Origin of the sequence: Streptomyces ferrugineus (assembly GCF_015160855.1) — a bacterium.
Lineage (GTDB): Bacteria > Actinomycetota > Actinomycetes > Streptomycetales > Streptomycetaceae > Streptomyces > Streptomyces ferrugineus.
Map to the genome: position 1 here is coordinate 6440826 of NZ_CP063373.1, position 57414 is coordinate 6498239.

General features: G+C 71.1%; 49 protein-coding genes and 1 pseudogene (2 of these 50 running past the window's edge). 27 read left to right on the plus strand and 23 right to left on the minus strand.

Annotation, left to right across the window (positions count from 1 at the left end; translation table 11 throughout):
- Positions 1 to 2490, minus strand: partial view of a glycoside hydrolase family 2 TIM barrel-domain containing protein gene (locus IM697_RS29060; RefSeq protein ID WP_194039052.1) — the 5' portion only. Its footprint begins 534 nt before the window's first position; only the first 2490 of its 3024 coding nucleotides appear in the window; it begins with the start codon at positions 2488 to 2490; the stop codon falls past the left edge of the window.
- Between the two features lie 589 nt (positions 2491 to 3079).
- Positions 3080 to 3328 (minus strand): hypothetical protein, encoded by a 249-nt coding sequence (locus IM697_RS29065; RefSeq protein ID WP_194039053.1) that lies wholly within the window; start codon positions 3326 to 3328, stop codon positions 3080 to 3082.
- Between the two features lie 1056 nt (positions 3329 to 4384).
- Between IM697_RS29065 and IM697_RS29070 the strand changes: the two genes are divergently transcribed.
- From IM697_RS29070 to IM697_RS29080, 3 genes are read left to right on the plus strand one after another with little or no spacing between them, the layout of a single operon-like run.
- On the plus strand, positions 4385 to 5455 hold the full coding sequence (locus IM697_RS29070; protein ID WP_194039054.1) for an aromatic ring-hydroxylating oxygenase subunit alpha: 1071 nt from the start codon (positions 4385 to 4387) through the stop codon (positions 5453 to 5455).
- A complete protein-coding gene (locus IM697_RS29075) occupies positions 5452 to 5655 on the plus strand; it encodes a hypothetical protein (RefSeq protein ID WP_194039055.1) in 204 nt (67 codons plus the stop codon). Before IM697_RS29070 ends, IM697_RS29075 begins: the two co-directional genes overlap by 4 nt.
- Positions 5652 to 6587 carry a PDR/VanB family oxidoreductase gene (locus IM697_RS29080; protein ID WP_194039056.1) on the plus strand — a complete coding sequence of 312 codons (936 nt, stop codon included), beginning with the start codon at positions 5652 to 5654 and terminating at the stop codon, positions 6585 to 6587. Before IM697_RS29075 ends, IM697_RS29080 begins: the two co-directional genes overlap by 4 nt.
- Here the strand turns inward: IM697_RS29080 and IM697_RS29085 are convergent.
- Complete coding sequence (locus IM697_RS29085) at positions 6502 to 7437, minus strand: IclR family transcriptional regulator domain-containing protein (protein WP_194039057.1); 936 nt, start codon at positions 7435 to 7437, stop codon at positions 6502 to 6504. The two genes, IM697_RS29080 and IM697_RS29085, sit on opposite strands and share 86 nt — an antisense overlap.
- A gap of 158 nt (positions 7438 to 7595) precedes the next feature.
- On the opposite strand from IM697_RS29085, the gene IM697_RS29090 reads away from it, so the two are divergent.
- From IM697_RS29090 to IM697_RS29105, 4 genes are read left to right on the plus strand one after another with little or no spacing between them, the layout of a single operon-like run.
- Positions 7596 to 8564: an ABC transporter substrate-binding protein gene (locus IM697_RS29090; RefSeq protein WP_194039058.1), complete on the plus strand. Its 969-nt coding sequence runs from the start codon at positions 7596 to 7598 to the stop codon at positions 8562 to 8564.
- Positions 8561 to 9334, plus strand: a complete 774-nt coding sequence (locus IM697_RS29095; RefSeq protein WP_194039059.1) for an ABC transporter permease — start codon at positions 8561 to 8563, stop codon at positions 9332 to 9334. Before IM697_RS29090 ends, IM697_RS29095 begins: the two co-directional genes overlap by 4 nt.
- On the plus strand, positions 9334 to 10110 hold the full coding sequence (locus IM697_RS29100) for an ABC transporter permease (RefSeq protein WP_194049925.1): 777 nt from the start codon (positions 9334 to 9336) through the stop codon (positions 10108 to 10110). The genes IM697_RS29095 and IM697_RS29100 overlap by 1 nt, the downstream gene beginning before the upstream one ends.
- A gap of 24 nt (positions 10111 to 10134) precedes the next feature.
- Complete coding sequence (locus tag IM697_RS29105; protein WP_194039060.1) at positions 10135 to 10950, plus strand: ABC transporter ATP-binding protein; 816 nt, start codon at positions 10135 to 10137, stop codon at positions 10948 to 10950.
- Here IM697_RS29105 and IM697_RS29110 read toward each other — a convergent pair.
- The 8 genes and pseudogenes from IM697_RS29110 to IM697_RS29145 form a co-directional block, all read right to left on the minus strand.
- Positions 10919 to 11630, minus strand: a pseudogene (locus tag IM697_RS29110) (discoidin domain-containing protein); the annotation flags it as partial. The gene IM697_RS29105 and the pseudogene IM697_RS29110 sit on opposite strands and share 32 nt — an antisense overlap.
- Positions 11631 to 11759: 129 nt before the next feature.
- Complete coding sequence (locus IM697_RS29115; protein WP_194039061.1) at positions 11760 to 12455, minus strand: GntR family transcriptional regulator; 696 nt, start codon at positions 12453 to 12455, stop codon at positions 11760 to 11762.
- 173 nt (positions 12456 to 12628) lie between these two features.
- Positions 12629 to 13630, minus strand: a complete 1002-nt coding sequence (locus IM697_RS29120; RefSeq protein WP_194039062.1) for a proline racemase family protein — start codon at positions 13628 to 13630, stop codon at positions 12629 to 12631.
- 21 nt (positions 13631 to 13651) lie between these two features.
- Positions 13652 to 14548 carry a dihydrodipicolinate synthase family protein gene (locus tag IM697_RS29125; protein WP_194039063.1) on the minus strand — a complete coding sequence of 299 codons (897 nt, stop codon included), beginning with the start codon at positions 14546 to 14548 and terminating at the stop codon, positions 13652 to 13654.
- 57 nt (positions 14549 to 14605) lie between these two features.
- The gene (locus tag IM697_RS29130) at positions 14606 to 16039 is read right to left on the minus strand and encodes an FAD/NAD(P)-dependent oxidoreductase (protein ID WP_194039064.1); all 1434 of its coding nucleotides are present in this window, start codon (positions 16037 to 16039) and stop codon (positions 14606 to 14608) included.
- Positions 16032 to 16334, minus strand: a complete 303-nt coding sequence (locus IM697_RS29135; RefSeq protein WP_194039065.1) for a (2Fe-2S)-binding protein — start codon at positions 16332 to 16334, stop codon at positions 16032 to 16034. The genes IM697_RS29130 and IM697_RS29135 overlap by 8 nt, the downstream gene beginning before the upstream one ends.
- Positions 16331 to 17482 (minus strand): NAD(P)/FAD-dependent oxidoreductase, encoded by a 1152-nt coding sequence (locus IM697_RS29140; RefSeq protein WP_194039066.1) that lies wholly within the window; start codon positions 17480 to 17482, stop codon positions 16331 to 16333. Before IM697_RS29140 ends, IM697_RS29135 begins: the two co-directional genes overlap by 4 nt.
- A 131-nt stretch (positions 17483 to 17613) precedes the next feature.
- Positions 17614 to 18276: an MmyB family transcriptional regulator gene (locus IM697_RS29145; RefSeq protein WP_194039067.1), complete on the minus strand. Its 663-nt coding sequence runs from the start codon at positions 18274 to 18276 to the stop codon at positions 17614 to 17616.
- A gap of 223 nt (positions 18277 to 18499) precedes the next feature.
- Here IM697_RS29145 and IM697_RS29150 point away from each other — a divergent pair, with 223 nt between their 5' ends.
- The 3 genes from IM697_RS29150 to IM697_RS29160 all read left to right on the plus strand — a co-directional run bounded on the left by IM697_RS29150 (position 18500) and on the right by IM697_RS29160 (position 20079).
- Complete coding sequence (locus IM697_RS29150) at positions 18500 to 19150, plus strand: helix-turn-helix domain-containing protein (RefSeq protein WP_194039068.1); 651 nt, start codon at positions 18500 to 18502, stop codon at positions 19148 to 19150.
- 39 nt (positions 19151 to 19189) lie between these two features.
- The gene (locus tag IM697_RS29155) at positions 19190 to 19714 is read left to right on the plus strand and encodes a toxin-antitoxin system, toxin component (protein WP_194039069.1); all 525 of its coding nucleotides are present in this window, start codon (positions 19190 to 19192) and stop codon (positions 19712 to 19714) included.
- 134 nt (positions 19715 to 19848) lie between these two features.
- Complete coding sequence (locus IM697_RS29160; protein WP_194039070.1) at positions 19849 to 20079, plus strand: hypothetical protein; 231 nt, start codon at positions 19849 to 19851, stop codon at positions 20077 to 20079.
- Positions 20080 to 20102: 23 nt separating this feature from the next.
- Here IM697_RS29160 and IM697_RS29165 read toward each other — a convergent pair whose 3' ends face one another.
- Together IM697_RS29165 and IM697_RS29170 are read right to left on the minus strand one after the other, a co-directional pair.
- Entirely contained in the window at positions 20103 to 20786 is a 684-nt protein-coding gene (locus IM697_RS29165; protein ID WP_194039071.1) for a 4'-phosphopantetheinyl transferase family protein, read from the minus strand.
- Positions 20783 to 21643 (minus strand): metallophosphoesterase family protein, encoded by an 861-nt coding sequence (locus IM697_RS29170; RefSeq protein WP_194039072.1) that lies wholly within the window; start codon positions 21641 to 21643, stop codon positions 20783 to 20785. Before IM697_RS29170 ends, IM697_RS29165 begins: the two co-directional genes overlap by 4 nt.
- A gap of 301 nt (positions 21644 to 21944) precedes the next feature.
- Between IM697_RS29170 and IM697_RS29175 the strand changes: the two genes are divergently transcribed.
- Entirely contained in the window at positions 21945 to 23078 is a 1134-nt protein-coding gene (locus IM697_RS29175) for an ATP-grasp domain-containing protein (RefSeq protein WP_194039073.1), read from the plus strand.
- A 127-nt stretch (positions 23079 to 23205) separates the two neighbouring features.
- Complete coding sequence (locus IM697_RS29180) at positions 23206 to 24891, plus strand: carbohydrate binding domain-containing protein (RefSeq protein ID WP_194039074.1); 1686 nt, start codon at positions 23206 to 23208, stop codon at positions 24889 to 24891.
- Positions 24892 to 25101: 210 nt separating this feature from the next.
- Here the strand turns inward: IM697_RS29180 and IM697_RS29185 are convergent, their stop codons facing one another.
- The 4 genes from IM697_RS29185 to IM697_RS29200 all read right to left on the minus strand — a co-directional run bounded on the left by IM697_RS29185 (position 25102) and on the right by IM697_RS29200 (position 31570).
- Positions 25102 to 26352, minus strand: a complete 1251-nt coding sequence (locus IM697_RS29185; protein WP_194039075.1) for an alpha-L-fucosidase — start codon at positions 26350 to 26352, stop codon at positions 25102 to 25104.
- The gene (locus tag IM697_RS29190; RefSeq protein ID WP_194039076.1) at positions 26352 to 29402 is read right to left on the minus strand and encodes an alpha-mannosidase; all 3051 of its coding nucleotides are present in this window, start codon (positions 29400 to 29402) and stop codon (positions 26352 to 26354) included. The genes IM697_RS29185 and IM697_RS29190 overlap by 1 nt, the downstream gene beginning before the upstream one ends.
- Positions 29403 to 29468: 66 nt before the next feature.
- A complete protein-coding gene (locus IM697_RS29195; protein WP_194039077.1) occupies positions 29469 to 30809 on the minus strand; it encodes a 6-phospho-beta-glucosidase in 1341 nt (446 codons plus the stop codon).
- Positions 30806 to 31570 carry a DeoR/GlpR family DNA-binding transcription regulator gene (locus IM697_RS29200; protein ID WP_194039078.1) on the minus strand — a complete coding sequence of 255 codons (765 nt, stop codon included), beginning with the start codon at positions 31568 to 31570 and terminating at the stop codon, positions 30806 to 30808. Before IM697_RS29200 ends, IM697_RS29195 begins: the two co-directional genes overlap by 4 nt.
- A 127-nt stretch (positions 31571 to 31697) precedes the next feature.
- On the opposite strand from IM697_RS29200, the gene IM697_RS29205 reads away from it, so the two are divergent.
- From IM697_RS29205 to IM697_RS29230, 6 genes are read left to right on the plus strand one after another with little or no spacing between them, the layout of a single operon-like run.
- A complete protein-coding gene (locus tag IM697_RS29205) occupies positions 31698 to 32717 on the plus strand; it encodes a carbohydrate kinase family protein (RefSeq protein WP_194039079.1) in 1020 nt (339 codons plus the stop codon).
- Positions 32718 to 32773: 56 nt separating this feature from the next.
- Positions 32774 to 34060: an extracellular solute-binding protein gene (locus IM697_RS29210; protein WP_194039080.1), complete on the plus strand. Its 1287-nt coding sequence runs from the start codon at positions 32774 to 32776 to the stop codon at positions 34058 to 34060.
- Positions 34060 to 35019, plus strand: a complete 960-nt coding sequence (locus IM697_RS29215) for a carbohydrate ABC transporter permease (protein WP_194039081.1) — start codon at positions 34060 to 34062, stop codon at positions 35017 to 35019. Before IM697_RS29210 ends, IM697_RS29215 begins: the two co-directional genes overlap by 1 nt.
- Positions 35020 to 35031: 12 nt before the next feature.
- A complete protein-coding gene (locus tag IM697_RS29220; RefSeq protein WP_194039082.1) occupies positions 35032 to 35871 on the plus strand; it encodes a carbohydrate ABC transporter permease in 840 nt (279 codons plus the stop codon).
- On the plus strand, positions 35868 to 38789 hold the full coding sequence (locus IM697_RS29225) for a glycoside hydrolase family 2 TIM barrel-domain containing protein (protein WP_194039083.1): 2922 nt from the start codon (positions 35868 to 35870) through the stop codon (positions 38787 to 38789). Before IM697_RS29220 ends, IM697_RS29225 begins: the two co-directional genes overlap by 4 nt.
- Positions 38790 to 38822: 33 nt before the next feature.
- Entirely contained in the window at positions 38823 to 40646 is a 1824-nt protein-coding gene (locus IM697_RS29230) for a LamG-like jellyroll fold domain-containing protein (RefSeq protein ID WP_194039084.1), read from the plus strand.
- A gap of 6 nt (positions 40647 to 40652) precedes the next feature.
- Here IM697_RS29230 and IM697_RS29235 read toward each other — a convergent pair whose 3' ends face one another.
- Positions 40653 to 42314 (minus strand): transposase, encoded by a 1662-nt coding sequence (locus tag IM697_RS29235; RefSeq protein ID WP_194039085.1) that lies wholly within the window; start codon positions 42312 to 42314, stop codon positions 40653 to 40655.
- A gap of 201 nt (positions 42315 to 42515) precedes the next feature.
- Between IM697_RS29235 and IM697_RS29240 the strand changes: the two genes are divergently transcribed.
- Positions 42516 to 44183 (plus strand): PHP domain-containing protein, encoded by a 1668-nt coding sequence (locus IM697_RS29240; RefSeq protein WP_194039086.1) that lies wholly within the window; start codon positions 42516 to 42518, stop codon positions 44181 to 44183.
- Entirely contained in the window at positions 44183 to 45025 is an 843-nt protein-coding gene (locus IM697_RS29245) for a hypothetical protein (protein ID WP_194039087.1), read from the plus strand. Before IM697_RS29240 ends, IM697_RS29245 begins: the two co-directional genes overlap by 1 nt.
- A gap of 3 nt (positions 45026 to 45028) precedes the next feature.
- Here IM697_RS29245 and IM697_RS29250 read toward each other — a convergent pair whose 3' ends face one another.
- Genes IM697_RS29250 through IM697_RS29265 form a run of 4 tightly spaced genes read right to left on the minus strand, consistent with a single transcriptional unit; the run spans position 45029 to position 48798 of the window.
- On the minus strand, positions 45029 to 45484 hold the full coding sequence (locus IM697_RS29250; RefSeq protein WP_194039088.1) for a MaoC family dehydratase: 456 nt from the start codon (positions 45482 to 45484) through the stop codon (positions 45029 to 45031).
- Positions 45485 to 45492: 8 nt separating this feature from the next.
- The gene (gene menE / locus IM697_RS29255; protein ID WP_194039089.1) at positions 45493 to 46995 is read right to left on the minus strand and encodes an o-succinylbenzoate--CoA ligase; all 1503 of its coding nucleotides are present in this window, start codon (positions 46993 to 46995) and stop codon (positions 45493 to 45495) included.
- A gap of 10 nt (positions 46996 to 47005) precedes the next feature.
- A complete protein-coding gene (locus tag IM697_RS29260) occupies positions 47006 to 47881 on the minus strand; it encodes an amidohydrolase family protein (protein ID WP_194039090.1) in 876 nt (291 codons plus the stop codon).
- Positions 47881 to 48798 carry an SDR family NAD(P)-dependent oxidoreductase gene (locus IM697_RS29265; RefSeq protein WP_322734531.1) on the minus strand — a complete coding sequence of 306 codons (918 nt, stop codon included), beginning with the start codon at positions 48796 to 48798 and terminating at the stop codon, positions 47881 to 47883. Before IM697_RS29265 ends, IM697_RS29260 begins: the two co-directional genes overlap by 1 nt.
- A 203-nt stretch (positions 48799 to 49001) precedes the next feature.
- Between IM697_RS29265 and IM697_RS29270 the strand changes: the two genes are divergently transcribed.
- The 5 genes from IM697_RS29270 to IM697_RS29290 all read left to right on the plus strand — a co-directional run bounded on the left by IM697_RS29270 (position 49002) and on the right by IM697_RS29290 (position 54422).
- A complete protein-coding gene (locus IM697_RS29270) occupies positions 49002 to 49427 on the plus strand; it encodes a MarR family winged helix-turn-helix transcriptional regulator (protein WP_194039091.1) in 426 nt (141 codons plus the stop codon).
- Between the two features lie 10 nt (positions 49428 to 49437).
- On the plus strand, positions 49438 to 50226 hold the full coding sequence (locus IM697_RS29275) for an IclR family transcriptional regulator (RefSeq protein ID WP_194039092.1): 789 nt from the start codon (positions 49438 to 49440) through the stop codon (positions 50224 to 50226).
- Between the two features lie 101 nt (positions 50227 to 50327).
- Complete coding sequence (locus IM697_RS29280) at positions 50328 to 51521, plus strand: sensor histidine kinase (protein WP_194039093.1); 1194 nt, start codon at positions 50328 to 50330, stop codon at positions 51519 to 51521.
- Positions 51518 to 52186 (plus strand): response regulator, encoded by a 669-nt coding sequence (locus tag IM697_RS29285; protein WP_194039094.1) that lies wholly within the window; start codon positions 51518 to 51520, stop codon positions 52184 to 52186. Before IM697_RS29280 ends, IM697_RS29285 begins: the two co-directional genes overlap by 4 nt.
- Positions 52187 to 52316: 130 nt before the next feature.
- Entirely contained in the window at positions 52317 to 54422 is a 2106-nt protein-coding gene (locus tag IM697_RS29290) for an MMPL family transporter (protein WP_194039095.1), read from the plus strand.
- A 37-nt stretch (positions 54423 to 54459) separates the two neighbouring features.
- On the opposite strand, the gene IM697_RS29295 is transcribed toward IM697_RS29290, so the two are convergent.
- A complete protein-coding gene (locus IM697_RS29295) occupies positions 54460 to 54741 on the minus strand; it encodes a DUF1905 domain-containing protein (protein WP_194039096.1) in 282 nt (93 codons plus the stop codon).
- A 174-nt stretch (positions 54742 to 54915) separates the two neighbouring features.
- On the opposite strand from IM697_RS29295, the gene IM697_RS29300 reads away from it, so the two are divergent.
- Together IM697_RS29300 and IM697_RS29305 are read left to right on the plus strand one after the other, a co-directional pair.
- Positions 54916 to 56313, plus strand: a complete 1398-nt coding sequence (locus IM697_RS29300; protein WP_194039097.1) for a glycoside hydrolase family 16 protein — start codon at positions 54916 to 54918, stop codon at positions 56311 to 56313.
- Between the two features lie 136 nt (positions 56314 to 56449).
- Positions 56450 to 57414 carry the 5' portion of a hypothetical protein gene (locus IM697_RS29305; protein WP_194039098.1) on the plus strand. 88 nt of this gene lie beyond the right edge of the window, so 965 of the gene's 1053 nt are visible here — the first part of the coding sequence; its start codon is at positions 56450 to 56452; the stop codon falls past the right edge of the window.

Consider the following 57414-nt stretch of genomic DNA (forward strand, 5'->3'; position numbering starts at 1 on the left):
GGCGAAGGCGTCCGCCCGTTCGGGCCAGTGGCCGACCGGTTCGGTGTGTACGTGGAGCCGCAGGCCACTCCCGTCGCTGGCCCAGCGGTAGGTCGTCAGGTAGCCGCAGGGGACGGCGGCGGCGGCGCTGCGGACCACAACGGTCAGGCCCTCGGCGTCGGGCGTGACGGAGACCGTGCGGTGGCGCAGCCGGTCCAGGCCGCGTTCCTTCCAGTAGGCGGCGTCGCGCTGGGACCAGCCGCGGTCGTTGTCGGTGGGTGCGCGCCACAGGCCCAGCGTGGGGCCCTGCAGGGGCAGTCCGTCGAGGTCGAGGAGGCTGCCGGTGGCGTGGTCGAACCGGCCGGGCCCGAGCGTGATGAACCCGTCCGCGGCGTGGGGGCTCAGCAGGGGTGCGGGCGCGTGGGCGCGGGCTGGTGCGGCGAGCTGGAGCTGTCCCCAGGCGATGACGTGGCCCTCGGGTGCCCAGTCGGCGGGCTCGGCCAGCTCCGCCTGGACGGTGAGCCACAGTTCCCCATCACCGTCGGCGGCGCTCAGGGCCGGTGCGGGCAGCGGCAGTTCGACGCGGTCGCCCGGGGGGGCCTTCGGCGTCGGCAGTGTGCCTGCGGCGAGTTCGACGCCGTCGCGCGCGAGCGACCAGGTGAAGCGCAGGTGGGAGAGGTCCAGGACCTCGAAGCGGTTCTCGACGCTCAGCGTTCCGGGCTCGCGGCCCGTACTGATGCGGACGGGGGCGATGGCCTTGGCGTACTCCAACAGCCCGGGCGAGGGGGTGCCGTCGGGGAAGACCAGGCCGTCGCAGCAGAAGTTGCCGTCGTGCAGGTCCTCGCCGAAGTCGCCGCCGTACCCGAAGAACTCTCGGCCCTGGGCGTCGCGCGTGCGCAGCGCCTGGTCCATCCACTCCCACACCCAGCCTCCCTGCACCCGCGGGTACTCGTCGAAGAGCTGCGCGTACTCGGCCAGGGCGCCGGGGCCGTTGCCCATCGCGTGGGCGAACTCGGTGAGGAGGAAGGGCATGCGGTTGCGCGGATCGTCGGCCGGGTCGCCGGAGCCGGCGCGCGCCGGGTAGTGGATCTCGCCCGGGAGCAGTTGTCCGCGGCCGATGCGGGCGACGGCCGCGGGCGGGCGGTACATCTGGGCGTGGATGTCGGTGTACTCGCAGAGCCGGTCGGCCTCGTAGTGGATCGGGCGGGAGGGGTCGCGTCGGTGTGCCCAGTCGGCCATCGCGCGCAGGTTCTGCCCGTCGCCGGCCTCGTTGCCCAGCGACCACATGATGATGCTGGGGTGGTTCTTGTCCCGCTCGACCGTGCGCTCGATGCGGTCCAGGTAGGCGGCCTGCCAGCGCGGGTCGTCGGAGGGGTTGCGTTCCCACATGGTGGCGTCGGCGTACTCGAAGCCGTGGGTCTCCAGGTCGCATTCGAGCGTCACGTACAGCCCGAGTTCGTCGCACAGGTCGAGGAAGGCGGGGTGCGGCGGGTAGTGGGCGGTGCGGACGGCGTTGATGTTGTGGCGCTTCATCAGCTCCACGTCGCGGCGCATGGCCTCCGGGGAGAGGGTGCGGCCGTGGTCGGGGTCGAACTCGTGCCGGTTGACGCCGCGCAGCAGGACGCGGTTTCCGTTGACCCGCAGGACGCCGCTCTCGTCGATGGTGATGGTGCGGAAGCCGAACCGGACCCGCACACGTTCGCTGCTGGTCGCCAGGTGTGCCTCGTAGAGGTGTGGGTCCTCCGCGCTCCAGGGGCGTACTGACGGGAACCGCAGCTCGTTGTCGGCCGACCGGTCGTGGACATCGAGGGCGGGGACGCTGATCCGCACGGATGCGTCCGTGTCCACGTCCACGCGCAGCCGGCCCTCGCCGGTGACGTCGTCGTAGTCGGCGTGGACGAAGACGTCCCGGATGCCGCCGGCGGGGCGGGCCAGCAGGGCCACGTGGCGGAAGATGCCCGACAGGCGCCAGGTGTCCTGGTCCTCCAGGTAGGTGCCGGCGGAGAACTGGTGCACCCGCACAGCCAGCACGTTGCGGCCGGGCCGCAGCAGCGCGGTCACGTCGAACTCGGTCGCCAGGCGGCTGCCGTAGGTGACGCCGAGTTCCGTGCCGTTGAGCCAGACCCGGGCGCAGGAGTCCACTCCCTCGAAGCGCACTACCGCCGGCATGCCCTGCCAGGAGTCCGGCAGGTCGAAGACGCGGCGGTAGTCACCGGTCTCGTTCTCCTGTGGGACGAAGGGCGGGTCGAGCGGGATGGGGTAGGCGATGTTGAGGTAGACGGGCCGGCCGTAGCCGCGCAGCTGCCAGTGCGAGGGGACCGGTAGGGCGTCCCAGGAGCCGTCGTCGAACTCCGGGTCCTGGAACCCGTCCGGCTCGGCCCGCAGCGCCGACGAGAACCGGAACGCCCACTGCCCGTTGAGGTCGATCCGGGGGGCGTCGGAGTCCAGGACCGCGCGCGGCGCCAGCCGCCCGCGGCCGGGCGTGAAGTCCTCGAAATAGCGTGCGGGCATGCCAGTCCTCCGGACGGGCTCGGGTGATGCGCGCGACCGTACTATCGAAGGCGTGTTGCGGGAAGACGCTCCCGCCACTGCAGTCTCGACGGGCGCGCCGGCCCGGTTGCCCGGCTGTTCGGCCTCGATCCCGGCACGCTGCCGTTTGAGCGACGTGGCATCTGGGCGGTCGCCCGGTAGGGGAGAGAAGGACGCCGCGCCCGTGGCGCCGAGTGGTCTTTTGCACGTCGGGGGCACCTCGTGCGGCACCGCTTCTGTGCTGGGGACGACTGCAGCTGCCTGCCCCGGATCACGGGTCACCTCGATCGGGTGACTGCGGCGCCTGGCCTGCGTAGGAGCGCAGCCTCCTGGTAGCTCAAGCGATGTCGACACGCCGAACGCTCCGGGAGGCCCTGTTGTCACGTTTCTACGGCGTCGCGCGATCGGGGTCCACTTCGGTCACTCTCGCGTGTGACTGTCTGGCGCACCGGTCCGGGAACGCCAGCGATCACGGGGTTCGTGCGCGCCGCTACTCGACGGCGACAGGCCGATCCCGGAGAAACCGCGATCTCACCGGAATGACAGAGTCCCGCGCTGGGGAGACGATCTACTACTGAGCCGCCGACAACTCGCCCACGAGCCTTACCAGGGCGAACACCCGGTGCCCAAGTTGCCCGATCGGTCGCATTTTGATGCTCGGGCCGTCTTTCCGCGCACGACGAAAGACCAGGCCGACGGTGCGGTTGCCACCCTCGCGGATCAGGTCCAGCGCGATGTCCTCACTGGCGCCGGTCAGGATGCCATTCACCTCGTACAGCGAGGTGAATTCCGTCGACCGGCCCTGCTCGGCCGCCTCCACGGTGTCCCAGGTGTCCCGAGGCGTGTCACCCCCTGAAGCGGGCTTCCAGACTGCCCCGTTCGCCGCGGGCGCACGGGCGCCTGCCACCCCGCGCGGCAGTGCCGATCTGGCACAGAAAATGCGCACCCCCCAACTGCCCAGCCCTGAGCAGGACTTACATGAGCGCCACTCAAGGGGCCTGGCGGACTCATGAACTCGTCTAGGTACCAAAATTCTCCAGTTCGGCGTTGGTGACGGCGAGCCGACCGAGGCTGTGCTGATGTCGGCGCCAAGGAATGGCAGTTCCGGGGGTGTACCGGATGTTGCGAGAGCGCGAGGTGGCGCGCCCTCGGCCACATGGCCCGGCCACCGGGCGGCTCCTGACACGCCCGGCAGGTCGGTTTCGGCCAGGAACCATCAATCCCGGGCCGTCACGCATCAGCCGTCCCGCCTGAAGACATTTCCGCAGGACATGATCACGAAAGGCGACCGCTACCAGCAGCGAAGAATCCGCTGGTCAGCCCCGCCCCTGGCAGCCGACCACCGCCATTCAGTGCCTCTTCAGCGGCTCATCGGCCCGACTGTGCGCCGCGCCATCCCCATCCGCAAGGCGAACCAGCACGCGGACCTCACACAACCCTGACCAGCGGCAACAGGCTCAACAGCCTGAAAGGGTACGGATTCGACCCGGATTCGACCCGAGGGCCCCAGACTCCAAAACGAACAGCGGTTGACCTGCAGCGATGCTGATTCTTGCCGCTGTACCGAGCATCCACCGATAGAGAAGTATCGCAATTGAAACCAAGTGGGCATTATTGGGCGATTAACGCCACGCTGCGAGTAGTCGCACTCGCCGTCGCCGCCTCCGACTCCCCGGAGCGCGAACCGAATGGCCGCACCACGCGGCACTCCACTCTGGCGACTAGGGGTTGACAGAACAAGGCTCTGACCAGCCTCTTTATAGAAGTTCTTCCGCCTGACAGAAGCCGCCTTGCCGACCCGACGCAAGCCTCACGACCCTGATTCCAACCACGGCACGCGGGGCGACGACGCCCCGCCGACAGGGACGGGAACGCCATGCCGCACACGACTGCCTTCGCCAGGAACCAGTGGTACGTCGCCGCCTACAGCCATGAGGTCGGGCGCGAGCTGCTCGGACGGACCATCCTCGGGGAGACCCTCGTGCTCTACCGCACGGAGGAGGAGGGGACGCCGGTCGTGCTGCACGACCGCTGTGTGCACCGCCGCTACCCGCTGTCCGAGGCCCCGACCCGGCTGGACGGCGACCGTATCGTGTGCGGGTACCACGGGTTCACGTATGACACGACCGGCACGTGTGTGTATGTGCCGGGGCAGAAGCGGGTCCCGCGCACGGCGCGCGTGGCCTCCTACCCGGTCATCGAGCAGGACTCGCTGATCTGGGTGTGGATCGGGGACCCGGCGCTCGCCGACCCGCAGAGCATCCCGCGGGCCAAGCACCTCGACTCCCCGGGCTGGGTCACCGTGCGCGGCATGGAGCCCATCGACTGCGACTACGGCCTCCTCGTCGACAACCTCCTCGACCTGTCCCACGAGACCTACCTCCACGGTGGCTACATCGGCACCCCCGAGGTCGCCGAGACGCCGATCACCACCGAGGTCGACGAGGGGGCGGGAATCGTACGGGTGAGCCGGCACATGGACGACGCCGAGTGCCCGCCGTTCTACGCCAAATCGACCGGCATCGAGGGCCGGATCAACCGCTGGCAGGACATCGAGTACCACGCCCCGTGCCTGTATCTGCTGCACAGCCGCGTCGCCCCGGTCGGTGTGCTGCCCGAGCCGGACGGCAGCGACCCGGGCGGCTTCCACACCGAGATCACGTACGCCATCACGCCCGCCGGCGACGGCAAGGTGTACGACTTCTGGGCGGTCTCGCGGGACTGGGCGACGGACGACGCGGAGGTCACCGAGTTCATGCGCGCCAACAACCACACGGTTGTCATGCAGGACGTCACCGCCCTCAACCTGCTGCAGAAGACCCTCGGCACCGAGCGCCACGGCTACCAGGAGCTGAGCATCAACATCGACACCGGCGGCCTGGCCGCCCGCCGTATCCTCGCCCGGCTGGTCGAGGAGGGCGACAAGCCCGTGGAGAAGGTCCTGTGAGCACCAGTCCGACCGGCGAGATCTACCGCATCGACTGGCTGCCGGGCACCGACGTCCTGCACGGCACCTGTCACTGCGGCCGCGAGCACACCGCGCAGGACCCGGTGGAGATGTGGGAGTGGATGCTCGCCCACCCCCAGGGACATGAGTCACAAGGCCGTGAGTCACAAGGCCGTGAGTCGCAAGGAATCAGCTCATGACCGGCTACGAAGCCGAACTCGTCGTCGACGGCAGGGACCTGGCCGCCGACGGCGTCCTCGCCCTCACGCTGCGCCACCCGCTGGGCGAGCTGCTTCCCGCCTGGGAGCCGGGCGCCCATGTCGACGTCGTGCTGGGGCCGGAGCTGGAGCGGCAGTACTCGCTGTGCGGTGATCCGGCGGACCGCGGCGCCTGGCGGATCGCGGTGCTGCGGGAGCCGGACGGGCGGGGCGGATCCGCCCATGTGCACGAGCAGTTGGGGCCGGGCGACAAGGTGCGGGTGCGCGGTCCACGCAACCACTTCCGGCTGGAGCCCGCTTCCCGCTACCGCTTCATCGCGGGCGGCATCGGCATCACCCCGATCCTGCCGATGCTGGCCGCGGCGGAGGCGGCGGGCGCCGAGTGGACGCTGCTGTACGGCGGGCGTACGCGCCGGTCGATGGCGTTCACCGGGGAGTTGGCGCGGTACGGCGATCGGGTCACCGTCGCCCCGCAGGACGAGTGCGGACTGCTGGACCTGGCCTCGGTGCTGGACGACGTCCCCGACGGCACGCTCGTCTACTGCTGCGGTCCGGGTCCGCTGCTGGACGCGGTGGAGGAGCGGTGCCCGGCCGGGGTGCTGCACGTGGAGCGGTTCCAGCCGAAGGAGCAACCCGCCGGTGAGGACGGGGAGTTCGAGGTCGAGCTGGCGCAGAGCGGCCTGACGCTGACCGTCGCGCCGGGGGTCTCCGTGCTGGACACGGTGCGGGGGGCCGGTGTCGAGGTGCTGTACTCCTGCACCGAGGGCACCTGTGGGACCTGTGAGACCGACGTCCTGGACGGCACCCCGGACCACCGGGACTCCGTGCTCACGCCTCAGGAGCAGGAGAGCGGCGAGACGATGATGATCTGTGTGTCGCGGTGCCGGGGGAAGCGGCTGGTCCTGGATCTGTGATCTGTCCTCCTGGATCCGTGATCCGTCCTCCTGGATCTCTGATCCGTCCTCCCGGGTCTGTGATCCGTCCTCCCGGGTCTGTGATCCGCAGGTCCGCCTCGATCGCGGCGGCCGTCGCCAGCAGGGGCGGCAGCAGGTCGTGGCGCACCGAGTCGACGGTGTTGCGGCCGGCGTGCACGGCGATGTTGACGGCCGCGACCACCTCGCCGCCCCGGTCCCGCACCGGGGCGGCGACCGACCTGAGCCCCTCCTCCAGCTCCTGGTCGACGAGGGCGTAGCCCTGCCGGCGGACGCGGCGCAGCTCCGCCCGCAGCGCGTCCGGCGTGGTGAGGGTGCGCTCGGTCAGCGGCTTCAACTCGGCACGGCCGAGCAGTACTTCGACCTCCTCCTCCGGCCGGTGCGCGAGGATCACCCGGCCCACCGAGGTCACATGGGCGGGGAAGCGGGTGCCGACCGCGATGGACGCGGTCATGATGCGGCGGGTCGCCACCCGGGCGACGTACACGATGTCGTCGCCGTCCAGGACACAGAGCGACGACGACTCCCGCACCTGCGCGACGAGTCGCTCCAGATGCGGCTCGGCGATCTGCGGCAGGGTGTAGCCGGCGAGGTAGGAGTAGCCGAGTTCCAGCACGCGCGGGGTGAGCCGGAAGAGCCGGCCGTCCTGGTCGACGTAGCCGAGGTCGGCGAGGGTCAGCAGCAGTCGGCGGGCGGCGGCGCGGGTCAGGTCGCAGGTCTGGGCGACCTCGCTGAGCGTGCGCGCGGGATGGTCGGCGTCGAAGGAGCGGATGACGGCGAGGCCGTGTTCGAAGGACTTCACGAAGTGTGGTGCGCGAGCGTCGTCGGGCATCGCCACCTCCAGTTGTGTCGACAATGTTGTCGGCGAACCCATTGACCGGATTCGCTTGAGGCTTCTACCTTCCCGCTGAGCAACCTTGCGCACTACTGTGCGCCTTGCGCACAACCTGTCGGAACACCGCTGCACCCGTTGTCTGTACAGGAGGAGCCATGCGTCGTCTGTCCGCCGGTCTCGCCGCCGGCGCTTTGCTGCTCGTCGCGACGGCCTGTGGCTCGTCCGACGCCGGCTCGTCGGACGCGGGAGCGTCGTCCGGCGGGGTCACCACCGTCAAGGTCGGACTCATTCCGATCGTCGATGTCGCGCCGCTGTATCTCGGCCAGAAGAAGGGCTTCTTCGAAAAGCAGGGCCTGAAGCTGGAGTTCAGCATCGCTCAGGGCGGTGCGGCGATCGTGCCGGGGGTGGCGAGCGGCCAGTTCCAGTTCGGGTTCAGCAATGTGACGTCCCTGATGGTGGCCCAGTCCAACGGTGTCCCGGTGAAGGCGGTCGCCAACGGCATCGCGTCGACCGGCGTGGCGGGCAAGGACTTCGGTGCCCTCATGGTCAAGAAGGGCAGCGCGGTCAAGTCCGCGAAGGAGCTGGAGGGCAAGAAGGTCGCCATCAACACGCTGAAGAACATCAACGAGACCGCCGTACGGGAGTCGGTGCGGGGGGCCGGCGGCGACCCGGACAAGGTGGACTTCGTCGAGCTCCCCTTCGACCAGATGCCGGCCGCCCTCGACAAGAGCCAGATCGACGCCGCCATGGTGGTGGAGCCGGCGACCGCCACCATCAAGAGCCAGGGCGGCGTGGAGATCGCCTCACCCCTGGTGGACGTCGCACCGAACCTCACCGTGGCCATGTACTTCGCCTCCACGCAGTACGCCCAGCAGAACCCGGAGGTGGTGAAGAAGTTCCAGGACGCCACCGCCGAGTCCCTCGCGTACGCCGAGGCCCACCCCGACGAGGCACGGCAGATCGTCACGACGTACACCAAGATCCCGGCGTCGGTGCTGGAGCAGGTCACCCTGCCGAAGTGGCCGGCCGAGGCGAACCGCCCCGCCATCGAGGCCCTGATGAAGCTCGGCGAGGCGGACGGCCTGTTCAAGAAGACGCCCGACCTGGACGCGCTGCTGCCGTGAAGGGCGTGAACGTCGCACTCGGTGCGGCCGGTCTCGCGGCCTTCCTCGCCCTGGGCGAGGCGGTGCCGCGGCTCGGTCTGGTCAAGGAGGCCTACTTCCCACCGACCAGCCGGATCGCCGGAGCACTGGCGGACGAGGTCACCGACTCCGCCTTCTGGCAGGCGCTCGGCGACACCCTCACCGGCTGGGCACTGGGCCTGGCCATCGCGGTCTGCGCCGGTGTCGTCGCGGGCGTGGTCGTCTCGATCGTGCCGTATCTGCGCGAGGCGACGGCGTCCACCATCGAGTTCCTGCGTCCGATCCCGTCGGTGGCCCTGATCCCGCTGGCGGTGCTGCTCTACGGCACCGAACTGAGGTCGGTGCTCCTGCTGGTCGTGTACGCCTCCTTCTGGCAGGTGCTGATCCAGACCCTGTACGGCGTCCAGGACGTCGACCCGGTCGCCGAGGAGACGGCACGCAGTTACGGCCTCGGCACCTGGGCGCGGGTGCGCCATGTGCTGTGGCCGACGGCGCTGCCGTACGTCATGACCGGGGTGCGGCTCGCCGCGGCGGTGGCGCTGATCCTGGCGATCACCGCCGAACTCGTCATCGGCGCACCGGGGTTGGGCCAGCAGATCGCGGTGGCGCAGACCTCGCAGGCGGTGCCGGAGATGTACGCGCTGATCGTGGTCGCGGGGCTGCTGGGGCTGCTCATCAACGTCGGCGCGCGCACGGTGGAGCGGCGGGCGCTGGCCTGGCACCAGTCGGTGCGCGGGGAGGTGGCGGTGTGATCGGGCGCCTGCTGCTGAGGCTGCTGTTCGTCGTCGCGCTGCCCGTGGTGCTGGTCGCCGTGTGGTGGGCGGCGTCGGCCGGCAGCACGGACCCGTTCTGGCCGCCGCTGCGGACCATCCTCGACACCTTCCCGGAGGTGTGGACGGCCGACCGGCTGCGCACCGACGTCGTCCCGAGCATCCTGCGCCTCCTGGCGGGCTACGCCACGGCGGCCCTGGTCGGCGTCGCGCTCGGCACGGTCATCGGCTCGTACCGCACGGTGCGGGCGGTGTGCGAACCCGTCCTGGAGTTCCTGCGGGCCGTGCCGCCGCCGGTACTGGTGCCGGTCATCATGCTGTTCGCGGGCATCGGTGACGGCATGAAGATCGTCGTGATCGCGAGCGGCTGCGTCTGGCCGATCCTGCTCAACACCGTGGAGGGCGTGCGCGCGGTCGACTCGGTGATGCTGGAGACGGCCCGCTCCTACGGCGTCACCGGCCTGGCCCGACTGCGCCATCTGGTGCTGCGTTCGGCGAGCCCGCAGATCTTCGCCGGGCTGCGCCAGGCGTTGTCCATCGGCATCATCCTGATGGTCATCAGCGAGATGTTCGCCGCCAACAACGGCATCGGCTTCACCGTCGTGCAGTTCCAGCGCAGCTTCGCGATCCCCGACATGTGGACCGGCATCCTCGTGCTCGGCCTGCTCGGCTTCCTGCTCTCCGTCGTCTTCCAACTGGTCGAGCGCCGGGTGCTCGGCTGGTACCACGGTCTGCGCGCGACCACCCGGCGGTCCTGAGTGAACTTCGTGAAGGGGCAGTCCATGCTCGACGTACGCGGCCTGAAGAAGGTCTACGAGGGGTCAGGGCGCCGGGTGGAGGCGGTGCGGGACCTCACCTTCACCGTGGACGCGGGGGAACTGGTCTGTCTCGTCGGCCCGTCGGGCTGCGGCAAGACGACCCTGCTGAAGTGCATGGGCGGCCTGCTCTCCCCGACGAGCGGCGAAGTGCTCCTGGAGGGACGGAAGGTGAGCGGGCCGCCGCCCGGGATGGCGTTTGTCTTCCAGGAGTACGGGCGCAGTCTCTTCCCCTGGATGCGGGTCGGCGAGAACGTCGAACTACCCCTGAAGCAGAAGGATTTGGGCAAGTCACGGCGCCGGGAGCTGGTGCGGGACGCGCTGGAGTCGGTCGGCCTCGAGGATGCCGTCGGGGCGTATCCGTGGCAGCTGTCCGGCGGTATGCAGCAGCGGGTCGCCATCGCGCGGGCGCTGGCGTACGAGCCCCATGTGCTGCTGATGGACGAGCCGTTCGCGGCGGTGGACGCGCAGACGCGGGCCGATCTGGAGGATCTGGTCCGGGGGCTGTGGCGGGAGCGCGGCATCACGATCCTGTTCGTCACCCACGACATCGACGAGGCCGTCTACCTGGGCGAGCGGGTCGTCGTGCTGTCCGCCTCCCCCACCGTCGTACGGGAGCAGCTCAAGGTCGACCTGCCCGCCGAGCGCGACCAGTTGCACACCCGTGTGGACCCGCGCTTCGCCGAGCTGCGCACCCACGTGTACGAGCAGATCCAGGCGGCGAAGCGCGGGGACGGCCCGCAGGACGCGGTCACGAAGTCGGATACGCCTCCACCTCGCTGAACTGTCCGGCCGGCCAGCCGGTGTTGGCGCTGACCGACAGCCGCAGATACCGCAGGCCGGCGCTGCCGGGCAGGGACACGGTGGCGGTGTTGCTGGGGTGCGCGCACCCCAGGCCGAGGACGGCGGAAGCTTCAGCACCAGTCGCCGGACCGCCTCGGTCGAGCCGAGGTCGATGGTCAGGGACTGCGGGAAGGCGTTGTTGGTGGACTCCCAGTAGCTGTCCGCGTCGCCGTCGACCGCCTTGCCCGGCGTGTAGACGTCCTGGGAGCCGGTGGCGGTGGCCGGGCGGCCCTTGGCGAGGTTGCGGTCGGGGTCGGGGTTGCCCTGGCCGGGCTGCGGCCAGGTCGAGCAGTCGGACCAGGTGCCGGCCCAGCCGGAGTTGCCGCCGCCGTCGGTGAGGGTGAAGGTGCCGGAACCGGACGGGTAGGGGCAGTTGTAGACACCGGTGGCGCCGACGCCGGTGGCCGTGACGTCGCGGAAGGCGGCGGCGCCCTGGGTCTCGGCCTGGACGACGACGGTGCCGGTGTCGCTCACGGTGGCGCCGTCGACGGTGATGTTCCTGGCCGCATGGCCGCGCCCGCCGCCCGACACGAACTCGAAGGCGCTGTAGGGCTGTCGGTGATGGTGGTGTCGGTGATGCGGACGTTGGCCTCGATGGCGCTGTCGTAGGAGTCGACCCGAGGGCCGACCACCGCCACTGGCATGATCCTGACAGTTCTGTGGGTGTGCTGATCCCTTCGAGCACCTGGAGGAACGTGGCCGACGGGGCTGGACCAAGCTCGAGTGCGTGGGCCCGGGTGCGTCGGCGTCTACTTCGCCGCCCACAGTCCCCGGACGTGTCCCAGATGGCGGGTCATGACCTCGCGTACGGCCTTCTCGTCGCGGGCGGTGAGCGCGTCGAGGAGTTCGAGGTGCTCCTCGGCGGAGGCCAGCAGTCGGCCGGCTTCCATGAGCGCGGTGAGGCCGTACAGCCGGGAGCGCTTGCGGAGGTCGCCGACGACCTCGACGAGGTGGGCGTTGCCGGCGAGGGCGAGCAGGCCGAGGTGGAAGCGGGTGTCGGCCTCGACGTACGCGATGAGGTCGCCGGAGACGGCGGCCTGGACGATCTCCCGGGCGGCCGGGCGCAGCGCCTGGAGGGAGACCTCGTCGGCGGTGCGGGCCAGCTCCACCACCGTGGGGATCTCGATGAGCGCCCGGATGTGGGTGTACTCGTCGAGCTGCTTCTCGGAGACCGCGGTGACCCGGAAGCCCTTGTTGGGGACGGTGTCGACCAGGCCCTCCTTGACCAGGTCCAGCATGGCCTCGCGCACCGGGGTCGCCGAGACGCCGAAGCGGGCGGCGAGCGTCGGCGCCGAGTACACCTCGCCCGGGAGCAGCTCCCCCGCGATCAGCGCGGCCCGCAGGGCATCGGCGACCCGCTCCCGGTAGCTGCTCTTCTTGCCGCCCAGGGTGGGCAGCGCGGGGGCGGCTGCGGTGGACGGGGCGCCGGTGCGCTGGGCGGCCATGCGGTGTCTCCTAGCTGGTGCGATGCCGCGTGCCTGTGCGGAGCACGCCGGGGTGGTGCGAGGTCGCGGGACGCGGGCGCAGGTGCAGGTGCAATGTCACGCGGTACCACCATTATCCTCAGCGCCGGCGGCCGCGCGGCACCCCTCCCCGGAACCGGCGCACGAGCCCGGTCCTACAGCACGAACCCGGCCGGGAACGGATCCGACGGATCGAGCAGGTACTGCGCGGTCCCGGTGACCCACGCGCGGCCGGTGAAGCTGGGCAGGACGGCCGGGCGGCCCGCGACCTCGGTGGTGCCGAGGAGCCGGCCGGTGAAGTGGGTGCCGATGAAGGACTCGTTGACGAACTCGGTGTGCAGCGGGAGTTCGCCGCGCGCGTGCAGCTGGGCCATGCGCGCGCTCGTGCCCGTTCCGCAGGGCGAGCGGTCGAACCAGCCCGGGTGGATCGCCATCGCGTGCCGGGAGCGGCGGGCGGTGGCGCCGGGGGCGAGAAGGTGGACGTGGTGGCAGCCGCGGATGGACGCGTCCTCGGGATGCACGGGCTCCTCCTCGGCGTTGATCGCCGCCATGAGGGACAGGCCCGCCTCGAGGATGTCGTCCTTGCGGGAGCGGTCGAAGGGCAGCCCGAACTGCTCCAGCGGCAGGATGGCGTAGAAGTTGCCGCCGTATGCCAGGTCGTATGTCACCGTGCGCCCGTCGGCCAGGGTGATCTTGCGGTCGAGGGCGACCGAGAAGGACGGCACGTTCTGCAGGGTGACCGCCTTCGCGGCGCCGTCCTCGACCGCGACCTCCGCGACGACCAGGCCCGCCGGGGTGTCGAGCCGGATCGTGGTGACCGGCTCGACGACCTCGACCATGCCGGTCTCCACCAGCACGGTCGCCACGCCGATCGTGCCGTGCCCGCACATCGGCAGATAGCCGGAGACCTCGATGTAGAGCACGCCCCAGTCGCAGTCGGGGCGGGTGGGCGGCTGCAGGATGGTGCCGCTCATCGCGGAGTGGCCGCGCGGCTCGTTCATCAGGAGCTGCTTGATGTCGTCTCGGTGCTCACGGAAGTACAGCCGCCGCTCGTTCATGGTCGCGCCGGGGATGGTCCCGATCCCGCCGGTGATCACGCGGGTGGGCATGCCCTCGGTGTGCGAGTCGACGGCGTGCAGGACGAGTTTGCTGCGCATCGAAACCGGTCTCCCTTGCGGTTACGCGAGCCCTGCGGCGACGGCCTTCTCCGTGGCGGCGCGGATCGCCGCCTCCTGCTCGGGCAGCAGCGGCACCCGCGGTGGACGACAGCGTCCCCCGTGGCGGCCGACGATGTCCATGGAGAGCTTGATCGCCTGCACGAACTCGACCTTGGAATCCCAGCGCAGCAGCGGGTGCAGCTGCGCGTAGAGCCGCTTGGCGGTGTCCAGGTCGCCGCCGACTGCCGCCCGGTACAGCTCCGCGCCGGCCCTCGGCAGCGCGTTCGGGTAGCCGGCGACCCAGCCCTTGGCGCCGGCGATCGCGAGCTCCAGCAGGACGTCGTCGGCGCCGATCAGCAGATCGAGTTCCGGAGCGAGTTCGGCGAGCTGGTAGGCGCGCCGGACGTCGCCGGAGAACTCCTTGACCGCCTGGATGTATCCCTCGCCGTGCAGCTTGGCGAGCAGTTCGGGGACGAGGTCGACCTTGGTGTCGATGGGGTTGTTGTACGCCACGACCGGGATGCCGGCCCCCGCGACCTCCTCGTAGTGGGCGAGGACGGAACGCTCGTCGGCGCGGTACGCGTTCGGCGGCAGCAGCATCACGGACGTACAGCCCGCGTCCCGGGCCTGCTCGGCCCAGCGCCGGGACTCGGCGGAGCCGTAGGCGGCCACACCGGGCATGACCCGCGATCCGCCGATCGCGGCGACGGCCGTATGAACGACCTTGGCCCGCTCTTCGGGGGTGAGCACCTGGTACTCGCCGAGGCTGCCGTTCGGTACGACACCGTCACAGCCGTTCTCGACGAGCCAGGCGCAGTGCTCGGCGTACTTGCCGTGGTCGACGCGGAGGTCGTCGTCGAGCGGGAGGGCGGTGGCGACCAGGACGCCGCGCCAGGGACGGTTCTCGGTGGTGGTCATGGGGATTCCCTCTCAGTGACGTGTGACATGTTATTGGCGGGGCAACGGCAGCCGTGGTTACGGCGGTGGTTCGTCGTCCCCGCTCTCCCCGGCCCGCGCCAGCACGCCGAGCGGTACCGGCCGGGCGAAGGGCCGACGGGCCGGTGCGAGCCGGCACCCGGCGAGCCCGGCGACGGCCGGTCCGCACACCCGGCCCTGGCACCAGCCCATGCCGGCCCGGGTCAGCAGCTTCACGGTCCGCGTGTCTCCGGCGCCCAGCTCGGCCACGGCCGCACGGATCGCACCGCCGGTGACCTCCTCGCAGCGGCAGACGACGGTGTCGTCGGTGATCTGCTCGGCCCAGTGCGCCGGCGGCGTGTACACGGAGTCCAGCGCCGCGAAGAAGACGCGCAGTCGCGTACGGGCCCTGGCGGCGGCCGCCCACTCGGCCGGGTCGGGCCGCGTCCCGCGCAGCCGGGCGGCGGCCGAGCGCCCGGCGATGTGCCCCTCGGCGAGCGAGAGCGCCGCGCCTCCGATGCCGGTCGTCTCCCCCGCGGCCCAGACGCCGGGCACGTCGGTGCGCTGCTCGTCGTCCACGTGCACGCGGAGCCCGTCGAGGCGGCAGCCGAGGGTCTCGGCGAGGTCGGTGTGCGGGAGCATGCCGTGGCCGACGGCGAGGGTGTCGCAGGGGATGCGTCGACCGGTGCCGGGCCTGACCCGCCCGTCGGCGTCGAGCGCGGCGACGGTCACGGCCTGAAGCCGCTCGGTGCCGTGCGCCTCGACGACGGTGTGCCGGTTGAGGAGCCGCACCCGGTGGCGCAGCAACCGGGCCATGTACCGCGCCCCTTCGGCGATCTTGCCGGGCTGGGCCGCCAGCGCGCGGGTGCGCCGTGCCAACGCCTTCGGATCGGCGGACTCGACGAGGGCCGCCACTTCGACTCCGGCCGCGGCGAGACCGGTGGCCACCGGAAGCAGCAGCGGTCCGGTGCCGGCGACGACGGCGGTGCGCCCGGAGGTCGCGAGGCTGCCCTTGAGCATCGCCTGGGCGCCGCCCGCCGTGACGACGCCGGGGAGGGTCCAGCCGGGGAAGGGCAGCACCTTCTCGTATCCACCGGTGGCCAGCAGCACCGCGTCGGCGCGCACCTCGGCCGGTTCCTCCTGCTCGGGGCCGAGCAGGGCGTGCACGGTGAAGTCGCCGCCGGGCCGGCGCTCGACGAACCAGACGTGATGGTCCGTCACATGCCTTACGGCGCCGGCCTTCACGTGGGCTTCGAACCCGTTCCTCAGTCGCTCCCACGTCCGCCACTGGTGATGCAGGGCCTGGGGCCGGTGGGCGCGCAGTGCGCCGGCCGGCTGCCGGTAGAACTGGCCGCCCGCCTCCGCCGCCGAGTCGAGCAGGGTGACCCGCACGCCTCGGGCCGCGGCGGCGACGGCCGCGGCGAGTCCGGCGGGCCCCGCGCCGATCACGGCGAGGTGCGGGGCCGCCGTACGGTCGCGGTCGCGGTCAGTCATCGTGCCCCGTCCCCTCCTGCGTCCGGATCGCGTCGCCGGGGTGCACGGGCACCAGGCAGGCGCGCTGGTTCGGGCGGTCGTTGACGGTGATCAGGCAGTCGAAGCAGACGCCGATGCCGCAGAAGACACCGCGCGGGCGGCCCTCGCCCCGGGTGGTGCGCCAGGAGGTGACCCCGGCCGACCAGAGCGCGGCGGCGACCGTCTGGCCGGGCAGTGCCTCGATCTCGCGGCCGTCCAGGGTGACCGTGAAGGCCGGGCCCGGGTGGGCGTCGGCGAGCTCCAGAGGGGTTCTCATACGGCCTCCTCGGCGAAGCGGTCGGGGCGGAACGGGGTCAGGTCCAGGTCGGGGGTCTTCGCGGTCAGTGCCTGTGCGATCAGGTGGCCGGTGCCGGTGGCGAGCCCGATGCCGGCGCCCTCGTGGCCGCAGGCGTGGTGCAGCCCTGGCACGCGGGGGTCGGGGCCGATGGCGGGCAGGTGGTCCGGCATGTAAGGGCGGAATCCCAGGTACGAGCGCATCGCGCGCACGTCCGCCAGGAACGGGAACAGCCGGGTCGCGCCCGCCGCCAGTGCCCGTACGACGGGCAGGGAGAAGGTCCGGTCGAAGCCGACGCGTTCCCGGCTGGCGCCGATCAGGATCGGGCCCGCCGCCGTGCCCTCGACGACCGGCGAGGTCTGCAGCGCGGCCGAGTCGCTGGCCACGTCGGCCACGTAGTCGGCGGCGTACACCTTGTGGCGGACCCTGCGCGGGAGGGGCTCGGTGACCAGGACGAAGCCCCGGCGCGGGAGGACGGGGAGGTGGACGCCCGCGAGGGCGGCGAGGTCGCCGCCCCAGGTGCCGGCCGCGTTGACGATCGCCGGGGCGTGGATGTCGCCCCGGTCCGTGCGCACCCCGCGCACCGCGCCGTCCGGGGTGCGCAGGAGGTCCGTCACCGTCCGGCCGGTGAGCAGGCGGGCGCCGGAGGCGCGGGCGAGGTGGGCGGCGGCCAGGGCGGGCATGACCTGGCAGTCCTGGGGGTAGTGGACGCCGCCCGGCAGGCCCGGCGCGAGATGGGGTTCGAGGGCGTACAGGGTGTCGCCCGCGACCGGTTCGGCGACGACTCCGGCGGCGCGCTGGGCGTCGGCGAACCGCTCCAGCGCCGTGAGTCCGCCCGGGGACGAGGCCACGACGACGCCGCCCTTCGCCTCGTACTCGATCGCCGCGCCGAACTCCCGCGCCAGCTCGGCCCACAGGCGCCCGGACAGCAGCGCGAGGTCGAGCTCCGGGCCGGGTTCCTTGTCGGAGACGAGGAGGTTGCCCTCGCCGGCGCCGGTCGTGCCGCCGGCCACCGGGCCGCGGTCGACGAGGGTCACGTCGAGGCCCGCCCGGGCCGCGTACAGCGCGCACGCCGCGCCCACCATCCCGGCTCCGACGACCACGACGTCGCAGGTCAGTCGCTCACTCACGTCAGTACTATGTCACACACCACTAGCGGGGGGAATGGTGCGACGTCGAGATGTCGCGGATGCCCTCGGGCAACGGAGATCGCCGGGCCGACGGGGCGCCGTCGACGACCTGAACGCCGACGGTGCCCCGTTCAGTCCTCGGTGGCCGGCACCACGCGCAGATGGGCCGTGCCATGGCGCGGCCCGCGCGTCCGGGGCCGGTCGCGGCGCAGTTCGCGCAGCACCAGCGTCAGCCGGGTGTAGCCCATCTCCCGCAAGGTCGCGGGCGTCTCGTCGACGACCCGGCACTCGGTGGCGCCCCAGCGCGGGTCGGGGTGCAGCAGCGGGCGTACGGCGCCGTCCTGGGCGACGGCGCGCTCGCCGACCGCGCGGATCCAGTGCGGCAGGCCCTGCCGGTAGGCGGCCTCCATGATCGGGTCCTGGGCGATCTCCCGGCGGATGGCCTGCAGCCCGCGGTCATGGCCGTGCCGCTCCACGGCGGCCGCGAACTGGGCGAGCATCGGCAGGCACCAGCTCGACTCGTGCTCGCCGAGGACGGTGCTCGCGTCCGGGTGGAAGAGCACGAATCTGAGGAAGTTGTCGCCGGGCATGGCCGTCGGATGCGGGCCCACGCCGCGGAAAAGTGACGTGAAAGCGGTGTTCGTCAGAACGACGTCCCAGCGGCGGTCGAGCACGACGGACGGGAAGGGCACGGCCTCCACGAGCGCGGCGTAGTCCCGCAGATATGCCTGGGCCTCGGGGCTCTCGGGGACGGGTCGCAGTGCGGATCGCTGTCCACCTGCCTGAAATGCCATCGGGAGGTCACCCCTCTTGCCTATGCGGCCTTCACGCGGCGCCCCGATCCTGCTGCCCTCGCCGGAGCCGTGTCAACTATCGTGGCATTTCGTGCCTGTTGACGGCTGAAATTGGCCACAGTTGTGGCGAGACCTGGATGTGAGTTCGAACTACCCGGTAATCTCCGTCGAGTTCACGGGAAGGGCTTGTGAGAAGCCTGTGAGAGACGTAGGAGATCTGTCGGTGACGGATGGCTTCGAGGGTCCGGGCGCCACGCCGACGGCAGCGCTGCCGGCCGTCGTCGCCCGTGTCACCGCGCTCGCCGACCGGCTCGGCGTGCCGCACGCGGAGGTCTTCCACACCGGCCGCCTGTCCGTCGCCTGTGGCGTCCCGGAACCGGTGGTCAAGGCCCTGCTCGGCGGCCGCCCCGCGGGGGAGCCCGATGTGCAGGCCCGGTTCCTCCAGCGGCTGGACCTGCTGCGCCGCACCCGACTGAAGCCGAACGGCCGCAAGTACACCCAGCAGGAGATCGCCGACGGCGCGGGCATGTCCCGGCAGCAGGCCGGCGCCCTGATCAACGGCGACCGGCGCCCGACGATGGAGCACTGTGACGCCATCCAGCGCTTCTTCCGGGTGCACGCCGGCTTCCTCACGGCCGAGGATCCCGAGGCGCTCGCCGGCGCCCTGCAGCGCACCGAGCAGGACCTGCTCCAGAAGCTCGCGGAGCGTGAGGCGGCCCAGGCCGCCGAGGACCCGCTGGAGAAGCTCCTCCAGGACCACGGTGTGCGCGGCATCGCCTGGCGGGCCGCCCAACTGCCCACCGACCAGCATCGCGACAAGGTCGCGGAGTGGCTGGACATGCTCCTGGAGAGCGTCAAGCGACCCGAGTCGTGATCCGGGGAGAACGGGAGATCTGTGGGCATCGCCAGGGAAATGCGCCGTCTGTGCGGCGAGTTGGTCACGGAGCTGACGCTCCCCGCGCCCGCGGCGCCCGAGAAGCTGTACGGGGCGCTGTGCGACGCGATGAGCAGACGCCGCGGCCGGCCCGTCCACTTCCGTACGGCCGCCTTCCCGCCCGGCACGGCCAGCGGGCTGTGGCTCGACATGACCGACCAGGACCTCGTGGTGATCGAGGAACGCACCGCGCCGGATCACCAGTTGGTGATCCTCGGCCATGAGCTGTGGCACATGAAGGCCGGCCACTGCACCCACAGCATCGAGGGCGCCACGGTGGCGGCCCGGCTCCTGAACGACGACGCCGACCTGCGGTCCACGGTCCTGAAGGTCGCCGCCCGCAGCCGCTTCGACGAGGCCGAGGAGAAGGAGGCCGAGAGCTTCGGCCTGCTCCTGGCCAGCAAGTGCCGCACCTGGCTGGCGTACTCGTCGGTGCGGGGCCGGCGGGATCACCTGGCGGGTCGGATCGAGGCGTCCCTGGGGTATCTGGGGCCACAGGGCTGACCCGGCGGCATACCCCCGCTCGGGTGTCCGACAGCGGTGGTCGGGCCCGATTGTCAGTGGTGCGCGGCAAGCTGGTGGTGCGCCCTCATGTGCGGGGCGTGACGCGATGACGCCGACTTGGGGAGAGCCGACCGATGCCCACTGCCGTACTGACCGATCGTGAGCGCACCGCGGTCCAGGCCTATCTGCGGCTGTTGCACACCGTACGAGCCGCGTTCGACGGTCCGCCCGGGAAGGGCCGACCACCGGTGGTGCCGCCCAGCGTGCTCGCCGAGGCGGAACAGGCGCTGGCGGACGCGGGGCTGGCGGGCAACGAGGAGGAGTTCTTCCGGCTGCTGAAGGGCTGGTGCCCGGCGGAGCCTTAGTGGTCTCCCGGCGCGACGGGGGCTCAGGTGTGCGGCACGCTCACCGCTGACGCCACCAGCCCCCGCTGGACCGTCCACCGGCCCTCGAAGACGTCGATCCGGCGGCCGCCCACCCACGGGCCGGGCACCAGGAGCCGGGCTCGCAGGCCGCCGCTGTGCCGTTCACCGGGGTCGGCGAAGACGTCGATCTCGGCCTCGGTGAAGTCCAGCCACTGTCCGGTGAGGGGGAACCACGCCTTGTAGACGGACTCCTTGGCGCTGAACAGCAGCCGGTCCCAGTGGACGCCGGGGTGCTCGGCGGCCAGTCGGCGCAGCCGGTCCGTCTCGGCGGGCAGGGCGACGGCGGGCAGCACGCCCTCCGGGAGCGTCTGGTGGGGTTCGGCGTCGATGCCGAGGGAGGCCAGCTCGGCGGCGCGGACCAGCGCGGCGGCGGCGTAGTCGTCGCAGTGGGTCATGCTGCCGACCAGTCCGGCCGGCCAGCCGGGGGCGCCGCGCTCGCCGGGCACGATCGGCTGCGGCGGCACGCCGAGCTTCTCCATGGCGCGGCGCGCGCAGAGGCGTACGACGGCGAACTCCCGGCGGCGCTTGTCGACCGCCCGGGCGACGACCGCCTCCTCCTCGGGGTACAGCGACGCGGTCGCGGCCTCGTCGTCGTGGCCGTACGCCTCGACGGTGACCACCGGCTCCGGCAGCAGTTCCTCGATCAACGCGCCCCGTCCTCCCTGGGCAGAATCCGGCGCAGCCGGCCCGGCGGGTCCGGTCGCTTGCGCCACTCGCGGGGGTACCCCACGGAGACCTCCTCGAAGCGGACGCCCTGGTGCCAGGTGGTCCGCGGGATGTGGAGGTGTCCGTAGACCATGGTCTCGACCCGGAATCTGCGATGCCAGTCCGCGGTCAGGCGGGTGCCGCACCACATGGCGAACTCGGGGTACCAGAGCACGTCCATCGGGTGCCGGTCCAGCGGGTAGTGGTTGACGAGGACGGTGGGCAGGTCCTCGGGCAGGGCGGCGAGCCGGCGCTCGGTCTCGGCGACCCGGGCCTCGCACCATGCCTCGCGGGACGGGTACGGGTCGGGGTGCAGCAGGTACTCGTCGTTGCACACGATGCCGGTCCCGTGCGCGTACTCCAGTCCTTCCTCCTTGGTGGTGCAGCCGGAGGGCAGGAAGGAGTAGTCGTACAGCAGGAACAGCGGCGCCACCGCGACCGGGCCGCCGGGGCCGTCCCAGACGGGGTAGGGGTCCTCGGGCGTGGTCACGCCGAGTTCCCGGCACAGGTCGACCAGGTGTTCGTAGCGCTCGACGCCGCGCAGGGTGATCGAGTCCTTGGGGTGGGTCCACAGCTCGTGGTTGCCGGGTGCCCAGACGACCTTGCGGAAGCGGCCGGCGAGTGTCTTGAGGGCCCAGCGGATGTCGGCGACGGTCTCGGCCACGTCGCCGGCGACGAGCAGCCAGTCGTCGTCGGACCCGGGGCGCATCCGCTCGACGAGGGCGCGGTTCTCCTCGTAGCCGATGTGCAGGTCGCTGATGGCCAGCAGCTGTCCGGCACCGCCGGCCGTCGACGTCACCCCGCGCCCCTTTCGATCACCCTGAACGATCACACGAATGAAACCACGAGAACACACGGCGCATGGCCGGTACAAGGCCGGATCGCGTCGTCGCCGGGCCGGGGGAAGAGACGGTCAGGAAGGATCCGCAATTCCGTAACACGTACGTTGCACGGGTTGCCCCTTCAAACCCGTATGATCGCCCCAACACCACTGCTCTGAACGTCCCCCTCGCAAGGGGCGATTTGGTGTCCCTCCAACCACCCTGCCCGGGCACGGGCCTGCTTCGCCCTGCCCGCGAACCCCGAAAGGACGGCCCTGCATGGTCTCTCGCGTACGCGTCTGGCTCAACCGCACGTACGCGGAGAACGTGTTCTTCATGGATCAGCTGCGACGAAATCCCAGCGATCGGGCCGTAGAGATCCATGCCACGCACGGGGACGCCGACTCGCCCGTGCTGGCCGCCGCCGACACCGCCGACATGGAGCCGGAGGGCCTGTCCCCGGCCGGGTACGTGGAGTACGCCCTCGCCCAGTGCCGGCGCCGCGGCATCGATGTGTTCGTGCCCCGGCTGCACCAGTCGGCGATCGTGGCGCACCGGGCGGAGTTCGAGGCGATCGGCACGGCGCTGCTCGCGCCGCCGCCGCAGGCCGTGGCGGTGTTCCAGGACAAGGTGATCGCCTACGAGGCCGTGCAGGCGATCGGGGTGCCGGTGCCGCCGTGGTGGCGGGTGCGCAACGCCGATGAACTGGTCGCGGCGGTCGAGGAGTTGGAGGCCGCGGGACACAAGGCCTGCTTCAAGCCGGCGTCCGGTGCGGGCGGGGTGGGCTTCCGCGTCATCACACGCGCCCCCTTCTCGCTTCTGCACCTCAGCGGGTTCCCGACGCCGTATGTGCAGCTGGATCTGGTGCTGGACGCGCTGCGGCGCACCGACGAGCCGGTGGACTGGCTGGTGATGCCTCGGCTGGAGCAGCCGGAGGTGTCGGTGGACTGTCTCACCGGGCCGGACAACCGGGTGCGGCTGGCCATCGGCCGGATCAAGAACGGCCGCCGACGCGGGTTCACTCTGCAGGAGCAGTGGCTGAAGCCGGCGCGGCTGATCGCCGAGGGGTTCGGGCTGCACTACCTGTCGAACATCCAGTTCCGGATGTTCGGGGACACGCCGGTGCTGATGGATGTCAACACGCGGCCGGCGGGCGGGTTGCACCAGCTGTCGCTGTGCGGGGTCAACGTGCCGTGGCTGGCTGTGCAGTTGGCGCTCGGCGAGGACCAGGGCGAGGTGGTTCCGCCCTTCCTCGGCCAGGACTACACGGTGGTCTCGGGTCCGCGGCAGCTCAGGCCGGTGTCCATTCCGCAGCAGCGGGCCGAGGAGACGGAGCCGCTGCTGCCGGTGGTTCCGGCGCCCGCACCGGCCGAGTCGGTCGAGAGCGGGACGGCCCAGGCACTGCCGCTCTGACGCACCTCCGGCAGGACCAATCCCGGCGTCAACGCTTGACAGCGGGATTGGTCCATACCAACTTGGTCTGCGCACCTCTCATGCACCTGTGCACTCCCGAACACCCCACTTTTCCCAGGGAGATCACGTGCGCAACCCACCTCTCAGACGCCTCAGACGTCGACTTCTCGCCCTGCTCGGCTCCGCCGCTCTGGCCGTCACCGGAGCCGTCGCCCTCCCCGGTACCGCCCACGCGGCCAACGTCCTCGCCAACCCCGGCTTCGAGTCGGGCGCCCTCTCCCCCTGGTCCTGCTCCGGCAGTCTCGGCTCGGTGGTCTCCTCCCCCGTGCGCACCGGATCCAAGGCCCTCGCGGGCGCGGTCGGTTCGAGTGACATCGCCAAGTGCAGCCAGACCGTCTCCGTCCAGCCGAACACGTCGTACGCCCTCAGCGGCTGGGTGCGCGGCTCCTACGTCTACCTCGGTGTGGACGGCGGTGCCTCGACCTGGACCTCGTCCCCCTCGGCGTACAGCCGGCTGTCCCTGTCCTTCACGACCGGTGCCTCCCAGACCCGTGCCACCGTCTACGTCCACGGCTGGTACGCCCAGGGCACCTACCACGCCGACGACATCAGTCTCGACGGTCCCGGTGGCGGCGGCCCGGACAACCAGGCGCCCAGTGCTCCGGGCAGCCTGCGGTCCACCGCGAAGACCTCGTCCAGCGTGTCACTGGCGTGGAACGCCTCGTCGGACAACGTGGGGGTCACCGCGTACGACGTCTACAGCGGGTCGAACCGGGTGCTCACCGTCTCCGGTACGAGCGCCACGGTCGGCGGGCTCGCGGCGAGCACCCCGTACACCTTCACGGTGAGGGCGCGGGACGCGGCCGGGAACACCTCGCCCGCCTCCAACGCCGTCACCGTCACGACGGATACGGGCGGCGGTGGCGGCACCGGCTTCAAGCAGGCGGCGCCGTATCTCTACCTGCGCTGGGGCGATCCGCCGAGCGCGACCTCGGTGATGAGCGCGACCGGCGTCAAGTGGTACACCATGGCGTTCATCCTGTCCTCCGGGGGCTGCAACCCGGCCTGGGACGGACAGCGCCCGCTCACCGGCGGGAACGACCAGAGCGTCATCGACTCCATCCGTTCCGCGGGCGGTGACATCGTCCCCTCGATCGGTGGCTGGAGCGGTAACAAGCTCGGGCCGAACTGTTCGAGCGCCGAGGCGCTGGCGGGGGCGTATCAGAAGGTCATCGACGCCTACGGGCTGAAGGCGATCGACGTCGACATCGAGAACACGGACGAATTCGAGAACGCGACCGTGCAGGACCGGATCCTGGGCGCCCTGAAGATCGTCAAGGCGAACAATCCGGGGCTGCGGACCGTCCTCACCTTCGGCACCTCGACGACCGGGCCGACGTACTGGGGCAACCGGCTCATCGAGCAGGCCAAGGCGCTGAACGCCGGCATCGACGTGTTCACGATCATGCCGTTCGACTTCGGCGGCGGCGCCGACATGTACGGCAACACCGTGAACGCGACGGAGGGGCTGAAGAACAAGCTGAAGTCCACCTTCGGGTGGGACGACGCGACCGCCTACGCCCACATCGGCATCTCCGGCATGAACGGCCTGTCCGACCAGCAGGAGCTCACCTCGCCCGCGACCTGGACGCGGATCCGCGACTGGGCGAACTCCCACCACATCGCCCGGCTCGCCTTCTGGTCGGTCAACCGCGACCGGCCCTGCCCGGGCGGCGGTGTGACGAGCAACTGCTCCGGAATCAGCCAGAGCGACTGGCAGTTCACGTCCATCACGGCCGGGTTCACCGGCTGAGGCCAGGTTCACCCTCGCCGGGAGAGATTCCCCGAAGAATTTTTCCCGGGAGGGTGTATCAGGGCGCCGAACGCGCGCTCATACGAGTGAAGGGCAACGGGGGAAGCACGGGGGAACGCACCACCACGGGGGAAGCACGGGGGATTTCGGGTCGGCCGACCGCCGTCACGGGGCGGCGGCCGACCGGCCCGAAACAATCAGGCCCCGGGGTCAGAAGCGGCCCGAGCCTCGGTAGAGCTCCAGCTCACCGTCCAGTTCGAGCGCGAGAACGGTCGCGTACGGGTCGAGGTCGGCCGCGGCCGGCGGGTCGATCCACAGCACGCCGACCGCCTCGTGCAGTCCGCCCACCACCCGATGGCCCAGTTCCGTCCCCTTACCGAGCACGGTGACCCGCCGGACCGCCGTCGCCAGGCCCCGGACGCCGATCTCGGCGCGCGGGACGTCGAACAGGGTGAGATACAGGGTGCGGCGGTCCGCGGAGAGGGTGCTCGGCCCGTAGTGGTGCCCGGCGGGCAGCCCGCGCACCGTCCCGTACACCGCCTCCGCGTGCCCCCGGATCCACTCCCCCAGGCCCTCCAGGCGCTCGACCTGTGGCTGCGGGATGGTGCCGTCCTCCATCGGGCCGACGTCGAGCAGCAGGTTGCCGCCCCCACCGATGGTCTCGGTGAAGTGGCGGATGAGCTGGGCGAGGGACTTGTGGTTCTGGTCGTGGTGCTGGTACCCCCACGAGTCGTTGATCGTCAGGCACAGCTCCCACGGCCCGTCCGGAGGCACGATGGGCGCGCCCTGTTCGGGGGTGGCGTAGTCGCCCTCGCCGAGCATGCGCGCGTTGAAGACGACATGCGGCACGTACGACCGGATGAGCGCGGCGAGTTCGGGGATGCGCCACTGCTCCTCGCTGCGGTCCCACTCGCCGTCGAACCACATCAGGTCCGGCCGGTAGCGGGAGGCCAGTTCGCGGATCTGGCCGTCCCGGTAGGCGATGAACCGCTCCCAGGCCGCCAGGTCCTTGTCCTCGGCGGCCACCTCGGAGTAGGGGTTGTCCTCCAACTCCGGCGGGCGACCCGGCTTGCGCGTGGAGGCGTAGTCGGGGTGGTTCCAGTCGGAGTGCGAGTAGTAGAAGCCGACCTTCAGGTCCTTCTCGCGCAGGGCGTCGGCGTACGGGCCGAGGTAGTCCTTGCCGAGGTTGAGGTCGCCGTACTCCGTGTCCCACAGCGCCACGCCGTCGTGGTGACGGCTCGTCAGCACGGCGTACTTCGCGCCCGCGCGGGCGAACAGGTCCGCCCAGGCCCGAGGGTCGTAGCGGGCGCCGGTGAAGCGGTCGAGCTGGGACATGTACCGGTCGTGCGGGACGATGCCGTCGTAGAACGACCAGGACTCCTGGACGCCGTCGACGGCGTAGATGCCCCAGTGCACGAAGATCCCCAACTTGGCGTCGGTGAACCAGGGTTGCATGGGCATCAGTTGGCTCCCGCGCGCCGCAGGCGGAGGGTCAGCACCTGGAAGGGGCGCAGCGAGACCGCGACCCCGCCGTCCACCTCCGCCTCCTGGAGCGGGCGCTCCAGGAGGTCGGTGATCTGGGCGCCGGCCAGCGGGAACCCGGTGCGCACCACGCCCTGGGCCCGGCCGCCCCGCGACTCGTAGAGCCGCACGACGACGTCGCCGGACTCGTCGTCGGCCAGCTTGACCGCCTCGACGGTCACCCCGTCGCCGTCCACGGAGACGACCGGCTCGGGCGCGCCCGCGGCGTCCGCCACCCGCAGCGGCAGATTGAGGGCGTAGCCCTCGGCGACGGCGTCCTCGATGCTCGCACCGGGGAGCAGGGAGTAGGTGAAGCGGTGCATGCCCTGGTCGGCCTCGGGGTCGGGGACGCGCGGGGCGCGGACCAGGCTGAGGCTGACCCGGGTGGTCGTACCGCCGTCGTCGCGGACCGTGCGGGTCACGTCGTGGCCGTACGTGGAGTCGTTGATGACGGCGACGCCGTAGCCGGGCTCGGCGATGTGCACCCAGCGGTGTCCGGAGACCTCGAAGCGGGCCGCCTCCCAGCTGGTGTTGGTGTGGGTGGGGCGCTGGATGTGGCCGAACTGGATCTCGGCGGAGGAGTGCGGGGCGCGGATGTCCACCGGGAAACCGGCCTTGAGGATCTTCTCGGCCTCGTGCCAGTCGATCTCGGTCTCGAAGTCGACGCGGGGGCTGCCGGCGCGCAGGGTGATCGTCTGAGTGAGGCGCGATCCCTTGCCGAAGGCGCGCTCGACCCTGATCGCCCCGGCCAGCGGGTCCTGTTCCACGACGGTCACCGCGTCCGCGTCCAGCAGGTCCGTGTACCGGTTCCTGTAGTGCTTGTCGATGTCCCAGGCGTCCCAGTAGTTGGGCAGGTCGGTGTGGAGGCGGAGCAGGTTGCCCTGGTCGGCGAGGACTTCGCGGTTGGCCCGGAGGTCGTAGACGGAGGACAGGGTGCCGTCCTCGGCGACCTCGACGCGGACCAGGCCGTTGTCGAGGACGCGGCCGGTCACCGTCACCGGCCGCGGGGGCTCGGTGGCGGTTTCGAGGGGCGCGCTGCCGTTCGCCGGCACCCGCACGTGCACCGGTGCGCCGTCGGCCGTACGGACCACCTCGGCGCGCTCGAACGGGCTGGTGTTGAAGACCCGTGCCCCGCCGCCGCCCAGCGCCGCGACCGCCTCGGCCGTCAGCGCCTCCAACTCCTTTGCCACACGGGCGTATTCGGCCTCCGCCTCCCGGTGCACCCAGGCGATGGACGAGCCCGGCAGGATGTCGTGGAACTGGTGCAGCAGGACCGTCTTCCACAGGCGGTCCAGCTTCTCGTACGGGTAGGAGTAGCCCGGCGCGTGCAGCGCGGCGGTCGTCGCCCACAGCTCGGCCTCGCGCAGCTTGTGTTCGCTGCGCCGGTTGCCCTGCTTGGTGCGGGCCTGGGAGGTGTAGGTGGCGCGGTGCAGCTCCAGGTAGAGCTCGCCGTTCCAGACCGGGGCGTCCTCGTACTCCGCGCGGGCCTTGGCGAAGAACTCGTCGGGGTGTTCGACGACGACCTTGGGCGAACCCTCCAGGTCGGCGAGCCGGCGCGCCCGCTCCATGATCTCGCGGGTGGGGCCGCCACCGCCGTCGCCCCAGCCGAAGGGTGCCAGGGAGCGCGTGCCGCCGCCCTTCTCCGAGTAGTTGCGGACGGCGCGGTCCATCTCCGCGCCGCTGAAGCGGGCGTTGTAGGTGTCGACCGGCGGGAAGTGGGTGAAGATGCGGGTGCCGTCGATGCCCTCCCACCAGAAGGTGTGGTGGGGGAACTTGTTGGTCTGGTTCCAGGAGATCTTCTGGGTCAGGAACCACTCGTTGCCGGCGAGCTTGGCGAGTTGCGGGTAGGCGGCCGTGTAGCCGAAGGAGTCCGGCAGCCAGACGCCCTTGGTCTCGACGCCGAAGTGCTCGATGAAGAACCGCTTGCCGTGCACGAGCTGGCGGGCGATGGCCTCGCCGCCGGGCAGGTTGCCGTCGGCCTCGACCCACATGCCGCCGACCGGCGCCCACTGGCCCTTCTTCACCGAGTCCTGGATCCGGGCCCACACGTGGGGGTAGTTGTCGCGCACCCACTCGTACTGCTGGGCCTGCGAGCAGGCGAAGATGAAGTCCTCGTACTCGTCGGCCAGGGCCGTGACGTTGGAGAAGGTGCGGGACGTCTTGCGCTTGGTCTCGCGGATGGGCCACAGCCACGCGGAGTCGATGTGGGCGTGGCCGACGCCGGAGATCGTGTGCGCGCTGGCGTGCGCGGGGCGGGCCAGGACGGGGGCGAGCGCCTCGCGGACGGCCGTGGCGCTGCCGGCGACGTCGTCCAGGTCGAGGACGTCCATGGCCCGGTCGAGGGCGTGCATGATCTCGTGGCGGCGGGGCTCGTGCTCGCCGAGGTGGACCATGAGTTCGCGCAGCACCTGGAGGTCGAGGTCGAGGTGGAAGACCTCCTCGTCCAGGACGGCGATGTCGGCGCGCCTGAAGGTGTAGAGGGGCTTGTCGCCCGCGGTCAGGACGTCGCCGAGCGGGGTCGGTGCCGCGAAGTCGTTGGCCAGGATGTCGGGGTTGGAGGCGGCCTCGACCAGGTAGTCGATCTCCTCGCCGCCGGAGACGGGGTTGCCGATCGGCACGTACTGGTTGAGCGGGTTGACGGCCTTCAGGGGGCGGCCGTCGGCCAGGTGGACCAGGGCCTCGGCCTGGTTGCCGGGCCAGTCCCCCACGAAGCCGAGGTCGATGACCGCCTCGACCCGCCGCCCGGCCCACTCGGCGGGCACCCGGCCGCGCATCCGGAACCAGGTGGTGCCCCAGGGCGGGCCCCACGGGGTGTCCATCGCGAAGGGCGTGTACCGGGCGGCCGCGGCTTCCTCGAACGAGACCGGCTCGCCCGGCGCCTGCCAGGCCTCGACCTCGAAGGGGACGGTGGCCGCGTAGATCGCGGGCTTGATGCGCTGGTTGTGGACGCGCTCGACGCGTTCCTCGATCCGGCGGCGTTCGTCGTGCATCAGGGTCTCCAGGGGGAGAGAACGGAGAGGGAAGCGAGGTGGGTGAAAGCGCTTTCCGGGCGAGCGCTACTTAAGGTACGCCAGTCCCGGATGGACCGAGGTGTAGCCCTCGACCAGTCTGCGCGCGACGTTGACCGAGTCGACCAGGGGATGCAGCGCGAAGGCCTTCACCGCCGTCGTACGGGAGCCGGACCCGGCGGCGGCGAGCACCTCGCGCTCGACCGCCTTGACCGAGCAGACGAGCCCGGTGGCGTGGTCGGGCAGCGGGGCGACGGCGACCGGGTGGGCACCGTTGGCGTCGACCAGGCAGGGCACCTCGATGACGGCGTCGGAGTCGAGGACGGACAGGGTGGCCTGGTTGCGGACGTTGAGGATCAGGGTGGTGCGCTCGTCGCGGGCGATGGCCCGCATCAGGGCGAGCGCCACCTTCTCGTAGCCGCCGGAGAGGTCGTCGGCGTCGCGCTCGCCGGCGCCGGCGGTCTGACGGTTCTCGGACATGTAGGTGGCCTCGCGCTCGGCGCGGGTGCGGTCCCAGACGTCCAGGGCGGAGGCGTCCGGGTCGCGCATCTGCTCGTAGAAGCGGGCCTGCTGGTCGTGCAGGAAGGCACCGCGGGTCTGGTCGGCGTCCTGGTAGGCGCGGACGGCCTCGCGGTTGAAGTAGTAGTAGTGCAGGTATTCGTTGGGGATGGCGCCGAGCGAGCGCAGCCAGTCGACGCCGAACAGCTTGCCCTCCTCGAAGGAACCGAGCAGGTCGGGGTCGGCGAGCAGACGCGGCAGCTCGTCGCGGCCGGCGACGCGCAGGCCGCGGACCCAGCCGAGGTGGTTGAGGCCGACGTAGTCGATCCACGCCTCGCCGGGGTTCTTCACGCCGAGCACGCGGGCGATACGGCGGCCGAGGCCGACCGGTGAGTCGCAGATGCCGATGACGCGGTCGCCGAGGTGGCGGGACATGGCCTCGGTGACCAGGCCGGCGGGGTTGGTGAAGTTGATGACCCAGGCGTCCGGCGCGAGGCGGGCCACCCGCCGGGCGATGTCGACGGCGACCGGGACGGTGCGCAGTCCGTAGGCGATGCCGCCCGCGCCGACCGTCTCCTGGCCGAGGACGCCCTCGGCCAGCGCGACGCGCTCGTCGTTCGCCCTGCCTTCGAGACCGCCGACACGGATCGCCGAGAAGACGAAGTCGGCGCCGCGCAGCGCCTCGTCCAGGTCGGTGGTGGCGCTCACCTCGGGTGCGTCGGGCACTCCGGCCGCCTGCTCGGCGAGCACGCGGGTGACGGCGGAGAGCCGCTGTGCGTCCAGGTCGTGCAGGACGACGTGGGTGACCCGGCCCTCGGCGCGGTCACCGAGGAGCGCGCCGTACACGAGCGGCACGCGGAAGCCTCCGCCGCCCAGAATCGTCAGTTTCACGGTTGCACCTTTCCTGCCACGACCACCTCGACGCCCGCCTCCTCCAGGGAGGACCGGGTCGCCGGGTCGACCGGCGCGTTCGTCACCACCACATCCAGGTCCTGTGGACCGCAGACCTTCGCCATCCCGTGCCCGGGGAACTTCGCCGCGTCGGCCAGCAGCACCACCTTGTCACCGGCCTTGATCATCGCCCGCTTCACCGGCACCTCGACGACCGTCGTGTCCATCACCTGCCCGCCCGGCCGCACTCCACTGGTGCCCAGGAACAGCCAGTCGGCATGCAGCTGACGCAGATTGTCCTCGGTGAGGAAGCCGACCAGGGAGCGGTACTCGCGGCGGACCATGCCGCCGAGCAGGACCAGCTCGATGTTCTCGTCGTCGGCCAGTTCCTCGTAGACCACCAGATTGCTGGTGATCACGGTGAGCCGGCGGCCGTGCAGCTGGCGGGCCAGCCGGAAGGCCGTGGTGCCGATGTCGAGCAGCACCGACTGACCGTCCTCGATCATCGCGGCGGCATGCGCGGCTATGGCGTCCTTCTCGGGCACGCGCACCTCGGCGACCTCGGCGAAGGGCTGGTCGCCCTCCTCCACGACCGCGCCGCCGTGCACCCGGGTGAGCAGGCCGTCCTCCTCGAGTTTGACCAGGTCACGCCTGATCGTGGCCGGGCTCACACCCAGCCGCTCGGAGAGATCGGTCACGGCCGCGGGGCCGCCGGAGCGCAGGGCCCGCAGGATGAGTTGGTGTCGTCGTTCTGCCAGCACGACGTGAACACTACTCGTCATCTTCAATCATCGCCATGCTCATTTCTGCTCGGGTATTGACGCATCCCCTCGATCGGCGCACGATTCCGCTCACCGAAATGAAGAGTTTTGACGAGAGGACGTTGCCGTGGACGACGACCGGCCCGATGTGCTGCTGACCGGGCTGCTCTTCTACGACCTCGTCCTCACGGGGCTCGGTAAGCCGCCGACCCCGGGCGAGGAGATCTGGACCGGCGGCATGGGCTGCGGCCCGGGCGGCATCGCCAACCTGGCGGTGGCCGCCGCCCGCTTCGGCCTGCGGACCTCGCTGGCCACGGTGTTCGGCGACGACCTCTACGGCGAGTACTGCCGGGACGTCCTGTGCGACCAGGAGGACATCGACCTCTCGCTCTCGCGCACCGCGGACGGCTGGCCCACCCCCGTCACCGTCTCCCTCGCCTATGACCACGACCGGGCCCTGGTCACCCACGGCCAGCAGCCCCCGTACTCGCAGGACGCGCTGATGGGCGACCCGCCCGAGGCGCGCACGGCCCTCGTGCACATCGAGGCCGAGCCCCGCCAGTGGCTCGCCAAGGCCGCCGCGAACGGCACCCGGATCTACGCCGACGTCGGCTGGGACCCCACCCAGCGGTGGTCGGCCGACCTCCTCGACCAGCTCTCCCTGTGCCATGCCTTCCTCCCCAACGAGACCGAGGCGATGGCCTACACCCGCACCGACAGCGCCCTCGCGGCCCTCGGCACGCTCAGCGAGCTGGTGCCGGTGGCCGTCGTCACGCGCGGCGGCGACGGCGCGGTCGCCGTGGACCAGACGACCGGCGAGTACGCGGACGTGCCCGCCCTCGACGTCGACGTCCTCGACGCGACCGGCGCCGGGGACGTCTTCGGGGCGAGCTTCGTCGCGGCCTCGCTGGGCGGCTGGCCACTGGAGGAACGGCTGCGGTTCGCCGTCCTGGCCGCCGGGCTGTCGGTCCGGCGGCACGGCGGGGCCCTTGCCGCCCCCGGCTGGTACGGCGTCGACCGCTGGTGGCGCTCGCTGACCGACCCCGACCTGAAGCGGGCGTACGGCTTCCTGGCGGACCGGCTCCCGGACGATCCCGGGCCGCCCGTCGCACACGCCCCCGTGACCCCGCCCGCACGGCAGAACTGACTCCCCCCACGCCCCTCATGCGAAGTCCCGAAAAGATCCGAAAGGCGGTGGGAGCTGTGCGGCTCTCACGAAGAGGCCTGCTCCGCGCGGGCCTGGCCGGTACGGCCGCCACGGCGCTCGGCGGCCTGGCGTCCGGCTGTGCCGTTCCGACCGGCTCGACCGGCCGGAACATGGTCCTGTGGTACTGGAGCGGCGGTCTGAGCGACACGGTCGTCAAGGACGCCAAGGCGCGTTACGACCGCTCCGTGGACCTCGACGCCATCCAGATCGGCGGCTACTACCGCTCGAAGCTGATCACCACGATGGCGGGCAACGCCCACATCCCCGACATCGCGGGCCTCAAGGGCGAGGACATGGCGTCCTATCTGCCCAACGCCGACCAGTTCATCGATCTGCGGACGCTCGGCGCCGAGAAGTACAAGAGCCAGTACCTGGCCTGGAAGTGGGACCAGGGCATCGCCGACGACGGGTCGATGATCGGTTTCCCGATCGACTGCGGGCCGGTCGCGCACATCTACCAGTACGAGGTGTTCCGCAAGGCGGGACTTCCGTACGAGCCCGACGACGTCTCCGAGCAGCTCGACACCTGGGAGAAGTTCTTCGCGGCGGGCGAGCAGCTCAAGAAGCGGATCCCGGGCACCTATCTGCTCACCGACGTCAACGCCGTCTTCGAGAACGCGGTGCAGCAGGGCAGCGAGCGATACGTCGACAAGGACCGCAACTTCATCGGCGACCGTGAGCACGTACGCAACGCCTGGGCACTCTCGGTGGAGGCCAAGCGCCGGGGCATCGTCTCCAGCATCGTCAACGGCACCCCGGACCAGCAGTCGGCCATGGAAGGCGGCAAGCTGCCCAGCCAGCTCGGCGCCTCCTGGGCCACCGGCGACCTGAAGACCGGGGTGCCGAAGACCAAGGGCAGATGGCGGGTGGCCCAGATGCCCGTACGGCCCGCCAACAACGGCGGCTCGTTCCTGTCGATCACCAAGGCGTGCCGGGAGCCCGAGCGGGCCTTCGAGATCATCACCTGGATGCTGAACGCGGACAACCAGGCACAGGGCTTCGTCGACGCGGGCCTCTTCCCGTCCACGCCCGCCTCGTACGGCTTGAAGAAGCTGCAGGAGCCGGACCCGTTCTTCGGCGGCCAGGTCACCATGGACGTCTTCGGGCCCGCTGCGCAGAAGATCGTCGTCGCCTACAACAGCCCGTTCGACGTGGCGTTGGGCCAGCCCATCAAGGACGAGATCAAGAACGTCGGCGTCCTCGGCAAGGATCCGAAGAAGGCCTGGGAGGACGCCATGGGCAAGTGCCGGCGGATCGCCAAGCACCTGGGGGTGAGCTTCTGATGGCCGTCATCGAGCAGACCCCGACCCCGCCCGTCGTGGCACCGTCCACTCCCACGCGGCCCAAGAAGGGCCTGCGCAAGTACTGGCACCTCTACGCCGCGATCTCCCCCTTCTACCTCCTCTTCCTCGCCTTCGGCCTGATCCCCGTCGGCTTCTCGCTCTATCTGTCCTTCCACCGCTGGGACGGCCTCGGCTCGATGGAGTGGGCGGGTCTGTCGCAGTACCAGTACCTGGTGAGCGACAGCGACTTCTGGCAGTCGATCGGGAACACGCTTGTCATCTGGGCGCTGGCCACCTTCCCCATGATCTTCCTGGCGATGGTGACGGCCGTGATGCTCAACTCGGCGGTCCGCTTCAAGAACGCCTACCGGTTCGCCTACTTCCTGCCGAACGTCACCTCGGTCGTCGCCATCGCGATCGTCTTCGGGTCGATCTTCTCCACCAACTTCGGCCTGGTGAACGCGCTGTTGCAGGCGGTGGGACTCGACCAGGTGGCCTGGCTGAACACCCCGTGGGGCATCAAGGTCGCCATCGCCACCCTGATGACCTGGCAGTGGACCGGCTACAACGCCATCATCTTCCTCGCCGGGCTCCAGACCATCCCCGGCGACCTGTACGAGGCGGCCCGCATCGACGGCGCCGGTCCCGTGCAGACCTTCTTCCGGGTCACCCTGCCCCTGCTGCGGCCGACACTGCTGTTCGTGCTCGTCGTCTCCACGGTCACCGGCCTGCAGAGCTTCTCCGAGCCGCAGGTGCTGCTGCAGACCACGGCCAACGAGTCGACGTTCTCGGGCGGGCCCGACCACGCCGGGCGGACCATGGTCCTCTACTTCTTCCAGCAGACCTTCGACAACAACGACTTCGGGTACGGCGCCGCCGTGGCGTGGGGCATCTTCCTGGTCGTCGTCCTCTTCTCGATCATCAACTGGCGCCTGGTGCAGCGCCGGGGCGAACAGTAGGAAGGCCGCGACATGGCATCCATCAAGGGCTCCGGACGCCGGGGCACAGCGCTGCACGCGTCCCTGATCATCGGCCTGCTGCTGTCGGCCTTCCCGTTCTACTGGGCCGTGATCATGTCGACGCACACGTCGTCGGAGATCTTCTCGTACCCGCCGAAGCTGCTGCCCGGCTCGCACTTCCTGGAGAACGTCCGCAACCTGCTCGACACCATCGACTTCTTCGGGTCGATGTGGAACTCGCTGCTGGTCGCTACGACGGTGACCTTCCTGGTCCTGTTCTTCGACTCGCTGGCGGCCTTCGTCTTCGCGAAGTTCGCCTTCCCCGGCAAGAACCTGCTGTTCGCGCTGCTGATGCTCATCTTCATGGTGCCGGCTCAACTGGCGGCCATCCCGCAGTTCGTGATCATGGCGAAGATCGGCTGGATCGGCTCGATGACGGCGCTGATCGTGCCGGCGGCGGCCAACGCGTTCGGCATCTTCTGGATGCGCCAGTACATGAGGAGCGCCATCCACGACGAGCTGCTCGACGCCTCGAAGCTGGACGGTGCCGGCTTCATGCGCCAGTACTGGCACGTGGCGCTCCCGGTCGTGCGGCCCGGGCTCGCCTTCCTCGGCATCTTCACCTTCATGGGCCAGTGGAACGACTACGCCTGGCCGCTGATCGCCCTGACCAACCCGGACAACGTCACCCTCCAGGTCGCGCTGTCCCAGCTCAACGGGACCCACGGCACCACCGACTACGGCATGGTGATGACCGGCGCGGTGCTCGCCCTCATCCCGCTGCTGATCGTCTTCGCGATCGGCGCCCGCCAGATCATCGGCGACCTCGCCAAGGGGGCCGTGCGCGGATGACGAGCGATCCGTTGATCGCCCTGCGCCCCTGGGAGGCACCCGAGGTGACCTCCTGGGGGCGGCTCCCCATGAACGCCGTCGACCGGCGCCCCGGAGCACTCCCCCTGGACGGCGACTGGCGCTTTAAGTTGCTGCCGGCTCCGCACGCGCCGGTCGACGGTGCCTGGTCGACGGCGTACGTCCCCGGCGTATGGACCATGCAAGGCACGGACGATCTGCCGCAGTACACGAACGTCCGGATGCCGTTCGCCGACGTCCCGCCGCACGCGCCCGCCGCCAATCCGACGGGTGTGTACGAGCGTGCGGTGGACGTCCCGGCCGACTGGGCCGGACGCCGGATCGTGCTCCAGGTCGGGGCCGCCGAGAGCGTGCTGCTGGTGCACGTGGACGGGCGGCCGGCCGGCATCTCCAAGGACTCTCACCTGGCCGCCGAGTTCGACCTGACGGGATTCGTGCGCGCCGGGAAGCCGGCCACCGTACGGCTGACCGTGGTGAAGTGGTCGGACGCCTCGCACATCGAGGACCAGGACCAGTGGTGGCACGGCGGGATCACCCGCTCGGTGCTGCTGTACGCGACGGATCCGCTGCACCTGGCCGACGTGACCGTGCGGGCGCCGTACAGCGGCGAACTGCGTGTCGACTGCCGGGTGCGGGACGCGGGCGGTGCACTGCCCGAGGGGTGGTACCTCACCGGCGACCTGGACGGGCAGCCGCTCACGTGGGACGCGGAGTTCGACCGCGCCAACGTCGCGGACGCGCGTGTCTCCGACTTCCTCGGCGAGGCCCGGCTGCTGGCGACCGTGCCCGAGGTGCGCACCTGGAACGCGGAGACGCCCGAGCTGTACGACCTCACCGTCCGGCTGCACCGCGCCGACGGCACGGTCGCCGACACCTCCCGGCAGCGCATCGGCTTCCGGGACGTCGAGATCGTCGGCCGGGACCTGCTGGTCAACGGGGAGCGGGTGTTCATCCGGGGCGTGAACCGGCACGACTTCCACCCGCTGACCGGGCGGACGGTGTCGTACGACGACATGCGCGCGGACCTCGTCCTGCTCAAGCGCTTCGGCTTCAACGCGATCCGCACCTCCCACTACCCGGGCGACCCGGCGCTGTACGACCTCGCCGACGAACTCGGCTTCTACGTCGTGGACGAGGCGGACATCGAGTCCCACGACCACGCCCACGAGATCGCCGACGACCCGCGCTATCTGAACGCCTTCGTGGACCGCATCTCGCGCATGGTGCTGCGCGACAAGAACCATCCCTCGGTCATCGTCTGGTCGCTCGGCAACGAGTCCGACTACGGCGCGAACCACGACGCGGCGGCGGGCTGGGTGCGCCGGCACGATCCGACGCGGCCGATCCAGTACGAGGGCGCGGCCAAGCTCGGCTGGGCCGACCCGGACACCGCCTCCGACATCGCGTGCCCGATGTACGCGCCGCTGGAGGACTGTGTCGCGCACGCGCTGTCCGGCGAGCAGACCAAGCCGCTCATCCAGTGCGAGTACTCGCACGCCATGGGCAACAGCAACGGCACGCTGGCCGACCACTGGGCGGCCATCGAGTCCACCCCGGGTCTTCAGGGCGGCTTCATCTGGGAGTTCTGGGACCACGGAATTCTTCAGCGCGTGAGCGACGGAAGACCGGCCGGGCGTGGGGGCGCCGGGCTCTACGACAACGGTGTCGCCGCGCCCGGGTACCGCTGGGCGTACGGCGGCGACTTCGGCGAGACGATCCACGACGGCGCCTTCATCGCGGACGGCGTGGTGTTTCCCGACCGCACGCCCAAGCCCGCGCTGTACGAGCACCGCGAGATCGCGGCGCCGCTGCGCATCGAGTGCTACCGGCACGAGGGCATCGTGCTCGGCAACCACCAGCACTTCCGCGGCCTGGACTGGCTGGCGGGCGAGTGGCGGCTGGACCTCGCCGACGGCACGACGCTGACCGCGCCGGCCGAGCTGCCGAGCCTGTGCCCCGGCGAGACGGCGGCCGTACCGCTGCCCTTCGAGGTGCCGCGCGACGGCGGCGAGGCCTGGCTGACGCTGCGGGTCACCGTGGCCGAGGACCAGCCGTGGGCGCCGCGCGGCACCGAGGTGTGCGTGCCGCAGGTGCGACTGCGCGGGCCGGCTCCGGTCGAGGACGCTCCCGTGGAACGGCAGATCGAGATCGACGGCGAGGGTCTCCTCGTCCATCCGCTGCTGACGGCCGCGCCGACGCTCTCGCTGTGGCGGGCGCCCACCGACAACGACGAGTTGGGCGGCATGGCGCGGCGCTGGCGGAGCTGGGGGCTCGACGCGCTGGTGCGCAAGGTCGTGTCGGTGCGTGAGGACGCCGGGCGCGTGGCGGTGGAGGCCGAGTACGCGGGCACGACCGGCGTCGTACGGCACCGGCAGGTGCTGACGCCCGTCGAGGGCGGCGTCCGGGTCGACGAGGAGGCGGAGCTGCCGGAGGCGTTCGACGACGTGGCGCGGGTCGGCACGGTCTTCGAGACGGTCACCGGGCTCGACCTGCTGGAGTGGTTCGGGCAGGGGCCCTGGGAGTCGTATCCCGACCGCGGCGCGGGCGCGCCCGTCGGCCATCACTCCGTACCCGTCGACGCGTTGTTCACGCCTTATCTGCGGCCACAGGAGAGCGGCGGCCGGCACGGCGTACGGCGGTTCACGCTGTCCGCGCCGGACGCCACCGGTCTCGCGGTGGCGCTGGACGAGCCGCGCCAGGTCTCCGTCACCCGCTACCGGGCCGAGGACCTGACCGCCGCCGCACACCACGACGAACTGGTGCCGCGCCCCGGCTGTGTGGTCCACATCGACGCGGCGCACCGCGGTCTCGGCACGGCGTCGTGCGGCCCCGACACCTTCCCCTCGTACCGCGTCGCACCGGGTCTCCACCGCTGGAGCTGGACCCTGCGCGTCCTCTGACTCCCCTCCTCTCCCTCTCTTCATGGAGCAGACATGTGTACTTCGCATGCGCACGACCAGGGCGAGGCCGCCCAGGCCGCCGCCGGAAGACGTAGTTTCCTCAGGGCCACGGCGCTGATCGGCGCCGCCGCGACGGCCTCGGTCGCCGTCCCCGCGGTCGCCGAGGCCGCGCCCGCCGACTGGCGGCCGGACCCCGACAGCCGTCGCTTCACGCTCGCCGTGATGCCCGACACCCAGTACCTCTTCGACGGGCCGAGCATCGACAAGGCGCCGGTGGAGGCGTCCCTGCGCTATCTGCTGGAGCACGGCCGCGAGGAGAACATCGTCTTCCTGTCCCATCTCGGCGACCTCACGCAGAACGGCAGCCGGCCCGAAGTCGCCGCGATCAGCGAGGCGTTCCGGCTCCTGGACCGGCGGGGCGTGGGCTACAGCGTCCTGGCCGGCAACCACGACGTGAAGTCGTCGACGGACGACCAGCGCGGTGCGACGCCGTACCTCGACGCCTTCGGACCGCAGCGGTTCCAGGGGAAGAGGACCTTCGGGGGCGCCTCCCCCGACGGCTACAACAGCTTCCACCTCTTCAGGGCCGCCGGCCGTGAGTGGATGGTGCTCGCGCTGGACTGGCGGCTGTCGGCGCAGGGCTACGCGTGGGCGAAGGACGTCCTCGCCCGGCACCCGAGGACGCCGGTCATCCTCACCACCCACGAGCTGGTCGTCGAGGACGACTCCCTGTCGGCGTACGGGCAGCAGCTGTGGGACCGGCTGATCGAGGACCACGACCAGATCTTCCTGACCCTCAACGGGCACTACTGGCCCGCCGGCCGGGCGACCCGCAAGAACGCGGCGGGCAACGACGTCCATCTGCATCTGACGAACTACCAGAACCGCTACTTCGGCGGCGCGGCGATGATCCGTCTGTACCGCTTCGACCTCGACCGCGACGTCATCGACGTGGAGACGGTCTCGCCGTGGATCCTCGGCCGGGCCGCCAAGGGCCTCAACGCGCTGGAGCGGCAGGAGATCGAACTCAGCGGTGACGCCGACCGGTTCAGCGTCGAGATCGACTTCGCCGAACGCTTCGCCGGATTCGCCCCGGTGCCCGCACGCCCGGCACGCCCCGTGTCGCGGCTGCTGATCCCGGGCACGGCGGCGTACTGGCGCTTCGACAAGCCGGTGGAGGGCGGCGTCCGTGACCTGTCCGGGCGCGGCAACGACCTCACGCTCGTCACCGTGGGCGGCGGCCGGATCGGCTGGTCCGCCGACCACCACCCCGACCAGCCCGGCCACGGCAGCCTGGAGTTCCAGGGCTTCAAGTCCCCGCTGAAGGGCGCGTATCTGCGTACGGTCGACGGCGCGCCGCTCAACTCCGCCACCTTCCACGACGGCTACACCATCGAGGCGTTCTACCGCCTCCCCGGCGACTGGGACCCGTCCCACAACGCCTGGTCGGGCCTGGTGAGCCGGACGGGCACGGGCGGCGCCGCCGGCAAGGGCGCCGACGATCCCGACGAGCCGCTCGCCACCCTCTCCCTGTCGAACGACCGCGAGCCGCAGTGGGCGATGCGCCCGCTCAACCAGGAGGGCATCGCCACCAACTGGGGCCAGGAGACCCCACTGGAGACCTGGTGGCACCTGGCCGTCGTCAACGACGGCGAGCACACCACGATGTACGTCGAGGGCTGCCCGGTCGTCCGCAATCCGCGGGCGCGCTCGGTCGGCATCACCTCCGTGGGCCTGCCCTGGCTCCTGGGCGGCTACGAGTACGGCGGCGAAATCGACCAGATCCTGTACGGCCGCCTCGGCGACGTCCGTGTCGTCGAACGGGCGCTGCCCGTCACGTCCTTCATGACTCACTGACCGTTCCTAAAGACTGAGCGGGAGCGAGTCCTGGTGCCAGAACCCATGCTCAGCCGAACGCCCCGAACGGTGTTGGGCGTTCTGGTCCACCGCGTTCGCTCCGCCCCCGGCGCGCACGGATCGTGTCCGTGGTCCGGGGATGCGGGGGCGGTTTCCCTCACGCCCCAGGGTGCCCGGTCGGGCCTGGGCGGTCCGATGCCCCACACGATCGCTCCGGTCGTGTGGGGGCGGTGCCGTCCTCCCCCAGTGCCTAAAGGGCCTGGGAGGTGCCCCCATCCGGATCGGGTGTCCCAGGGCGCGTCTTCCGATCGCCACGGCGGCCGCGTCGTGGCGGGTGGTCTTCCTAGTTGTGGTGGTGAGGGGTTTTTGCCAGTGCTGGGCGCCCCAGCGGCTGGTGTAGGCCGGGTCGACGGCGACGAGGGGGATGCCGAGTTCGGCCGCCATGGACACGAGCCGGACGCGCAGTCTGGAGGTGGGCATGCCGGAGATGAGGTTGCGGAAGCGTTTGCGGCGGCCGTGCTTCTCGCGGGTCTTCTCCGTTGCGAAGTCGAGGTCCTCGATCGCGATCGCGAGGCCTTGGCGTTCGGCCCAGTGCAGCAGGCGGATCAGGGCGTGGCGGACTTGGGCGTCGCGGTGCTGGGCGGTGCCGGACAGGTCGTAGCCGAACCGGAGCGGTTCACCGACCGGGTTGCCGTGGTTGTCGAGGCGCCAGGCGGCCAGGTGGTCGGCGTTGGTGTCGACGCCGATCAGGCCGTGCGCGCGGGCCGCCGCCAGCGGCACCGTCTGGACCGGGGGAATCGTCCAGGACGCCGTCAGATACCAGCGGCCCCGGCCTACGTCTTCATGGATGCGGTAAGCCACGGCCCGGTTGGCGGTAACGCGGTCGGCCCACTGCTCACCCCGGTACGCGAACGCCACAGGGGCGGTGAGCACGTAGCGGCCGTGCGGGGTGTTCGCCAGGTGTGCCAGGGGCGCGGGGAGCTTGAGGGAAACCTCGCCGTCACGTGTGACGCGGATGGTCTCGTTGCCGAACGGCTTGCCGGACTCGCCGTCGGCCTGCAGGAACCGGCGCCCGGCCTCCCACCGGGCACGCCACTCAGCCTCGGTGAGCTGGGCCTGCTCCAGGTGGTGGCGGGTGTTCAGCAGCCGTTTCCCGCCGCGCACCACGCACACGACCCCGGCCTCACGGTTCGCCCGGACCGCCTGAAGCCGGTCTTCGAGCACGCGCAGGCGGCGAGACTTGGCGAACCACTCCCGCCTGCTGCGGTAGCCGCCCGGCGCCTGCTTGGTGCCCTCCTCACCCACAGGCCGGGACAGCCGGTGCGTGATCGTCTCGATCCCGGCCTGAAGGCTCTGGATGTACGCCAGTTGGCCGCGCCGGGCCAGCGCCCACTGATCGTGGGTGGCCTTGGTGATGCTGCCCGCCCAGCGGGAGGAGGACTCCTGGGTGAGCGTGCGCTTGCGCTCGGCCCACTGCTCACGGTCGTGCTCCAGTCCGGCCGCGCACCGTGCCTTCAGATCACGGGAGGCGAGCGAACCAAGGTGGTCGGCGACCAGGCGAAGCACCGTCTCATCGTCGGCGGTCAGGTGCTTGAGCCGGGTACGGATCGCGACTCCCGAGGGGCCGGGCACCACGAACGGCGCCGCCACCTCCCGCAGTCCACCCACCCCCGCCACCCCCGCTCCCACAGAAATCCGTCACCCCACCCAACGACCACCACCGGCGAAGGTCACGCATTCGACGCGAGAACTCCCGTTCCCCACCCGAGAATGTGCGCCTGCCACCACCCGGGGACTCACTCATACGCACGAGAACGCGCTCAAGTGCCGTCAATCTCCACCTGTTCACAACCCCTGCCGAGGACCACCATGACCGAGCAGCAGTTGCCCACCTGGGCCGATCCCTCCGTCTCCCCCGCCGACCTCGATCCGCAGGGCGTCTCCAGACGCGGGCTCCTGCGCCGCGCGGGCCTGTTCGGCGCCGCGTTCGCGCTGGGCTCCGCGGCCGTGCCGGCGGCCGCGTCCGACCGGCGTCCGGGCGGCGACGACCCGCGGCTCGCCTACCTCGTGGGCGACCACCACATCCACACCGTCTACAGCCACGACGCGAAGTACACGTTCTCCCAACTGGCCGCGGCGGGCGCCGAGTACGGCCTGGACTGGATGGTGTTCACCGAGCACTCCAACTTCGGGCACGCCAAGTACGGCGCGCCGCTGGAGCACCGGGAGATCCTCAAGGCGCGTGCCGAGAACCCGCGCCAGCTGATCTTCCAGGGCCTGGAGTGGTACATCCCGGCCGCCGAGCACTGCACGGTCTTCGCCGCGCCCGGCCGCCACGAGGTGGATCTGCTCACCGAGTTCGAGAGCGCCTACGACGGCAAGCTCCTCGGCTACGACAAGGGCGGCCCCGCCGACGCGGACACCGCCCGCAACGAGGCCCACGCGGTCAAGGCGATCCAGTGGCTGGCCGAGCAGCGCCGCACGGGCCGGGTGGACGACGTCCTGGTCCTCGCCAACCACCCGCTGCGCCTCGGCATCGACTCCCCGCACGAGATGCGCGATTGGCGCGACGCGGCCCCCGAGATCATGATCGGCATGGAGGGCGCGCCCGGCGCCCAGGGCGCGGCGATCCCCGGCTGGCGCGGTGCGACGTCGATCCGCGGCGAGTACGAGAACAAGCCGTCGAACCAGTCCTGGCCCGGCTACCCGGCGGAGGCGTACCTGACCTACGGCGGCTTCGACTGGGCGACCGCGACGGTGGGCGGTCTGTGGGACTCGATGCTGGCCGAGGGCAGGCTGTTCTCGATCACCACGAACTCCGACGCCCACCGCATCGTCTTCGACACCTGGAAGAACGGCGACTGGCCGGCGGGCCAGAACTTCGACAACACGGGCAGGCTCCCCGACCCGGTGAACACCGACACCCCGCAGCCGGGCAGCGACTTCTGGCCGGGCCAGTTCAGCCGTACCCACGTCGGCGTCACCCGCTACGGCTACCGCGCGGTGATGGCGGGCCTGCGCGCGGGCCGGGTCTGGCTGGACCACGGGCATCTGCTGGACGGCCTCGACGTGCGCCTGAAGCGGGACTGCGACCACGGCCGGGGCGTCACGCTGGGCGGCCGGCTGCGGGTCCGCAAGGGCGAGAAGCTCACGCTGCAGGTGACGGTGACGACGGCCTCCCGCCCCAACTCCCAGGGGATTCTGCCGGAGTTGGCGCATGTGGACGTCATCCGGGGCGCGGTGCGCGGACCGGTGACCGACCGGGACGCGTGGCAGGCGCCCGGCACCAGGGTGGCGGCGACGAAGGACGTCTCCGGCCGCAAGGGGACGTACACCCTGCGCATCCCGCTGACCGCGGGCGGCGAGTCCTTCTACGTCCGGCTGCGCGGCAGCGACGGCAACCGCAACGGCGCGGGCTACCTCGGCGCCTCGGTCGACCCGCACGGCCCGATCCCGCACGAGCCCGGGAACGGTGACCCGTGGGCGGATACGTGGTTCTATTCGAACCCCATATTCGTCGACGTGGCAGGAGCCTGATGAAGCGTCATCTCCTCACTCTGGCTTGCTTAACGGGTGCGCTCGCGCTCGGCGCGGGCACGGCGTCCGCCGCCGGTGACCCGCAGTGGGTCGAGACCGGCAGGGCGTTCACGGACACGCTGGGCGGCGGGCAGGGCCTGGCGAGCCGCGCGGACGGCAGCCTGCTGTACCGCGGGCTCGTCTCCATCCCGCTGGACCTGCGCGTCAAGGGCTGGAACCACATCGGCGACCCGGACGTCGCCCGCGGCCACACCTTCGACGCCTACCAGGGCCCGGACACGGCCACGTCGAAGATGTTCGCGGTGACGACGCCGGCCGGGAAGCGCTACGAGTACGTCCATCGACTCAACCCGGGCGAGAAGCTGAACAACTCCTTCGCCACCGTCTCGCCCGACGGGCAGTGGCTGGTGTCGGGCGAGTGGGGGGAGCAGCGAAGACTCCAGGTCTTCCCCGCCCCCCTGCTCAACCCGTCCACCCCGCAGGCGGGCGGTGACCTGAAGGAGGCCTGGCAGATCACCCTGGACAAGCCGGTGCGCGACATCCAGGGCTGCGACTTCGTGACGGACACCCGCCTGGTGTGCGCCTCGAACGACGCCACGGGGACGCTGTTCCCCGAGATCCGCCCGCTCCTCCAGGTCGACCTGCCGCGCAAGGTGGACGGCGGGCCGATCACCGGTTCGGTCACGAGCCTGTTCGCGCTGCCGCAGCGCAGCGTGTGCACGGGCACCTTCGAGACGGAGGGCGTCGACTACGACGTGAACAGCGGCACCCTGCGGGCGGAGATGATCCCGCCCGGGGTGTGCGCGGTGGCGACCGCCGTGTACTCGTACAAACAGGGCTGAGCGTCAGGCGTAGAACCGCGACAGGCTCTGCAGGACGGCGGCGGGCTTCCCGCCGCCGTCGATCTCTATCGTGCCGTCGACGGTGATCTGCACCCCGCCCGGCACCTCCTCGACCTCCGCGAGCCTTCCGACCAGGCGGATACGGGAGCCGACCTTGACGGGCGAGGGGAAACGCACCTTGTTCAGGCCGTAGTTGACCTTCGTGGTGACGCCCTGGACGTCGAGCAGCTCGGTGAACAGGGGGATGAAGAGGGAGAGGGTGAGGTAGCCGTGGGCGATGGGGGCGCCGAAGGGTCCCTCGGCGGCCTTCTCGGGGTCCACGTGGATCCACTGGTGGTCGCCCGTGGCGTCGGCGAAGGTGTTGATGCGCTCCTGGGTGACCTCGATCCACTCACTGGCGCCGAGGTCGCTGCCGGCCAGCTTCTTCAGTTCGTCGAGGCCGTTCACGGTGATGCTCATGCGGTTCCTTAACTGTTGCCGTACCGGGTGCGGACACGGGACTTGAGGAGCTTCCCGGAGGCGGTGCGCGGGAGTTCGTCCGCGAGGACCACCGACTTCGGGATCTTGTACTTGGCGAGCCGGCCGGAGAGGGACGCGAGGATCTCGTCCGGGTCGGGGCTGGTTCCCTCGCGGGGGACGACGACCGCGCGCGGCACCTCGCCCCACTTGTCGTCGGGCACCCCGATCACCGCGCACTCGACGATGTCGGGGTGGGCGAGGAGGAGGTCCTCGATCTCGGCGGGGTAGATGTTCTCGCCACCGGAGATGATCATGTCCTTGATGCGGTCGACGATGAAGACATAGCCGTCCTCGTCGACGCGGGCCGCGTCCCCGCTGCGGAACCAGCCGTCCGCGAAGGAGGCGGCGGTCTCCTCGGGCAGCCCCCAGTAGCCGGGCATCACATGCGGGCCGCTGACCACGACCTCGCCGTTCTCGCCGACGTCGACGGGGGTGAGGTCCGGCCGTACGACGCGGACATCGCTGAAGAAGTGCGGTACGCCCGCCGAACCGGCCTTGCTGACCGCGTGCTCGGCGTCCAGGAACAGCGTCCCCGGGGCGGCCTCCGTCATGCCGTAGCCCTGGAGGAAGGTCAGGCCGCGCTTCTGGTAGGCGGCGATCAGCGGTGTCGGGACCGGGGAGCCGCCGCAGGTCAGGATGCGCAGGGACGACAGGTCCGCGTTCGGCCAGCGGGGGTGGCGGGCGATCTGGTCGAACATGGTCGGCACGCCGAACATGAAGGTGATCCGGTGGCCTTCGATCAGGTCGAAGGTGGCGTCCGGGTCGAAGGCCTCGACCAGGACGCAGGTACCGCCCTTGAGCAGTACCGGCAGGGTCAGCATGTTCAGTCCCGCCGTGTGGAACAACGGGGCGGAGACCAGGGCGCGTTCGTCGGCGATGAGGTCGATGTCGACGAGGACGTTGAGGGCGTTCCAGATGATGTTGCCGTGGGTGAGCATCGCGCCCTTGGGGCGGCCGGTCGTCCCCGAGGTGTACATGATGATGCAGGTGTCGTCCGGGGTGACCGGGGTGTCGATGGGCTCCGGGGAGGCCGAGGCGAGTGCCGCCTCGTATTCGGGGCCGACTTCGACGTAGGTACGGACGTCGGTGCCGCCGGGGAGTCCCGCGACCAGTCCGGCATGAGACGGGGCGTAGACCAGGGCCTTGGCCCCGGAGTCGGCGAGCTGGTAGGCGATCTCGGGGCCGGCCAGGCGGGTGTTGAGGGGCACGAAGACCGCGCCGAGCGTGCCGGCCGCGAACAGGGTCTCCAGGTAGGAGGGGTGGTTCGGGCCGAGGTAGGCGATGCGGTCGCCGCGCCGGACACCCCGCTCGCGCAGGGCGTGGGCGAGTCGGGTCGTGCGCAGGTGCAGGGTGGCGTAGTCCGTGGACTGGCCGCCGTGGATCAGGGCCGTGCGGTGCGGGGTCTTGCGGGCCCGGCGTGCGGGCCATGACCCCAGTCCCTCGTTGCGCATGTCACGCCCCTTACGGTTTCGTCAGCCCGAGCAGCCGGGCGGCGTTCTCCTTGAGGATCTTCGGCCGGACCTCGTCCTTGATCGACAGCTTGGCGAAGTCGGCGAGCCAGCGGTCGGGGGTGAGGACGGGGAAGTCGGAGCCGAAGAGGACCTTGTCCTTCAGCAGGGTGTTCGCGTACTGCACCAGCTGGGGCGGGAAGTACTTGGGCGACCAGCCGGACAGGTCGATGTGGACGCCCGGCTTGTGGGTCGCCACCGCCAGGGCCTCGTCCTGCCAGGGGAAGGACGGATGCGCCAGGATGATCTTCAGATGCGGGAAGTCGGCCGCCACGTCGTCCACGTGCAGGGGGTTGGAGTACTTCAGGCGGATGCCGCCCCCGCCGGGCACTCCCGCTCCGATGCCGGTCTGGCCGGTGTGGAACAGGGCGATGGTGCCCGTCTCCTCGATCACCTCGTAGAGGTCGTACGCCACCGAGCGGTCGTTGGGGAAGAAGCCCTGGATGCTGGGGTGGAACTTGAAGCCCCGCACCCCGTACTCCTCGACCAGGCGACGGGCCTGCCGCACGCCCGCCTTTCCGCGGAAGGGGTCGATGGAGGCGAACGGGATCAGCACGTCCGCGTTGGCGGCGGCCGCCTCGGCGACCTCCTCGTTCGGGACCGGCGGGGTGCCCGTGGCGGACTCGGCGTCGACCGTGAAGATCACGGCGGCCATCTTCCGCTCGCGGTAGTAGGCGGCCGTCTCCTGAAGGGTCGGCTTCCGCTTGCCCTCGACCTTGAAGTAGGCGGAGGAGGCGTCGTGCAGGTCGTCGTCCAGGGAGGAGTGGCCCTTGGAGGAGACCTCCGCATGGGTGTGGACGTCGATCGCGACCAGTTCGTCGAGATCCATCACGCCTCCGGGAACTTGGGCGCCGGGACGCCGACCGACTGGAGTTCGGCGCCGACCGAGGTGGGCCAGACGTCGGCCAGGGTCGCCGGGCTCCAGCCGCCGTCCGCGAACGCGGCCGCGATCTCCTGCGGATGCGACCAGAGTGCCACCTTGTCGCCGCCGATGCCGATGCACTGTCCGGTCACGCCCCGGGCCGCCTCGGAGGCCAGGAAGGGGACGAGGGCGGCGCAGTCCTCGGGGGTGCCGAAGCCCTCGCCCTTGCGCAGGAAGTCCGGCAGCGGCTCGCCGTTCTTCATCGCCTCGATGTAGGGCGCGAAGGCGGGGATGGTCTCGGTCATCGCGGTCGCGGCGACCGGCACGATCGCGTTGACGGTGATGCCCGCGCGGCCCAGCTCCATCGACCAGGTGCGGGCCATGGCGGCGATGCCCGCCTTGGCGGCGGAGTAGTTGGTCTGCCCGAAGTTGCCGCGCTGTCCGGCTGGGGAGCCGACCAGGATGAGGCTGCCGCCCTCGCCCTGCTCGCGCATGCGGACGGCGGCGGCGCGGGCGCAGGTGAAGGTGCCCTTGAGGTGGGTGGTGATCACCGCGTCGAAGTCGTCGTCGGTCATCTTCCACAGCACCCTGTCGCGCAGGATGCCCGCGTTGGTGACCAGGATGTCGAGCCGCCCGAACTCCTCGACCGCGCGGTTCACGAGCCGGTCCGCGGCCTCGGTGGTGCCGACCGGGACGACCTCGGCGACGGCGGTGCCGCCCGCCTCGGTGATGGACTTCACGGCCGCCTCCGCCACGGCCTCGTCGATGTCGTTGACGACCACGCGGGCCCCGTGGGCGGCCAGGGCGTGGGCGTAGGCGAGGCCGAGGCCCCGGCCGCTGCCGGTGACGACGGCGGCCTTGCCGGTGAGATCGATGCTGGACACGGGCGGATCCCTTCACATGGCGGGCGACTTCGAGATCGAAGTTAAGAGCAATAATTGGTGACGTCAATAGTTGTTGGTGGCCTTCGAGTGCGTCATGCTGGAATCTGCATGTCGTACCGACCCCAGGGACCGAGATCAGGGAGCCCGCCATCACACGCCAGCACGTCACGAACCCGAACCCGATCGACGCGGACGAGCCGTGGATGCGGGGACTGCACGCGGACACGGGCTATCTGCTGTACCGGCTCGGCCTGCGCTCCGGCCAACTCTTCAACACCTTCCTCCAGGAGTCGGGCCTGCGCCTGCGCCACTACGCGCTGCTGCGGTTCCTCACCACCACCCCGGGCGCCCTCCAGCGCGAGCTGAGCGCCTCGCTCGGCTACGACCCGAGTGCGATCGTCGGCCTGGTCGACGACCTGGAGAAGCTGGGCTTCGCCGAGCGGCGCCCCTCCCCCGACGACCGCCGCAGCCGGATCGTCGTCCTGACCGACGACGGCCGTGCCTTCCTGCGGGACACCGACGAGGCCGGGCAGCGCGTCACCAACGAGCTGGTCCAGCCCCTCGACGCCGCCGAGCGCGAGCAGCTGCACACGCTGCTCCAGAAAGTCGCCGAATCCGGACTGGGGTGACGGGATTGCCATGACCGCCGACGCCGTACCGTCCCCGTCGACCCCGCGGACCCGCTCCGCGCCCGACCGGCTGCTGTCGGTGCTCGGGGCCTTCGACCTCGAGCATCCGGCGCTGTGTCTGACGGACATCAGCCGGCGCGCCGGGCTGAGCCTGAGCACCGCGCACCGGCTCGTGGCCGCGCTCACCGAGTGGGGCGCCCTGGAGCGGGACGACTCCGGCCTCTACCACGTGGGGCTACGGCTGTGGGAGCTCGCGGCCCTCGCACCGCGCGGACTGGCCCTGCGGCAGATCGCGCTGCCCTACCTGGAGGACCTGTACGAAGCGACGCACGAGAACGTCCAGTTGGCGGTCCAGGACGGCCCCGAGGTCGTCTACACCGAGTGGCTGTCGGGACGGTCGGCTGTGGGTGTGCACATCCGCGTCGGAGCGCGCTGGCCGCTGCACGCCACCGGCGTCGGGCTCGCGCTCCTCGCGCACAGCGAGGCGGAGTTCCAGGAGGAGTACTGCGCCGGACCGCTCGCCTCCTTCACGCCGTACACCGTCACCGAGCCGGCCCTGCTGCGCCGCATGCTGGCCGAGGTGCGCCGCACGGGGGTGGCGGTGAGCAGCCGCCAGGTCACCGCCGACGCGCTGTCCGTGGCGGCGCCGGTGCGCGGCCCGGGCGGGTCGGTCGTCGCTGCCGTGTCCGTCGTCGTGCCGCAGGCCGCCGCGCAGGTGCCGGTGCTGGCGCCGGCGGTGCGACTGGCGGCGCGCGGGATATCGCGGGGGCTGGGGTGGCAGCCGGAGAAGGAGACGTAGGCGCCCCCGCGCGGCACGCGGCGGATATCCCTCTCGCCGGTGAGGACGGGGTGTGAGCTCCCTCGCGATACTGGAAGGGCCCTTGCCCCGAGGAGCCGCCCGTGTCCGCTCGTCCCTGGATCGCCCCCGCCGCCGAGCGCCTGCGCACGGCCGACCCGTACGTCGTCGACTCGGCGCTCGCCGCGCTCGTGCTGTTCGCCGTCTCCCTCCAGTGGATCTTCCCCGACGAGGGCGACGACCGGCTGACCTGGCAGGGCTGGCTGATCGGCGCCGCCACCGCACTGCCGCTGGTGTGGCGGCGCAGGGCGCCCTTCGCCACCGCGTGGGCCGTGTCCGTCGCCACCCCGGTCCAGGCCGTCTACCACGCGCCGCCGCCGGACGTGATGTACGGCGGCATGGTCGTCCTGTACACGATGGCCACCCTCGGCAAGCCCTGGCAGCGGCGGGTGATGCTCGCGGGCTGGCTGGCCGGGGTCTCGCTGACGATGCTGCACAAGGAGGACCCGCAGCCCTTCGAGTACGCCTTCCATCTGCTCGGTGTGGTCTGCGCCTACGGCTTCGGCGTGCTCGCGCGGGTGCGGCGGGCCTACACCGCCGAGTTGGAGGACCGGGCCCGGCGACTGGAGCGGGAGCGGGCCGCCGACACCGCGCGGGCCATCGCGCAGGAGCGCTCCCGGATCGCCCGGGACATGCACGACGTGCTCGCGCACGCGGTGAGCCTGATGGTGGTGCAGGCCGAGGCCGGTCCGGTGGTGGTGCGCAGCGATCCGGCGCGTGCGGAGGCGTCCTTCGACGCGATCGCGGCGGCCGGACGGGACGCGATGGCACAGCTGCGCCGGATCCTCGGCGTGCTCAAGGAGCCGCAGGCGGGCGGTGGTTCATGGCGGCTGCCGCAGCCGGGCGTGGCCGAGCTGCCCGGCCTGGTCGGCCGGGTCGGCGAGTCCGCCGGACTGCGCGTGGAACTGCGCACCTCCGGCACGCCCCGCCCGCTGCCCCAGGACACCGAGGTCGCCGCCTTCCGCGTGGTCCAGGAGGCCCTCACCAACACCGTCAAGCACGCCCGGGCCGGCTCCGCTACCGTCGAACTCGACTGGACGGAGGGCGGGTTGACGTTGACGGTGACCGATGACGGACACGGGCCGACGGCCGGCCACGGCGGGCACGGGCTGATCGGCATCCGGGAACGGGCCGCCGCGTGCGGGGGCAGCGCACGGGCCGGGCGCGGGCCGGAGGGCGGCTTCCAGGTGGTCGTACGGCTGCCCGCGGCCGTCGATCGGCAGGCGGCCCTGGGATGAGCATCCGGGTGGTCGTCGCCGACGACCAGGAACTGGTGCGCGCCGGCTTCAGCATGATCTTGGAGGCGCAGCCCGACATCGAGGTGGTCGCCGAGGCCGGGGACGGTGCCGAGGCGGTCGCGGCGGTGCGGCGGCACACGCCCGACGTGCTGCTCCTCGACATCCGGATGCCGGTCATGGACGGCCTGGACGCGGCCCGGCGGGTGTGCGGGCAGTCGAGCTGCAAGGTGGTCATGCTGACCACGTTCGACCTGGACGAGTACGTGTTCGAGGCGCTGTGCGCGGGGGCCAGCGGCTTCCTGCTGAAGGACGTACGGCGCGACGACCTGGTGCACGCCGTGCGGGTCGTGGCGGCCGGGGACTCGCTGCTCGCGCCGACGGTGACCCGGCGGCTGGTCGCGGACCTCGTGCGGCGCCGGCGCGAGGAGGCCGCGGCCGAGGTCACCCCGCAGCGGCTCGACGTCCTGACCGCGCGCGAGGTGGAGACGCTGCGGCTGCTGGCGCGCGGGCTGTCCAACTCGGAGATCGCCACGACGCTGTTCGTGAGCGAGCACACCGTGAAGACCCATGTCAGCAACGTGCTGGGCAAGCTGGGCCTCAGGGACCGGGTGCAGGCGGTGATCTGCGCGTACGAGACGGGGCTCGTGGTGCCCGGATCCCCCTAGCGGGGGAGGCACCGGTGCCTCTCCCCCCCGCGACGGAGGCCCGCAAACCGCTCCCACCGGCGATCCGGTGACCACCCCCGCGGCAGGAGCCTGAGGGCGATGGCAACCGACCGTCCTGCCGGGAGGGACCGTGCTCTCCACGCTCGCCCGGGTGGCGACCCGCCGCCCGCTCACCGTCATCGCCCTCTGGGTGCTCTTCCTGCTGCTCGGCTTCGGCCTCGGCACCGGCGTCTTCAGCCGGCTCTCGGACAATGTGGCCGACATCCCGGGCACCGAGTCGGAGGCCGCCGCGCGGTACCTCGACGACACCGACCCCGCCGGCGAGTCGATCACCGGCGTCGTCGCGGGCGGCGCCGTCTCCGACCCCGGGCTGCGGGCCCAGGTCGAGCGGGCCGTCGCCGATGTGCGCTCGCTCGCCGGGGTGGCCGCCGTGCCCGACCCGTACGCCACCCGGGGCCTGACCGCCGAGGACGGGCGGGCCCTGATCATCCCCGTCACCCTCGAGGGCGGTCTCGACGACGCCGCCGAGGAGGCGGCCGTGGGCGCCGCGGCCGACCGGATCCGGCTGATCGACGCGCCCGAAGTGCACGTCAGCGGCGGCCCGCTGCTCGGCACCCAGATCGCCGAGCGGGCCCAGGAGGACGTGCGCAACGCGGAGTTGATCTCGCTGCCGGTCGTCCTGGCGCTGCTGCTGGTGGTGTTCGGCGGGCTGCGCGCGGCGATGCTGCCGCTGGTGATCGCGGTCAGCGGGATCGCGGGGGCGTTCCTGGCGCTGTTCCTGTTCAGCGAGGTCACCGACATCTCCGTGTACGCGATCCAGGTGACGACGATGCTGGGGCTCGGACTCGCCGTGGACTACGCCCTGTTGATGGTGGTCCGCTTCCGCGAGGAGCGCCGGCACACCGAGGACGTGGCGGAGGCGGTGCACCGTACGGTCGCGGCGGCCGGCCGCACGGTGCTGTTCTCCGGGCTGACGGTCGCGGTCAGTCTGACCGGGCTGCTGGTGTTCCCCAGCGTCTTCCTGCGCAGCATGGGCCTGGCCGTGGCCGCCGTGGTGGTCGTCGACATGCTGGCCGCGCTCACGCTGCTGCCCGCGCTGCTCGCCAGGTTCGGCGGGAGGATCGCGCCGGCGAAGGACCGCCCGGAGGGCGAGGAGGGCCGTGTCTTCGCCCGTCTGGCCCGCTTCTCGGCCCGCCGCCGTATCGCCGTCGTGGCGACCGTCGTCCCGGTCCTGCTGGTCCTGGCGCTGCCCGTCACCGGCATGACGATCAACCTCGGCGACGCCCAGCAGCTCCCGGCCGGCACCGAGGCACGGCAGTTGTACGACACCGTCGACGAGCACTTCCCGCCCGGCACCGGCGTCACCCCGATCACCGTGGTGCTGCGGCCGGGCACGGACGCCGCGACGGCCGACCGCGTCCTGGCGCTGTCCCCGACCGCGACGTCCCGCGAACTGCCCGGAGGCACCGGCGTCGTCCGCGTCCAGCCGCCGGGCAGCGTCGACGGCGAGGAGGCCACCGCCCTGGTCGAGCGGATACGGGAGGTCCGCGGTGACGCGCCCGTCGAGGTCACCGGACCGGCCGCGCGCCTGGTGGACTTCCGCGAGATGCTCGCCGAGCGGGCGCCCTGGGCGGCGGTCACCGTCCTGGCCGGCATCTTCGCCCTGCTCTTCGCCTTCACGGGCTCGCTGCTGATCCCGCTGCGCACCATCCTCACCACCCTGCTCAGCCTGGGCGCCGCGCTCGGCGTGGTGGTGTGGGTCTTCCAGGACGGCCATCTGGCCGGGCTGCTGGGCGGGGAGGGCCTCGGTGCGCTGAGCCTGACCGCGCCGCCGCTGATCGTGGCGATCGCCTTCGGACTCGCCATGGACTACGAGCTGTTCATCCTGGCGCGGATGCGTGAGGCGCGACAGCTCACCGGGGACGACCAGGAAGCCGTGGTCAGCGGTCTGCGCCGCTCCGGCCGCGTCGTCACCTGCGCGGCGCTGCTCCTCGCGGTGGTCTTCGGCGCCTTCATGACGGGCGGCTTCGCCCCGATCCTGCAGATCGGCCTGGGGCTCACCCTCGCGGTGCTGATCGACGCGACGGTCGTACGGATGCTGCTGGTGCCGGCGACGATGGCGCTGCTCGGCCGGCGCGCCTGGTGGGCACCGCGGCCGCTGCGCCGGGCGCACGAACGGTTCGGCCTGCACGAGCAGTCACCCGCACCCGAGCCACCGGTGACGACCAGCGCCTGACACCTCCCGGGCACCGGCACCTGACCCGTGCCGGTGCCTAGAGGCGGACCGTCATCTCCACGGTCACGTCGTCCCCGGAGCCCAGCCGCCCCCGTACCGCCTTCTTCAGCGGCAGCAGATAGCCCCCGTCCTTGGGAAAGAGCGAGGTCTCGAAGGCGACCTCGTCGATGCGTGCCTCGACCGGGACGACACCCCAGCCGTACGTGGCCATCGCCGCCACGTCCCGGATGTCGGCGGACTCCTCGTCCGGCACCCGGACGAAGTAGTACGGCGCCGGTCCGCGCCATTCGATCACCGGTCCGGTGAAGGCGAGTTCCATGCGGCATTCATAGGATGAACTTCCCTGTGCCGCAAGGGTTTTCTCTGCTTCACCTCTTGACGACCGGAACGCCGGAGAGCACATTGGCGACACTTTGAGAGCGCTCTCAAGCCCAAGCCCGCTCTCCGACGCACCCGCACCTCCCCCACTCCGTACACCGAGAGGCAGCACCCCATGAGTGACCCCTCCGGCATACACCGCAGACACCGCTCCCCACGGCGTGCGCTGCTCGCCGTGCTCGGCACGCTCGGCCTGGTGGCGGCCGTCGCCACCGTCGCCGTGCCGTCCGCGAACGCCTCCGCTCCCCCGCCCCCGTCGGGCTGGACGCAGGTCTTCCTGGACGACTTCAACGGCGCCGCGAACACCGGCGTGAACACCTCCGACTGGCAGTACGACATCGGCACCTCGTACCCGGGCGGCCCCGCCAACTGGGGCACCGGCGAGGTCGAGACGATGACGAACAGCACCGCCAACGTCTCGCTCGACGGCAACGGCAACCTCCGCATCACGCCCCGGCGCGACGCGGCCGGCAACTGGACCTCGGGCCGGATCGAGACCGTGCGCACCGACTTCCAGCCCCCGGCGGGCGGCAAGCTGCGGGTGGAGGGCCGCATCCAGATGCCGAACGTCACCGGCACCGCCGCCGAGGGCTACTGGCCGGCGTTCTGGATGCTGGGCGCGCCGTATCGCGGCAACTACCACAACTGGCCGAGCGTCGGCGAGCTGGACCTCATGGAGAACGTCCAGGGTCTGAACCGGGTGTGGGCCACGCTGCACTGCGGCACCAACCCGGGCGGCCCCTGCAACGAGACCACCGGCCTCGGCAACTACACGGCGTGCCCCGGCTCGACGTGCCAGTCGGCCTTCCACACCTACACCATGGAGTGGGACCGCTCCGTGAGCCCCGAGACGATCCGCTTCTCCGTGGACGGCACCCAGTTCCACTCGGTCAACGCGAGCCAGATGGACGCGACGACCTGGTCCAACGCCACCAACCACGGCTTCTTCATCATCCTGAACGTGGCGATGGGCGGCGCCTTCCCGGACGCCTTCGGCGGCGGCCTGGACGGCGACACCCAGCCCGGCCATCCGATGGTCGTCGACTACGTCCAGGTGCTGTCGACCGGTGGCAGCGATACCACACCCCCGCCGACGGGCAACCGTGACGCCTACAGCGCCATCCAGGCCGAGTCGTACGACGGCCAGGGCGGCGTGAGCACCGAGTCCACCGCCGACTCGGGCGGCGGCCAGAACATCGGCGCGCTCGCAGACGGCGACTGGGCGCTGTACCGGGGCGTCGACTTCGGCTCCACGGCGGCCACTCAGTTCGTCGCCCGGGTGGCCAGCGGTGCGGCGGGCGGCGTCAGCGGTCTGGTGGAGGTACGCCTGGACAGCCGCGGCAACGCACCCATCGGCAGCTTCGCGGTGGGCAACACGGGCGGCTGGCAGTCGTGGCGGACGATCCCGGCGAACATCAGCCGGGTGACCGGCACCCACGACGTCTATCTCACCTTCACCAGCGGCCAGCCGGCGGACTTCGTGAACGTGAACTGGTTCAACTTCGGCCGCTGACAGCGGCGTCACCGATGCGGTGCCCCGTGAGGCGGTCCTCGCGGGGCACCTGAACGGTCCGGGGCCGGAGGCCGCCCCTGCCCTTCGTCTGACAAGATGCCGGAGTCGCCCCCGTGCTCGCAGAAGGCCTGTCCTCATGCCCGTGCAATTACAAGCCGGCCTGATCAGTGCCGGTGTGTCGGCGCTGATCCTCGTCCTCGGCGAGCTCTTCCTCCGGCAGCGTGCCCGCCAGGAGAAGAGGCAGGGAATCCAGGCCACTTACCAGAAGTACTCCGAGCCGCTCGCGCTGAGTTCAACAGATCTCTTCTGGCGCCTGCGTGAGGTCTTCGACACGAGCGGCGCGGGCTTCTACCTACAGGGCCAGGTCCATGCCACCAAGTTCGAGCACTACAAGGCGCTCAGCACGCTCTACCGTCTCGCGGTCGTGCTCGGCTGGATCCGCGCCCTGCGACGCGAGTTGTTCTTCCTTCCCGGTGCCAGCAGGGAAACGCTGAAACGGCTTGACGATGCGCTGCACTCCTTCACCTCGGCCTTGGCCGAGGGCGGGCACGTGGAAACGAGGCGGGTCGCTTCGTTGATGAGCCTGTGGAGCGTCGGTGTCACCCCCTCGACCGAGGTGGTCACCCAGGCGGGGATCCGGATCGACCGCGAGCAGAGAAGGTTCCTCCACGAGGCGCAGGCAGCCGACGCCAACCAGTTGTCCGACGACGACCAGCTGCGCCTGTGCCGGGCCGTGGCCGACATGCTGGCGGACGTGATCGACTGTCCGCGCATCGCCACCGGCATCGTCGAGGAGACGCGTCACCGGGCGGTTTCGTGCCTGGCGGTCCGCGAGGCGTGGATCTACCGGGACTGGCAGGCCGCGATCGGTGACCTGGTGCTGCGCGATGCCCAGCTGGGTCAACGCCAGTTCGAAGTCATCGGATACAAGCAGTTCGAGGAGATGAGCGTCAACGGCGAGGAGGAAGACCGCCTGTGGCTGCGCCGCCTCCACACTGTCGTCGACGACCTCGACGTCGGCGGCGACCGCACGCGCGACGCGCGCATCGACCAGCTGTGGGAGATCCATCTGGCCACCGCGCGCATCATCGAGGCACTGCA

Excerpts from the sequence above, each read along its gene's own strand:
- IM697_RS29070 (WP_194039054.1), top strand. The coding sequence starts at position 4,385 with ATGCCGCACACGACTGCCTTCGCCAGGAACCAGTGGTACGTCGCCGCC.
- IM697_RS29080 (WP_194039056.1), top strand. The coding sequence starts at position 5,652 with ATGACCGGCTACGAAGCCGAACTCGTCGTCGACGGCAGGGACCTGGCC.
- IM697_RS29085 (WP_194039057.1), bottom strand. The coding sequence starts at position 7,437 with ATGCCCGACGACGCTCGCGCACCACACTTCGTGAAGTCCTTCGAACAC.
- IM697_RS29090 (WP_194039058.1), top strand. The coding sequence starts at position 7,596 with ATGCGTCGTCTGTCCGCCGGTCTCGCCGCCGGCGCTTTGCTGCTCGTC.
- IM697_RS29105 (WP_194039060.1), top strand. The coding sequence starts at position 10,135 with ATGCTCGACGTACGCGGCCTGAAGAAGGTCTACGAGGGGTCAGGGCGC.
- IM697_RS29115 (WP_194039061.1), bottom strand. The coding sequence starts at position 12,455 with ATGGCCGCCCAGCGCACCGGCGCCCCGTCCACCGCAGCCGCCCCCGCG.
- IM697_RS29120 (WP_194039062.1), bottom strand. The coding sequence starts at position 13,630 with ATGCGCAGCAAACTCGTCCTGCACGCCGTCGACTCGCACACCGAGGGC.
- IM697_RS29125 (WP_194039063.1), bottom strand. The coding sequence starts at position 14,548 with ATGACCACCACCGAGAACCGTCCCTGGCGCGGCGTCCTGGTCGCCACC.
- IM697_RS29130 (WP_194039064.1), bottom strand. The coding sequence starts at position 16,039 with ATGACTGACCGCGACCGCGACCGTACGGCGGCCCCGCACCTCGCCGTG.
- IM697_RS29135 (WP_194039065.1), bottom strand. The coding sequence starts at position 16,334 with ATGAGAACCCCTCTGGAGCTCGCCGACGCCCACCCGGGCCCGGCCTTC.
- IM697_RS29145 (WP_194039067.1), bottom strand. The coding sequence starts at position 18,276 with ATGGCATTTCAGGCAGGTGGACAGCGATCCGCACTGCGACCCGTCCCC.
- IM697_RS29155 (WP_194039069.1), top strand. The coding sequence starts at position 19,190 with ATGCGCCGTCTGTGCGGCGAGTTGGTCACGGAGCTGACGCTCCCCGCG.
- IM697_RS29160 (WP_194039070.1), top strand. The coding sequence starts at position 19,849 with ATGCCCACTGCCGTACTGACCGATCGTGAGCGCACCGCGGTCCAGGCC.
- IM697_RS29175 (WP_194039073.1), top strand. The coding sequence starts at position 21,945 with ATGGTCTCTCGCGTACGCGTCTGGCTCAACCGCACGTACGCGGAGAAC.
- IM697_RS29185 (WP_194039075.1), bottom strand. The coding sequence starts at position 26,352 with ATGCCCATGCAACCCTGGTTCACCGACGCCAAGTTGGGGATCTTCGTG.
- IM697_RS29190 (WP_194039076.1), bottom strand. The coding sequence starts at position 29,402 with ATGCACGACGAACGCCGCCGGATCGAGGAACGCGTCGAGCGCGTCCAC.
- IM697_RS29215 (WP_194039081.1), top strand. The coding sequence starts at position 34,060 with ATGGCCGTCATCGAGCAGACCCCGACCCCGCCCGTCGTGGCACCGTCC.
- IM697_RS29220 (WP_194039082.1), top strand. The coding sequence starts at position 35,032 with ATGGCATCCATCAAGGGCTCCGGACGCCGGGGCACAGCGCTGCACGCG.
- IM697_RS29225 (WP_194039083.1), top strand. The coding sequence starts at position 35,868 with ATGACGAGCGATCCGTTGATCGCCCTGCGCCCCTGGGAGGCACCCGAG.
- IM697_RS29230 (WP_194039084.1), top strand. The coding sequence starts at position 38,823 with ATGTGTACTTCGCATGCGCACGACCAGGGCGAGGCCGCCCAGGCCGCC.
- IM697_RS29240 (WP_194039086.1), top strand. The coding sequence starts at position 42,516 with ATGACCGAGCAGCAGTTGCCCACCTGGGCCGATCCCTCCGTCTCCCCC.
- IM697_RS29245 (WP_194039087.1), top strand. The coding sequence starts at position 44,183 with ATGAAGCGTCATCTCCTCACTCTGGCTTGCTTAACGGGTGCGCTCGCG.
- IM697_RS29250 (WP_194039088.1), bottom strand. The coding sequence starts at position 45,484 with ATGAGCATCACCGTGAACGGCCTCGACGAACTGAAGAAGCTGGCCGGC.
- menE (WP_194039089.1), bottom strand. The coding sequence starts at position 46,995 with ATGCGCAACGAGGGACTGGGGTCATGGCCCGCACGCCGGGCCCGCAAG.
- IM697_RS29260 (WP_194039090.1), bottom strand. The coding sequence starts at position 47,881 with ATGGATCTCGACGAACTGGTCGCGATCGACGTCCACACCCATGCGGAG.
- IM697_RS29270 (WP_194039091.1), top strand. The coding sequence starts at position 49,002 with ATGCGGGGACTGCACGCGGACACGGGCTATCTGCTGTACCGGCTCGGC.
- IM697_RS29275 (WP_194039092.1), top strand. The coding sequence starts at position 49,438 with ATGACCGCCGACGCCGTACCGTCCCCGTCGACCCCGCGGACCCGCTCC.
- IM697_RS29285 (WP_194039094.1), top strand. The coding sequence starts at position 51,518 with ATGAGCATCCGGGTGGTCGTCGCCGACGACCAGGAACTGGTGCGCGCC.
- IM697_RS29295 (WP_194039096.1), bottom strand. The coding sequence starts at position 54,741 with ATGGAACTCGCCTTCACCGGACCGGTGATCGAATGGCGCGGACCGGCG.
- IM697_RS29300 (WP_194039097.1), top strand. The coding sequence starts at position 54,916 with ATGAGTGACCCCTCCGGCATACACCGCAGACACCGCTCCCCACGGCGT.